We start from the raw sequence: 56,929 nt of genomic DNA on the forward strand, positions 1-56,929 counted from the left end.
CACGAGCCCAGGACAGGGCCCGCGTCTCCTGACCGGGCCCCTTCACTCCGTTCCTGAGCCTGTCGAAGGGCCTCGCGGCTAGCCGAAGAGCAGCGCGGCCTCGTCGTAGCGGTGCTGCGGCACCGTCTTGAGCTTGCCCAGCGCCTCGGCGAAGCCGACCGTAACGATCTCGGTGCCCTTGAGGGCGACCATCTGGCCCCAGGCCCCGTCGCCGATGATGTCGCTCGCCGCCATGCCGAGTCGCGTGGCCAGCACTCGGTCGTACGCGCTCGGCACGCCTCCGCGCTGGATATGCCCCAGGGTCGTCGCGCGGGTCTCGATTCCGGTGATCGACTCGATCAGAGGCGCGATGCGCTCACCGATTCCTCCGAGACGCGGCCGGCCGAACGCATCCAGACCCCGCTCGGAGTGCGGGTCGTCCATGCTGTCGGGCATAAAGCCCTCGGCCACGACGACCAGGGGAGCGCGACCGCGATCGTAGGCGCTCTGCACCCACTCGCACATCTGCTCGACAGACGTCTTCTGCTCGGGGATGAGGATGGCGTGGGCCCCGGAGGCCATACCGGAGTGCAGGGCGATCCAGCCGACGTGGCGGCCCATGACCTCGGCCACCATGCAGCGGCTGTGCGACTCACCGGTCGTGCGCAGGCGGTCCATCGCGTCGGTGGCGATCTGCACGGCCGTGTCGAAGCCGAAGGTGTAGTCCGTGGCGTCGAGGTCGTTGTCGACCGTCTTCGGAACACCGACGATCTTCAGGCCGGCGTCGGTGAGGCGTTTGGCCGCCGCGAGGGTGCCTTCTCCGCCGATGGCCATGATCGCGTCGATTCCGAGGCGTTCCATGTTGGCGGCGATGTTCTCGGGGCCGCCGTTCTCGCCTTCGAACGGATTGGTGCGTGACGTGCCGAGGATGGTGCCACCCTGCTTGGCGATGCCGCGGATGTTGTGGCGAGTGAGCTCCATGATGTCGGCGTTGACGACACCGCGCCATCCGTCGCGGAACCCGACGAACTCCTGGCCGTTGATCTCGGTGCCTTTGAGAACCGCCCCGCGGATGACCGCGTTGAGTCCGGGACAGTCGCCGCCCGAGGTGAGAATGCCGATGCGCATGGCGCCGCTCCTGTTCGAAAGAAATCCGTTTCCACTGCCAGGCAGGGACCAGTGTCACTACCCCGACCTAAACTTATTGCATGGAACCCACCCGCTCCGTCCACCCCTTCGAAGTCGTCAGTGAATACACCCCGAGCGGCGACCAGCCCACCGCGATCGCCGAGCTGACGGCCAGAATCAACGCGGGCGAAACCGACGTGGTGCTTCTCGGAGCAACAGGAACAGGCAAGTCGGCGACCACCGCCTGGCTCATCGAGGCCGTTCAGCGTCCCACCCTCGTGCTGGCGCACAACAAGACCCTCGCCGCCCAGCTCGCGAACGAGTTCCGAGAGCTCATGCCCAACAACGCGGTCGAGTACTTCGTGTCGTACTACGACTACTACCAGCCCGAGGCCTACGTGCCCCAGACAGACACCTTCATCGAGAAAGACAGCTCGATCAACTCCGAGGTCGAGCGGCTTCGTCACTCGACCACGAACTCGCTTCTCAGCCGACGCGACGTCGTCGTCGTCTCGACGGTCTCCTGCATCTACGGCCTCGGCACCCCCGAGCAGTACATGAACGCGATGATCGCCCTGCAGGTCGGCCAGCGCATCGACAGGGACTGGCTCATCCGCAAATTCGTCTCGATGCAGTACAACCGCAACGACATCGACTTCTCCCGGGGCAACTTCCGCGTGCGCGGAGACACGATCGAGATCATCCCGCAGTACGAAGAGCTCGCCATCCGCATCGAGATGTTCGGAGACGAGATCGAGGCCCTCTACAGCCTGCACCCGCTCACCGGCGACATCGTGCGCAAGCTCGATGCGGTGTCGGTCTTCCCGGGTTCCCACTACGTCACCGACACCGACGTCATGCAGCGCGCCATCGGCACGATCCAAGACGAGCTCGAACTGCGGGTCGGCCAGCTCGAGAAAGAGGGCAAGCTGCTCGAAGCGCAGCGCCTGCGCATGCGCACGACGTTCGACCTCGAGATGATGCAGCAGATCGGATTCTGCTCGGGCATCGAGAACTACTCCTGGCACATGGACGTGCGGCCTCCCGGCGCGGCACCGCACTGCCTCATCGACTACTTCCCCGACGACTTCCTGGTCGTCATCGACGAATCCCACGTCACGGTGCCCCAGATCGGCGCCATGTACGAGGGAGACTCATCGCGCAAGCGCACGCTGGTCGACCACGGCTTCCGGCTGCCGAGCGCCCTCGACAACCGCCCGCTCAAGTGGCCCGAGTTCAAGGAGAGGGTCGGCCAGACGGTGTATCTCTCGGCGACCCCGGGCAAGTACGAGCTGGGCATCGCCGACGGCGTGGTCGAACAGATCATCCGGCCTACGGGCCTGATCGACCCGGAGATCGTGATCAAGACCTCCACGGGCCAGATCGACGACCTGCTCGAAGAGATCCGTCTCCGCGCCGGTCGAGACGAGCGCGTGCTCGTCACGACGCTGACCAAGAAGATGGCCGAGGAGCTCACCGACTTCCTCGGCGAGCACGGGGTCAGGGTGCGCTACCTGCACGCCGACGTCGACACGCTCCGCCGGGTCGAACTGCTCACCGAGCTCCGGGCGGGCCTCTACGACGTCCTCGTCGGCATCAACCTGCTGCGCGAGGGCCTCGACCTGCCCGAGGTGTCGCTCGTCGCCATCCTCGACGCCGACAAGGAGGGGTTCCTGCGCTCGTCGACCTCCCTCATCCAGACCATCGGTCGAGCCGCGCGCAACGTGTCGGGCCAGGTCATCATGTACGCCGACAAGGTCACCGATTCGATGGCCTTCGCCATCAGCGAGACCACTCGTCGGCGCGAACTCCAGGTGGCCTACAACACCGAGCACGGCATCGACCCGACCCCGTTGCGCAAGCGCATCGCCGACATCACCGAGGTGCTTGCACGCGAGGGCGCCGACACGGCGCAGCTGCTGGCCGGTCGCGACAACTCGAAGAAGAAGTCGCCCACCCCCAACCTTCGTCGTGAGGGCATCGCCGCTGAGGGTGCGAACCAGCTCGAGGCCATCATCGCCGACCTCAACGAGCAGATGCTCCAGGCCGCGGGCGAGTTGAAGTTCGAGCTCGCCGCTCGCCTTCGCGACGAGCTCGGCGACCTCAAGAAAGAGCTCCGTCAGATGTCCGCCGCCGGACACCTCTCGTGAGCGCCGACACGGCTCCGCTGCGCCGGCGCGTCGTCGAGTGGGAGGATCCGCTCGTCGGAGCCGCCGAGGCGAAGACGCTCGGCGGCCTCGAATATCTGAACGCCATGATCGCGGGCCGCATCCCGCCCCCGCCGATCGCCGTGCTGATGAATCTCGAGCTCGTGTCTGCGAGCCGCGGCACCGCCGTCTTCACCTGCGCACCCGACGAGTCGGTCTACAACCCCATCGGCGCCGTTCACGGCGGCTTCATGTGCACCGCGCTCGATTCGGCTCTCGGCTGCGCAGTCCACTCCACGCTGCGAGCGGGGCAGGGCTACACCTCGCTCGAGATCAAGGTTAACTACCTTCGCGCGCTCAACACCGTTTCTGGAGTGCTCACCGTTACGGGCACGGTCACCAAGCCGGGCAGCCGAGTCGCCTTCGCCGAGGGCGTGGTGACCGATTCCGAGGGTCGCACCGTGGCCACCGCGTCGAGCACGCTGCTGGTGTTCGAGGTCTAGCACAGTCGTTCGACTCTGCACGCCGTCAGCGGAACGGGGACGCAGTGTCGGTGGCCGCACATAGACTTTCGGGGTGTCAGTTTCGAAGGTAGATTCCTCCAACGTCCTCAGCGTCCACGGCGCCCGTGTCCACAATCTTCAAGACGTGAACCTCGAGATCCCGAGGGATTCGCTCGTGGTCTTCACAGGCCTCTCGGGGTCGGGCAAGTCGTCTCTCGCCTTCGACACGATCTTCGCAGAGGGTCAGCGCCGCTACGTCGAATCGCTGTCAGCCTACGCACGCCAGTTCCTCGGTCAGGTCGACCGACCCGACGTCGACTTCATCGAGGGTCTCAGCCCCGCGGTGTCGATCGACCAGAAGTCGACCAACCGCAACCCGCGGTCGACGGTGGGCACGATCACCGAGATCTACGACTACATGCGCCTGCTCTGGGCCCGCATCGGCATTCCGCACTGCCCGATCTGCGGAGAAGAGATCAAGTCGCAGACCGTGCAGCAGATCGCCGACCAGCTCATGGAGCTGGAGGACGGCATCCGCTACCAGGTCGCCAGCCCCGTCGTCTCGCAGAAGAAGGGCGAGTTCGTCGACCTGTTCAAAGAGCTGGCCGCGGGCGGCTACTCGCGCGCCCTCGTCGACGGCGAGGTCGTGCAGCTCAACGATCCGCCCAAACTCAAGAAGCAGATCAAGCACGACATCTCGGTCGTCGTCGACCGCCTCGTCGCGGGCCCTGACATCCTGAGCCGTCTCACCGACTCCCTCGAGACCGCATTGCGCCTCACCGACGGGCTCGTGCAGATCAACTACGTCGACTCCGAGGGTCCGGATGCCTGGCAGACGTTCTCCGAGAAGCTCTCGTGCCCGAACAACCATCCCATCGCCCTCACCGAGATCGAGCCGCGCACCTTCTCGTTCAACGCCCCGTTCGGAGCGTGCCCGGAGTGCTCCGGCCTCGGCACGCGTATGTCGGTCGACTCCGACCTGCTGCTGGGAGATCCCGACCTCAGCATCGCCGAGGGTGTCATCGTGCCGTGGACGACCCAGGGGAAGGGCCTCTTCAGCTACTACGAGAAGCTGCTGCACGGCCTGTCCCGCGACCTCGACTTCTCGCTCAAGACCCCGTGGGGCAAGCTGAGCGACGAGGTGCAGAACGCCGTGCTCCGCGGCAACAACTTCGAGGTCAAGGTCCGCTGGAAGAACCGCTACGGCCGCGAGGTGAGCTACTCGTCCGGCTTCGAGGGCGTCGTGCCCTACATCGAACGGCAGTTCCTCCAGGCCGAGACCGACACGCAGCGCGCGCGCTGGTCGGAGTTCCTCCGAGAGATCCCGTGCCCCGTCTGCAACGGCAAGCGCCTGAAGCCCGAGGTGCTCGCGGTCACGGTCAACGGCCGCAGCATCGCCGACGTCACCGACATCTCGCTCACCGACGCCCAGACGTTCATGCACGACGTCGTGCTCACCGACAGGGAGGCGGCGATCGCCGCCCAGGTGCTGCGCGAGATCCGCCTGCGTCTCGACTTCCTCATCCAGGTGGGCCTCAACTATCTCAACCTGGCCCGGGCCGCCGCGTCGCTCTCCGGCGGCGAGGCCCAGCGCATCCGGCTCGCCACCCAGATCGGCTCGGGTCTCACCGGCGTGCTCTACGTGCTCGACGAGCCGTCGATCGGACTGCACCAGCGAGACAACCGCCGCCTCATCGAGACGCTCGTCAAGCTGCGCGACCTCGGAAACACGCTGATCGTCGTGGAGCACGACGAAGACACGATCCGCACGGCCGACTGGATCGTCGACATCGGACCGGGAGCGGGTGTCAACGGCGGAAAGGTCGTGCACTCCGGCTCCTACGCCGAGCTGCTCGCGAACACCGAGTCACTCACCGGCGACTACCTGTCCGGCAGAAAAGAGATCGAGGTTCCCGCCACCCGCCGCCCGATCGATCCCGAGCGCATGATCACGGTGGTCGACGCCGAGGCCAACAACCTGCGCAAGGTCACGGTCGACTTCCCGCTCGGCACCTTCGTCGCGGTCACCGGCGTCTCCGGATCCGGAAAATCGTCGCTCGTCAACGACATCCTCTACCGGGTGCTCGCGAACAAGCTCAACGGGGCACGCAAGATCCCCGGCAAGCACAAGCGGGTCACCGGGCTCGAGAACCTCGACAAGGTCGTGCACGTCGACCAGAACCCCATCGGTCGCACGCCCCGGTCGAACCCGGCGACCTACACGGGTGTCTTCGATCGCATCCGCAATCTCTTCGCCGACACGGCAGAGGCGAAGGCCAGGGGATACCTCGCCGGTCGCTTCAGCTTCAACGTCAAGGGGGGCCGCTGCGAGGCGTGCTCCGGCGACGGAACCATCAAGATCGAGATGAACTTCCTGCCCGACGTCTACGTCAAGTGCGAGGTGTGCGGGGGAGCGCGGTACAACCGCGACACCCTGAGCGTGCACTACAAGGGCAAGAGCATCTCCGAGGTGCTCGACATGCCCATCGCCGAGGCCGCCGAGTTCTTCGAGCCGATCGGCGCCATCCACCGCTTCCTGAAGACGCTCGTCGACGTCGGTCTCGGCTACGTGCGACTCGGCCAGAGCGCCACCACGCTCTCGGGCGGCGAGGCGCAGCGGGTCAAGCTCGCCACCGAGCTGCAGAAGCGCTCGAACGGCCGCACGGTCTACGTGCTCGACGAGCCGACCACGGGCCTGCACTTCGAAGACGTGCGCAAGCTCCTCCTCGTGCTGGGCAGCCTGGTCGACAAGGGCAACACCGTCATCGTCATCGAGCACAACCTCGACGTCATCAAGAGCGCGGACTGGCTGATCGATATCGGCCCCGAGGGCGGCGCCGGTGGTGGCCGCATCCTGGCCACCGGAACCCCCGAGCAGCTGGCGAAGGTGAAGAAGAGCCACACCGGCTTCTTCCTCAAGGAGATTCTCGAGGCGAAGTAGTCATGGCACGAACCTCTCCAGACACGGTCCCGTACCGCCCGAAGGCGGGGGAGATCCCGACGCAGCCCGGGGTCTACCGGTTCCGTGATGCAAACTCACGTGTGCTATACGTGGGCAAGGCGCAGAACCTGCGCGCCCGGCTGAGCAACTACTTCGCGCCCCTGCGCAGCCTGCACGAGCGCACGCGGCGCATGGTGACGACGGCGGCCTCGGTCGAGTGGACCGTCGTGGGCAGCGATGTCGAGGCACTGCAGCTCGAGTACACGTGGATCAAGGAGTTCGATCCACCCTTCAACGTCAAGTTCCGCGACGACAAGACCTACCCGTTCATGGCGATCACTCTCGCCGACGAGGCGCCCCGAGTCATCGTCACCCGTAACACCCGCATTCCCGGCGCCCGCTACTTCGGTCCGTACCCCAAGATCTGGGCGGTGCGCGAGACCATCGAGCTCATGGTCAAGGCCTTCCCCATCCGCACCTGCTCCGATTCGAGCTACAAGAAGGCGATGCAGACAGGGCGTCCGTGCTTTCCCGGGCAGATCGGCCGCTGCGGCGGTCCGTGCTCGCACAAGGTCACCGTCGAAGAGCACCGGGCGATCGTCGACGACTTCGTCGCCTTCATGGCCGGGGGAGACAATCGCTTCGTCACCGAGGTCACCCGCAAGATGAAAGAGGCGGCAGCCGAGCAGCAGTACGAGGCGGCGGCGACCTACCGCGACCAGCTGCAGGCGCTCGACGCCGTGCTCGAGAAGAGCGCGGTCGTGCTGAGCGACAACGTCGACACCGACCTGTTCGGCGTGGAGCACGACGAGCTCGCCGCGGCGGTGCAGCAGTTCATCGTCAGGGGAGGGCGCATCCGCGGTGTGCGGGCCTGGGTCGTCGACAAGGAGCTCGATCTGACCACGGCCGAGCTCGTCGACTCGATCCTGCAGGCCGCCTACGACGGCAGCACGGTTCCCCCTCGCGAGATCATCGTGCCCGAGCTGCCCGAAGACAGGGCCGAGCTCGAAACCTGGCTCGGCAGCCGCAGGGAGAAGGGCAAGGTCAGCCTGCGCACCGCCCAGCGCGGCGAGAAGGCCGCGCTGATGCAGACAGCCCGGGTCAACGCCATGAACGCTCTGCAGCTCTACAAGACGAGGCGCAGCGCCGACTTCGTCGCCCGCAGCCAGGCCATGACCGACATCCAGGACGCGCTCGGCATGCCCGACGCGCCCCTGCGCATGGAGTGCTTCGACGTCTCGCACCTCGGCGGCACCAACATCGTCGCATCCATGGTCGTCTTCGAAGACGGGCTTCCCCGCAAAGACCAGTACCGCCGATTCACCATCGCCGAGTCCACCGACGACACCGACTCGATCCACCAGGTCGTCACGCGGCGCCTCGCGTATCTGCGCGAGGGCACGGAGCGCAGCGAGTCCGACTCGGCGTCGAAGAAGTTCTCCTACCCGCCGAACCTGCTTGTCGTCGACGGCGGGCAGCCCCAGGTGCAGGCCGCGGCCAGAGCACTCCGCGAATCCGGTGTCGAGGGCATCTTCCTCTGCGGACTCGCGAAGCGACTCGAAGAGATCTGGCTGCCCGACAGCGACTTCCCGGTGATCCTTCCCCGGGGCAGCGAGGCGCTCTTTATGCTGCAGCGCCTGCGCGACGAGGCCCACCGCTTCGCGATCATCCACCAACGCTCCCGGCGCAAGCGCGATATCGCCTCCGTCCTGGGCGAGATCCCCGGCCTCGGCCCGACACGCGTCAAGGGCCTGCTCACGCATTTCGGGTCGGTGTCGCAGCTGCGACAGGCGAAACCGGATGCGATCGCGGCCGTTCGCGGGGTCGGTCCAGCCTTGGCAGAGACCGTCTTCGCGCACCTTCATCCAGATGGACCGGCACCAGCATCCGAACCTCGCCGGTAGGCTGGACGTTCACCCCGACGGCACTCCTTACGAAGGCGAACCCATGACCGACGCTCCACTTCCCCAAGAGGTGCTGATTGTCACCGGGATGTCGGGGGCCGGCCGGTCGACGGTCGCCAACGCACTTGAAGACCTGGGCTGGTACGTCGTCGACAACCTGCCGCCTCAGATGCTGCGACCCCTCGTCGATCTCGCCGAGAAGGCGGGATCGACTCTTCCCCGCATCGCCGCCGTCGTCGATGTGCGAGGTCGCGACTTCTTCGGCGACCTCCAGGAGATCATCCACTCGCTTCGCGCCGGCAGCCAGCTCCGCGTGCTGTTCCTCGAAGCCACCGATTCGGCGCTCGTGCGACGATTCGAGCAGGTGAGACGCCCGCATCCGCTTCAGGGCGACGGCACGCTCCTCGACGGCATCGAGCGCGAACGCGTGCGACTGCACCCCATCCGCGAGTCCAGCGACATGGTCATCGACACGTCGGATCTGAACATCCACCAGCTCGCCACCCGCATCGCGGAGGGCTTCTCCACCACCGATACTCCCGGTGTCCAGGTCACCCTGATGAGTTTCGGCTTCAAGTACGGCACGCCCACCGACGTCGATTCGATCGCCGACGCGCGCTTCCTCCCGAACCCCTTCTGGATCCCCGAGCTGCGGGCCCACACCGGGCTCGATCCCGAGGTCAGCGACTACGTCCTCACGCAAGACGGAGCCAGCGAATTCCTCGAGGCCTACGCGGCCTCCCTCAAACCCGTCCTCGCCGGCTACCAGCGCGAGAACAAGAGACACGCGACCATGGCCATCGGGTGCACAGGCGGCAAACACCGTTCCGTCGCGCTCACACGGGCACTCGCATCCCGACTCGCCACCTACCCGGGCGTCGTCGTCAACGTCAAGCACCGCGACCTCGGTCGCGAATAACACCGGCAGCCTCCGCCCCGGGTGCCACAAGCACCGTCGCGGGAGACAGCCGCACGAACGAATGGATAGAGATTGGCCCTCACCGCCGATGTCAAAGAAGAACTGACCCGTGTCGTCGCCAAGAAGACGACTCTCCGGGCTGCCGAATTGGCCACCATCCTCCGCTTCTCCGGAGGACTGCACCTCATCTCGAACCGCATCGCCATCGAGTCTGAGCTCGACACCCCCGAGCTCGTGAAGCGGGTTCGGCGCGACCTGGCCGAGCTGTACGGCATTCGCGGAGAGGTCTCCCACGTCTCGGCCTCGGGCGCCAAGCGCACGGGCACCTACCTCGTGAGGGTCATCGACGGCGGAGAGACGCTCGCTCGCCAGACGGGCCTGCTCGACGCCCGGCGCCGGCCGATCCGCGGACTCCCGAACCGTCTGACCACCGGCTCCCAGGAAGAACTCTCCGCTGTCTGGCGGGGGGCGTTCCTGGCGAATGGAACCCTGACCGATCCCGGGCGTTCCGCCGCCCTCGAGATCACCTGCCCCGGCAACGAATCGGCCATGGCCCTGGTGGGTGCCGCGGCTCGACTCCACGTGCAGGCGAAGGCCCGCGAGGTCAGGGGAGTTCACCGCGTCGTCATCCGCGATGGCGAGGCCATTGCGCGCATGCTCTCCCTCATGGGCGCAGCCGACGCGGTCTCCCGGTGGGAGGACCTGAGGCAGCGTCGCGAGGTGCGGGCCACGGCCAACAGACTGGTCAACTTCGACGATGCGAACCTCCGCCGGTCGGCGCAGGCCGCAGTCGCCGCATGCTCGCGCGTCGAGCGGGCGCTCGAGATCCTCGGGCCGGATGTTCCGCCGCACCTGAAGTATGCCGGCGACCTGCGGCTGAACTTCCGCGACTCCAGCCTCGACGAACTCGGGCACCACGCCGATCCTCCGATGACCAAGGACGCGATCGCCGGCCGTATCCGCCGCCTGCTCGCCATGGCCGACAAGCAGGCCAGCGACCTCGGCATCCCCGGCACCGACGCGAACCTGCCACCAGACCTCGACGACTGACATCCGGGCCCGAGCAATCGGCTGCCGTCAGGAAGTTTTCAGGGCGCTGTCCGTTGACCTCAGTAGACTGATCAGGTCACTCACAGCCGCCCCGGTACTCGGCGCGGCGCCTTATTCGAGGAGATATCAATGGCTGACTACACCCTTCCTGAACTCGCGTACGACTACTCGGCGCTCGAGCCCAGCATCAGCGCCACCATCATGGAGCTCCACCACTCCAAGCACCACCAGGCCTACGTGACCGGCGCGAACACCGCGCTCGCCCAGCTCGCAGAAGCCCGCGACTCCGAGAACCTCGGCGCCGTCAACAAGCTCGAGAAAGACCTCGCCTTCAACCTGGGCGGCCACGTCAACCACTCCATCTTCTGGACGAACATGTCCCCGAACGGCGGAGACAAGCCGGTCGGCGAACTCGCGTCCGCCATCGACGAGTTCTTCGGCTCGTTCGAGAAGTTCCAGGCCCACTTCACCGCTACGGCGCTCGGAGTGCAGGGTTCAGGATGGTCCGTCCTCGCGTGGGACAGCATCGGCCAGCGCCTCATCATCCAGCAGTTCTTCGACCAGCAGTCGAACTTCGCCGCCGGAACGGTGCCCCTGCTCATGCTCGACGTGTGGGAGCACGCCTACTACATCGACTACAAGAACGTCCGGGCCGACTACGTCAAGGCATTCTGGAACATCGTCGACTGGCAGAACGTCACGACGCGCTTCGAGACTGCCCGCGAAAAGACCTCGGGCCTCCTGCTACTGTCGTAGCGACGACGGCGTGTCGGGCCCCCGGCCCGGCACGCCCTCAGTTTCAGCCACCCAGCCCCGCGGGGCCACACGATTCATGGAGAACTTCACGTGTCTGTAAAGATCGGTATCAACGGCTTCGGTCGTATCGGGCGTAACTACTTCCGCGCAGCTCTGGCCAAGGGCAGCGAGCTCGAGATCGTCGCGGTCAATGACCTCACCGACAACAAGGCCCTCGCGCACCTCCTCAAGTACGACACGATCACGGGTCGTCTCGATGCCACGGTCGAGCTCGACGGCGACAACATCATCGTCAACGGCAAGCCGATCCTCGTGCTCGCCGAGCGCGACCCCTCCGACCTGCCCTGGGGCGAGCTGGGCGTCGACATCGTCATCGAGTCGACCGGTCGTTTCACGAAGTCCGAAGACGCCCGCAAGCACATCGCTGCCGGCGCCAAGAAGGTCATCGTCTCCGCTCCGGCAACGGGCTCAGACGTCGCGACGCTGGTTCTCGGCGTCAACGAGGGCACCTACGACCCCGCCATCCACGACATCATCTCCAACGCCTCGTGCACCACGAACTGCCTCGCGCCCCTGGCGAAGGTCTTCATGGACAACTTCGGCATCGAGCGTGGCCTCATGACCACGGTCCACGCCTACACGGCCGACCAGAACCTGCAGGACGGCCCGCACAGCGACCTGCGCCGCGCCCGCGCTGCCGCAGCCAACATCATCCCCACGTCGACCGGTGCCGCCAAGGCCCTGGGCCTCGTCATCCCCGAGCTCGTCGGAAAGCTCGACGGCTACGCCCTCCGCGTGCCCGTCATCACCGGTTCGATCACCGACCTCACGGTCGAGACCAGCTCCACGGTCACGGTCGAGCAGGTCAACGAGGCGTACAAGAATGCCGCGAACGGTGCACTCAAGGGAATCCTGTCGTACACGGAGGACCCGATCGTCTCCAGCGACATCCAGGGCGACCCGCACTCGTCGATCTTCGACGCCGGCCTCACCAAGGTCATCGGCAACCAGGTGAAGATCGCCTCGTGGTACGACAACGAGTGGGGCTACTCCAACCGCCTCGTCGACATCACCGAGTACGTCGCCGACCGCCTGTAATACGAGGAATCCACTGTGACTCTGCGCACTCTGGATTCGCTCGGCTCCCTCACGGGAAAACGCGTCCTCGTTCGGTGTGACCTCAATGTTCCGTTGAAAGACGGGGTCATCACCGACGACGGGCGCGTTCGAGCGTCTCTGGCAACCATCAACGCCCTGGTCGACCAGGGCGCACGAGTGATCCTCATCAGCCACCTCGGTCGGCCCGACGGTTCACCCGATCCCCAGTACAGCCTCCGGCCCGTCGCCGAGCGCCTGTCCGAGCTCCTCGACAAGCCCGTGGCCTTCGCCGAAGACACCGTGGGCGCGAGCGCCCAGCAGGCTGTCGACGCGCTGACCGACGGCGACGTCGCTCTTCTCGAGAACCTGCGGTTCAACGCCGAGGAGACGAGCAAGAGCGCCGACGAGCGATCGGCTTTCGCCGCCCGGCTCGCCTCGTTCGGAGACGCGTTCGTCTCCGACGGGTTCGGGGTCGTGCACCGCAAGCAGGCGAGCGTCTACGAACTCGCCTCGGCGCTCCCGAGCGCTGCAGGGCTCCTCATCGCCGCCGAACTCGACGTGCTCGAGAGACTCACCGAGAAGCCCGAACGGCCCTACACGGTCGTCCTCGGCGGCTCGAAGGTCTCAGACAAGCTCGGCGTGATCGGGCACCTCCTTCCGAAGGTCGACACCCTGCTCATCGGTGGAGGCATGCTCTTCACCTTCCTCGCGGCGCAGGGCTTCCGCGTGGGCGGAAGCCTCCTCGAGGCCGACCAGATCGACACGGTCAAGGGATACCTGGCCGAGGCGAGCGAGCGCGGCGTGCAGATCGTTCTGCCGACCGACGTGGTGGTCGCATCGAAGTTCGGTGCCGACGCCGAGCACACCGTCACGAGCGCCGAGACCATCGAAGAGACGCCGTTCGGCCAGAGCGGACTCGGGCTCGATATCGGCCCCGAGACGGGCACCGAGTTCGCGCGCATCATCGAGGCGTCGAAGACCGTGTTCTGGAACGGACCGATGGGCGTCTTCGAGCTCGCGCCGTTCGCCGAGGGCACTCGTGCCGTCGCCGACGCGCTGACCCGTGTCGACGGCCTCGGTGTGGTCGGCGGGGGAGACTCGGCGGCTGCCGTACGAGCCCTCGGCTTCACCGACGAGCAGTTCGGTCACATTTCAACTGGCGGTGGAGCGAGCCTCGAATTCCTCGAAGGCAAGCGCCTGCCCGGACTGGAGGTCCTCGGATGGTAGTCAACAGAACGCCGCTCATCGCGGGCAATTGGAAGATGAACCTCGACCACCTGCAGGCGATCGCGTTCGTGCAGAAGCTCGCGTGGAGCCTGAAGGACGCGGGGCACAACTTCGCCGACGTCGAAGCGGCCATCTTCCCGCCGTTCACCGACCTGCGCAGCGTGCAGACTCTCATCTCGGCAGACAAGCTCGAGCTCGCCTATGGCGCGCAAGACGTCTCCCAGCATGCGAGTGGTGCCTACACAGGTGAGATCTCGGGTGCGTTCCTCAAGCAGCTCGACTGCCGTTACGTCATCATCGGACACTCGGAGCGTCGCACTCTTCACGCCGAGACCGACGAGGTCGTGGCCGCCAAGACGGCTGCGGCGATTTCGAACGGCCTTGTTCCGATCATCTGCGTGGGAGAGACGGCCGAAGACCTCGAAAAGCACGGCCCCAGCGCCGTGCCTGTCGCCCAGTTGACAGCCGCCCTCTCATCCGTGCAGTCCGCATCGGACATCGTCGTCGCGTACGAGCCCGTCTGGGCCATCGGCTCGGGACAGGCGGCGACACCCGAGCAGGCCGAAGCGGTCTGCGCGGCACTGCGCGCCGTGCTCGAATCCACCCTGGGCTCCGATGTCGCGGCGAAGACGCGCATCCTCTACGGCGGGTCGGTCAAGTCGACGAACATCGGCGGCTTCATGAAGCAGCCCAACGTCGACGGCGCACTGGTCGGCGGCGCAAGCCTCGACCTGGCGGAGTTCGCCAGCATCATCCGGTACCAGAAGCACGCGTTCTAAAGGCAGTGCGAGAGGCCGACCCGTCTCGGGTCGGCCTTTCGTGTGCCGCTGCAGTCATGGTGCGTCTCATCGGACGCATACAGGTATAATTGATGTTGGTCTGGCTTCACACCGGTCGGCCATCATTCTTGAGAGGCAATTCGTGCAGATCCTTCAGGTCGTTCTACAGGTGCTGCTCGGTATCACGAGCCTCCTTCTGACCCTCCTCATTCTTCTCCACCGCGGTCGCGGCGGAGGCCTGTCCGACATGTTCGGCGGCGGCGTGACATCCAACCTCGGTGCATCCGGGGTAGCGGAGCGCAACCTCAACCGCATCACGGTGATCCTCGGACTCGTGTGGGTCGTGTGCATCGTCGTGCTCGGTCTCATCACCAAATTCGACACCGGAATCTAGGAGTATCGGCAATGGCTTCAGGCGGCAGTGCAATTCGCGGGTCACGGGTGGGCGCGGGCCCGATGGGTGAACAGGATCGGGGCTTCCACGCCGATCGCATCAAGGTCTCCTATTGGGACGCCCTGGGAAACGAGACGGTCAAGTACTTCGCGGCGACGCTGCCCGAAGAAGAGATTCCTGAGACGATCGACTGCCCGTCGTCGGGTCTTCCCGCTGGTCGCGACAAAGAGAATCCTCCGTCGGTCGTCAAGCTCGAGCCCTACAAGACGCACCTCGCGTACGTCAAGGAGCGCCGCACCGAAGAAGAGGCTGCGCAGCTTCTCGAAGACGCACTGACCCAGCTCCGCGCACGGCGAGGCACGGCGACCGCCTAGCCCGTTCGCACGCAGTCAACGAAAAAGCCCCTCGGCCGAGCCGAGGGGCTTTTTCGTGCGATCGTTCCGATCAGTAGTAGGTCGGCGTGATGAGGTACTCCGGTACCTCCGACGCGGCGTCCTTGTCGACGAAGAACACGGTCCGCCGACGACCCTCCGCACCCGCGACAGGCACCTCGTCGGTGCTGGCCCCCGCCAGCGCGAGGCCGAGCGCCGACGCCTTGTCGGATCCCGCGAGAACGAGCCAGATCCGATCCGACGAACGGATGACGGGGAGCGTGAGGCTGAGTCGCTGGGGCGGGGGTTTGGGCGACTCCCGCACGGCGACGACGGTCGCGTCGGTCACGCGCACGCCATCCTGGCCCGGGAACAGGGACGCGATGTGACCGTCCGGTCCGACGCCGAGGAAGGTGATGTCGAACTTCGGATAGTCGTTGCCGTCGCCGGCCTCGAGCAGTTCGAGCGCATAGACGGCCGCGGCCTCATCGATATCGGCGACCTCGTCGGTCGACGGGAACGGATGCACCTGTGCGGCGGGAACGTCGATGTGGTCGAGCAACGCCTCGCGCGCCTGCAGCTCGTTGCGATCGGGATCGTCGCGAGCGACGAATCGCTCGTCACCCCACCAGAAGCTCACCCTGCTCCAGTCGACGCTGTCTCTGGCCGGCGACGCATTGATGGCCGCCAGCACCACCGTGCCGACGGAGCCTCCGGTGAGGACGACGTTCACGGCATCGCGGTCTTCGAGGATGTCGATCGTCTTCGTGATGAAGCGCGCCGCCACTGAGCCCGCCAGCGAGGCCTTGTCGGGGTGAATCAGCACACGGCGTTCGTTCGTCATGGTCTACCGCACCTCTGTGGTCGTCTGCGGCGCCGACGCGGACTCGGGATCGGGCTCGGGCTCGCCCAATTCGAGCACGCCCTGCGTGAGCACCTCACCGTAGAGGTCGTCGGGGTCGAGCCTGCGCAGTTCTTCAGCCAGGCAGTCGCGGAGTGAGCGACGGGGGAGAGCCAGGTCGTGCAGCGGCTGATCCGGCTGAACCAGGGTCGCCACGTTGGGCACCGAGCGCTCGAGCTCGATGACACCCGACGAGCGGGAGAGCTTGACGCCGTGGATTCCACTGGATCCGTTGGCACGCGACGAGATTCCGTAGTCGACCGTCACCTTGAGCTGGTGACGGAGCCAGGCTGCGAGCAGCAGGGTCGACGGAGAATCGGACGCGCCGGACACCTCGATGGCCTCGACGGGCTCGAAGGGCGGCTGGTCGAGCACTGCGGCCAGCTGCGCGCGCCACAGTGTGAGCCGGGTCCACGCGAAGTCGGTGTCGCCGGGGGAGTAGTTGCTCGACAGCCTGCGCAGCGTCTCGTTGGGGTTGCTGCTGTTCGACGAGTCGGTGATGCGACGCTGAGCGATACGGCCGAGGTCGGATGTCGATGGCGATTCGGGCGCGTCGCCCGGCCACCAGACGACCACGGGGGCGTCGGGAAGGAGCAGACCCGTGACGAGTCCCTCCTCGTCGCTTGCCGCCGCGCCGTAGGCCTTGAGCAGGATGACCTCGCTCGCGCCGGCGTCACCACCCACGCGGATTTGCGCATCCAGTCTGGCGCCGCGGCCCGACTTGACGCCGTCGTCGGCATCGGTCGAAACGACGATCACGCGCATCGGGTGCTCGCGCGATGCGTCGTTGGCCGCCTCGATGGCGTCTTCCTCCTGGCCGAGGGCCGTTCGGATGACCAGTGTCAGCACACGACCGAGGGCGACGGCGCCGCCCTCCTCGCGGATCTTGACGAGGGCCTTCGAGACCTTGCTTGTGTTGGTATCGGGCAGATCGACGATCATGGCCGCCTCCAGGTTCTTCCGTCGCGGGCGAGCATCTCGTCTGCGGAGTCGGGGCCCCAGGTTCCGGGGCGGTACTGATCGGGCTGACCCTGGGTGGTCCAGAACTCTTCGATCGGGTCGAGGATCTTCCAGGAGAGTTCGACCTCCTCCTGGCGGGGGAACAGCGGCGGGTCTCCGAGGAGCACGTCGAGGATGAGGCGCTCGTATGCCTCGGGGCTCGCCTCGGTGAAGGCGTGGCCGTAGCCGAAGTCCATGGTCACGTCGCGCACCTGCATGCCGGCGCCGGGAACCTTGGATCCGAAGCGGATGGTGACACCCTCGTCGGGCTGCACCCGGATCACGAGCGCATTCTGGCCGAGCGCCGATGTCTGGCTGTCGGCGAAGAGATACTGCGGAGCGCGCTTGAACACGACGGCGATCTCGGTGACCCGGCGGCCGAGGCGTTTGCCCGCCCGCAGGTAGAACGGAACACCGGACCAGCGCCGGGTGCCGATGTCGAGGCGCATGGCCGCGTACGTCTCGGTGAGGGATTCGGGGTTCATTCCGTCTTCCTCGAGGAAGCCGGTGACCTTCTCGCCGCCCTGCCACCCGCCGGCGTACTGGCCGCGGGCGGTGTGCTTCGCCAGGTCCTTGGGAAGCCGGATGGCGGCGAGCACCTTCTCTTTCTCGGCGCGCAGGTCTGACGCATTGAAGGAGATGGGCTCCTCCATGGCCGTGAGCGCGAGCAGCTGGAGCAAGTGGTTCTGGATGACGTCGCGTGCGGCGCCGATTCCGTCGTAGTAGCCGGCACGTCCGCCCACGCCGATGTCCTCGGCCATGGTGATCTGCACGTGGTCGACGTAGTTCGAGTTCCAGATGGGCTCGTAGAGCTGGTTGGCGAAGCGCAGGGCCAGGATGTTCTGGACCGTCTCCTTGCCGAGGTAGTGGTCGATGCGGAAGACCGAGTCGGGAGCGAAGACCGACTCGACGACGTCGTTCAGTTCGCGCGCCGTCTTCAGGTCGCTGCCGAAGGGCTTCTCGATGACGACGCGGCGCCACTGTCCTTCTTCGGGATGCGCCAGGCCGGAGCGGCGCAGCTGCTCCGTCACCAGGGGGAACGCCTTCGGCGGCACCGAGAGGTAGAACGCGTAGTTGCCCTTCGTGCCCCGCTCGGCGTCGAGGGACTCGATCGTCTCCTTGAGGTGGTCGAATGCCTCGTCGTCGCTGAACTCGCCCGACACGAAGCGGATGCCCTCGGAGAGCTGGCGCCATACGTCCTCGTCGAAGGGTGTGCGCGCGTACTCCTTGACGGCGTCGTGCACGACGCGCTCGAAGTCCTGGTCCTCCCAGTCACGGCGGGCGAAGCCGATCAGCGAGAAGCCGGGCGGAAGCAGACCGCGGTTGGCGAGGTCGTAGACGGCCGGCATCAGCTTCTTGCGCGACAGGTCGCCTGTGACGCCGAAGATGACGAGTCCGCTCGGGCCGGCGATGCGGTTGAGCCGTCGGTCGGACGGGATTCTGAGCGGGTTGTATTCCGGAGTGATTTCTACCGGTGGCATGAGACTCCTTGAGACCTTCTGGGTCGACGGGTTAGTGCGGCGCTGGAACAGCGCGGGAAACGGGGCGGATGCGATGCGGACCGTCGGACGAAGAGCTCATGGGGATGTCGCCGGGGCGACGATCGGCGGGAGGGACGGCCGGCAGAAGTGGGGTGGCTCCGGTTGTCTCGAACGAGACGACACCGGAGTCGAGGGCCGGACCCACCCTTCCGGCGCGGCCATGGCCGCTGCCGGGAAGGTGGATCCGGACGCTCACTTGGACGACTCGAGTGCGGTCGTGACCGTGTCGAGCAGTTCGTTCCAGGAGACGATGAACTTGTCGACTCCCTCGGTCTCGAGCAGCTCGGTGACCTCGGCGTAGGAGATGCCCTGGGCCGCGATCTCGTCGAGCACCTTGTTGGCGGCGGCGTAGGAGCCCGTGATGGTGTCTCCGGTGATCACGCCGTGGTCGAACGTGGCGTCGAGAGTCTTCTCGGGCATCGTGTTGACGACCTCCGGGGCGACGAGCTCGGTGACGTAGGTCGTGTCGGGCACGGCCGGGTCCTTGACGCCGGTGGATGCCCAGAGCGGCCGCTGCTTGTTGGCTCCGGCTGCGAGCAGCCCGGCCGCACGCTCGGTGGAGAACGCCTGCTCGTAGACCTCGTAGGCGAGCTGGGCGTTCGCGACGCCGGCCTTGCTCTTGAGCGCCAGAGCCTCATCGGTTCCGATCGCCACGAGGCGCTTGTCGATCTCGGTGTCGACGCGCGACACGAAGAAGGAGGCGACACTGTGGATCTTCGACAGGTCGAGCCCGGCGGCCTTCGCGCGCTCCAGGCCGGCCAGGTAGGCGTTGATGACGTCGCGGTAGCGGGCGAGGCTGAAGATCAACGTGACGTTGACGCTGATGCCGGCCGCGATGGTCTCGGTGATGGCCTCGAGGCCCGCGATGGTCGCGGGGATCTTGATCAGCACGTTCTCTTTAGCGACCTTGTCGAAGAGCTCCTTGGCCTGCTTCGTCGTGCCGGCGGCGTCGTTCGCGAGGCCCGGCTCGACCTCGATCGAGACGCGACCGTCGAATCCGTTCGTGGCGTCGTAGATCGGACGGAAGATGTCGCAGCCGTTCGCGACATCCTGGGTCGTGATCTCGAAGACGGCCTCGGTGACGTTCTTGCCGGCCTTGGCGAGCTCAGCGACCTGCGCTGCGTACGACTCTCCGTTGGTGAGGGCCGCGGCGAAGATCGACGGGTTCGTGGTGACACCGACGACGTTCTTCTCGGCGATCAGCTTCTCGAGTCCGCCGGAGGTGATGCGCTCGCGCGACAGGTCGTCGAGCCAGATGCTGACGCCGGCTGCGGAGAGCTGGGCGGTGGGTGTTGTATCGGTCATGTAAGTACTCCTAGGAGGTTCGTGTGGTCTAGAGCGACGAGATCGAGAGCTTGGCGGCCTCGATGGCGTGCTCGGTGGTGATGCCGAACTCGCGGAACAGCGTCTGGTAGTCGGCGGATGCGCCGAAGTGCTCGATCGAGACGCTCTTGCCGTGGTCTCCGACGTAGGAGCGCCAGGTCAGGTCGAGGCCGGCCTCGATCGACACGCGGGCCTTGATCGCAGCGGGAAGAACCGACTCGCGGTACTCCGCACTCTGCTCTTCGAACCACTCGAGGCTGGGAGCCGAGACGACGCGGGCGTTGATGCCCTCGTTCTTGAGGAGCTCGCGCGCCTCGACGGCGATCTGAACCTCGGAGCCGGTCGCGATGAAGATCACGTCGGGCGTGCCGTTCGGAGCCTCGGCCAGCACGTACGCGCCCTTGGCGACGTTCTTCGCCGACGCGAAGGTCTCACCGGATGCGTCACCCTCGCCACGCTCGAACACGGGGATGTTCTGGCGGGTGAGGGCGATTCCCGCAGGACCGTTGCGGCGCTCGAGAATCGTCTTCCAGGCGTAGGCGACCTCGTTCGCGTCACCGGGGCGCACGATGTCGAGACCCGGGATGGCGCGGAGCGTGGCGAGCTGCTCGATCGGCTGGTGGGTCGGTCCGTCTTCTCCGAGTGCCACCGAGTCGTGGGTCCACACGTAGATCGCGGGGGACTTCATGAGGGCCGCGAGACGAACGGCGGGACGCATGTAGTCGCTGAAGATGAGGAAGGTTCCACCGAACGGGCGGGTGTTTCCGTGCAGCACGATGCCGTTGAGAATGGCGCCCATCGCGTGCTCGCGGATTCCGAAGTGCAGAACGCGGCCGTAGGGGTTTCCCGTCCACTCGTGAGTGGAGTGCTCGGCCGGGATGAAGGACGCGCCTGACTCGATCGTCGTGTTGTTCGACTCGGCGAGGTCGGCCGATCCGCCCCAGAACTCGGGCATGATCGGCGCGATGGCGTTGATGACCTTGCCCGAGGCGGCGCGGGTGGAGACGGCCTTGCCCGCTTCGAAGACCGGGAGTGCCTCTTCGAGGCCCTCGGGAACGTCGCCGGAGAGGACGCGATCGAGAAGGACCTTCTTCTCGGGGTTGGCGGAGGCCCACGCGTCGAAAGCGTTCTTCCACTCGGCGTGCTCGGCCTGGCCGCGCTCGATGGCGCCGCGGGTGTGCGCGATGACCTCGTCGGCGACCTCGAAGCTCTGCTCGGGGTCGAAGCCGAGCACCTCCTTGAGGCCCTTCAGCTCCTCGGCGCCCAGGGCGGAGCCGTGGATCTTTCCGGTGTTCTGCTTCTTGGGCGAGGGCCAGCCGATGATGGTCTTGAGGATGATCAGCGACGGCTTGTCGGTGACGGCCTTGGCCGCCTCGATGGCATCGAAGAGCGCCTCGACGTCTTCGACGTACTGGCCCGTCTTCTTCCAGTCGACGACCTGCACGTGCCAGTGATAGGCCTCGTAGCGGGCGCGCACGTCTTCGGTGAACGCGATGTTCGTGTCGTCCTCGATCGAGATCTGGTTGCTGTCGTAGATCGCGATGAGGTTGCCGAGCTGCTGGTGGCCGGCGAGCGACGATGCCTCGCTCGTGACGCCCTCCTGCAGGTCGCCGTCGCCGGCGATGGTGTAGATGAAGTGGTCGAAGGGGCTCGTGCCGGCCTCGGCCTCGGGGTCGAAGAGACCGCGCTCGAAGCGAGAGGCGTAGGCGAAGCCGACGGCCGACGACAGACCCTGGCCGAGCGGCCCGGTCGTGATCTCGACGCCGTCGGTGTGGCCGTACTCGGGGTGTCCGGGAGTGAGCGAGCCCCAGGTGCGCAGCGCCTTGAGGTCGTCGAGCTCGAGACCGTAGCCGCCGAGGTAGAGCTGGATGTACTGGGTGAGCGAACTGTGGCCGACCGAGAGGATGAAGCGGTCGCGACCGATCCACTCGTTGTCACTCGGATCGCGCCGCATGACCTTCTGGAACAGGAGGTAGGCGGCGGGGGCAAGGCTGATGGCCGTTCCCGGATGCCCGTTTCCTACCTTCTCGACGGCGTCTGCCGCGAGAATCTTCGCCGTGGATACGGCCTGGTCGTCAATGGGAGTCCATTGGAATGATGCCACGAGGAATAAGCCCCTTCTCAGTTGCAGGCGGACAGATTTGCCCGTCAGGCGCCGCGATGTGAATCGGTAGCAGGGAGAACCGCGTGAGAGACCGGCGAATGTGAGCCCCCGCACGGTACGTGTTCAGCACAGTGCGACATGGCTTCTCCGCAAGAAAGACACGCAGGAAACACCGACTGCTGTGTCGCCGCTACAAGTATAGGGAATCAGGGGGGAGCCTCGGCTACCCCTCGACAAACTCGCGGAGGGCGGACACGACGAGGTCGTGATCCTCGATCTGCGGCAGCCCGGAGACCGTCGCGACGGCCACGATGCCGGTGCCTCTGACCGACACGGGAAATCCGCCGCCGTGGGCCGCGTACTCCATCTGATCGAACCAGCCCTCGGACTCGATCCGCTTTCCGGCGATCTTGGGGCGGGTGCCGAGCAGCAGCGAGGGAATCCCATAGCGCTCGACGGCGCGCGCCTTGCGCGCGATCCAGACGTCGTTGTCGGCCTGCGCGCCCTCGAGAGCGACATGGAAGAGGATCTGCGCTCCGCGCCGGATGTCGATGGCGATGGGCAAGGCGCGCTCCGTGCCCAGACGCACGAGGATGAGACCCAGCCTCAAGGCGTCGGACGGCCCGAAGGAGTCGACCTGGAGCTCGGCCACCTCGTCCTCGATGCGGGCGGCAAGGCGGGCGAACTCGTCCGGAGTGGTGGGGTCGGTGTGCGTCATGCCTGTCACGGTATCGGCTCCGACCGAGGTTCGAGAACCGATCGCTTAGACTGATTCGGGATCGCGCGCGCCCTGCGCGGGGCCCGGAACAGTCTGAGGAGCAATGGACGTCGCTGTAGAGGGCCGCACGGAGAAGCAGCGGATCAGCCTGACGGCGAAGGCCAAGGCCTACGTCGCGCTGACCAAGCCGCGGGTGATCGAGCTGCTGCTCGTGACGACGGCGCCGGTGATGATCCTCGCCCAGAACGGCATCCCCGACCTCTGGCTGGTCGTCGCCACGCTCATCGGCGGCGCGCTCAGCGCCGGCAGCGCCGGCGCATTCAACTGCTACATCGATCGCGACATCGACCGCGTCATGAAGCGCACCCAGGGTCGTCCGCTGGTCACCGGCGAACTGAGCGACCGCGAGGCCCTCGTGTTCGCGTGGGTGATCGGCGTCGCATCCATCGTCTGGCTCGCCGTCTTCGCCAATCTGCTGGCGGCGGCACTCTCGCTCATCGCGATCCTGCTCTACGTGTTCCTCTACACCGTCTGGCTGAAGCGCCGTACCTCGCAGAACATCGTGTGGGGAGGCATCGCCGGCTGCATGCCCGTGCTCATCGGATGGGCCGCCGTCACGAACTCGCTCAGCTGGACCCCGTTCATCCTGTTCGGCGTCATCTTCCTCTGGACGCCGCCGCACTACTGGCCGCTGTCGATGAAGTACCGAGACGAGTACAAGGCGGCGAACGTTCCGATGCTCGCGGTCGTCCGCGGTCGCGCCGTCGTCGGCCTCCAGACGATCCTCTACGCGTGGGCCACGGTCGCCTGCTCGCTGCTGCTGATCCCGGTCGCACCGATGGGCATCGTCTACAGCGTCGTCGCGCTAGGCTCCGGCGCCTGGTTCATCTACGAGACGCATCGGCTCTACAACCGGGCCATCCACGGCCACGAGGTCAAGCCGATGCGCGTCTTCCACGCATCGATCAGCTACCTGACGCTCGTCTTCCTCGCCGTCGCCATAGACCCGCTTCTCCCGTTCTAGCCCGGCCCTTCCCCGACCCGTTCGCCGAGCCTGTCGAAGCGCGGACCACACCTGGCGTTAAATCTGGCAACCTACAGACGCACGTCTGGAGTAACACGCCACGAACGAAGGTCGGCTGGCGGCGTGCCGACCAATTCGTGCTCCGTTACGTCGCCTCAAGAGACTCCACCCCGACAAACGGAAGTCAATGTCTCTAGGGCCTTGCCGGTCAGCCCCGGGGCTGGCCGACGGAGCTGAGCTCCCGGGGGTCGTCCACCGATTCGAGGGCGTTCGACGACGAGCGCAGCGACAGCACCAGGGCGGTCATGGCCGCGACCAGGAGTGCGGCGAGCACCATGTGGATGCCGACGAGCAGCGGGGGCAGTCCGAGTCGCGCCTGTGTCAGACCCACGACGACCTGCACGGCCTCGATGGCCAGCAGTGCGAGCGCCCAGCGGGTGACACCGAGCCGGCCGACGAGCGCGGCGACGACGAGCACCACGGTGAGCGCCAGGAGCACGTAGGCGGGCCAGCTGTGGAAGTGCTGCAGCAGCTCGGCGTCGAGGCCGTTGCGCGGAGTCTTCTCGTCGCCGGCGTGCGGCCCTGAACCCGTGGTGAGAATACCCACGACCACGGTGATCGCGACGAAGAGCGACGCCAGGTGCGCCACGATCAGGAACCACAGCGGCACGGTGCGGCGATCTCCGCGCGGCCCGCGGTACACGCGGTAGACCAGGATCGTCGCGTTGACGACGAGGAGGATCGAGATCACGAAGTGCAGCCCGACGATGAACGGGTTGAGCCCGGTCAGCACCGTGATTCCGCCGATGACGGCCTGGAGCGGGATGGACAGGCCCTGGAGGAGCGTGAGCACGAACAGGTCCCTGCGCTCCCTCCAGTAGCGCACCACGGCGAGGAACACCGCGATCACGATGAGGGCGAGCACGAAGGTGAGCATGCGGTTCGCGAACTCGATCACGCCGTGGATGCCCATCTCCGGCGTCGACACGAACGACGCGTCGGTGCATCGCGGCCACGTGGGGCAGCCCAGGCCCGACCCCGTGAGCCTCACCGCACCGCCGGTTCCGATGAGCACCACCTGGAACACGAGCGACAGCCAGGCCAGCACGCGAACGGGTCGACTGATGGATGCGGGGAGGAATGCGATGAGTCGCTTCACGGCTTCGGGTGTTCCTTGTCAAGACTTGTCGATGAAAAGGCCTGCGACCTACTATCCGGCAGGCATTGCCTGTAGAATTTGAAAGTTGTAGAAATCCGCGTTCGAACGCGTTTTGCGCATATCGCCCAGCGTTGGGCGGGGCTCACGCCCCCAGACCTCAGTACATTCTAAGTACGTGCGTTCTCCCCACGAGAACGTGATCAGGCAATCATTTCGGTGATCCGTGCCGAATCACATTTACACCCGGTCTGGAATGCCTGCCGCTGTCCGCGGGTTGAGATCAACGAGGAAGGGAGAAAGTCATGTCTGACGTACTAATCGACCGTCCGGAACTCGAAAACCTGGGGGTTTACGAATTCGGTTGGTCCGACTCCGATGCGGCGGGTGCCGTCGCGAAACGCGGTGTCGACGCCGACGTCGTCAAGGGCATCTCCGCCCTCAAGAGCGAACCGGAGTGGATGCTCAAGAACCGGCTGAAGGGTCTGCAGCTGTTCGAGCGCAAGCCCATGCCGACCTGGGGCGCAGACCTCTCCGGCATCGACTTCGACAACATCAAGTACTTCGTGCGGTCGACCGAGAAGCAGGCCACCACCTGGGACGACCTGCCCGACGACATCAAGAACACCTACGAGCGGCTCGGCATCCCCGAGGCCGAGCGTCAGCGTCTGGTGTCGGGCGTCGCCGCGCAGTACGAGTCCGAGGTCGTTTACCACACCATCCGCGAAGACCTCGAGGCGCAGGGCGTCATCTTCATGGACACCGACACGGCGCTGCGCGAGCACCCCGAGTTCTTCACCGAGTACTTCGGCACGGTCATCCCCGCCGGCGACAACAAGTTCGCCGCGCTGAACACGGCCGTCTGGTCGGGCGGCTCGTTCGTCTACGTTCCCAAGAACGTGCACGTCGAGATCCCCCTGCAGGCCTACTTCCGCATCAACACCGAGAACATGGGCCAGTTCGAGCGCACGCTGATCATCGCCGATGAGGGCAGCTACGTGCACTACATCGAGGGCTGCACCGCGCCGATCTACAAGTCCGACTCGCTGCACTCCGCCGTCGTCGAGATCATCGTCAAGAAGAACGCCCGCGTTCGCTACACGACGATCCAGAACTGGTCGAACAACGTCTACAACCTCGTCACCAAGCGTGCGATCGCGCACGAGGGCGCGACCATGGAGTGGATCGACGGCAACATCGGATCCAAGGTCACCATGAAGTACCCGTCGATCTACCTCGTCGGAGAGCACGCCAAGGGCGAGACCCTGTCCGTGGCGTTCGCCGGCCCCGGCCAGCACCAGGACGCCGGCGCGAAGATGATCCACATGGCGCCGTACACGCAGTCGTCCATCGTCTCCAAGTCCATCGCCAGGGGCGGTGGCCGTGCCGGTTACCGCGGCGAGGTGCGCATGGCGGAGAACGCCCATCACTCGGCCAACACCGTGCGCTGCGACGCCCTGCTGGTCGACACCAAGTCGCGCTCCGACACCTACCCGGCCATCGACATCCGGGTCGACGACGTGCAGCTCGGCCACGAGGCCACGGTCTCGCGTGTCAGCGAGGAGCAGCTCTTCTACCTGATGAGCCGCGGTCTCCCCGAAGACGAGGCCATGGCCATGATCGTGCGCGGCTTCATCGAGCCGATCGCCCGCGAGCTCCCCATGGAGTACGCACTCGAACTCAACAAGCTCATCGAGATGGGCATGGAAGGCAGTGTCGGCTAGATGTCCGCAGCAGTTTCAGCGAACACGGGTCTCATCGAGACCGAACAGCACGGCCTCAAGGCTCACTCAGACGGGGGTGACGCGTACGTGCCCGTGCAGTCACGGGCCGAGCGCTTCACCTCCACCTCTGTCGACGACTTCGAGAAGGTCACCGGTTTCGAGCTCGAGTGGAAGCTCACGCCGATCACCCGTATCACCGCCCTCATCGAGGGCGAGCTCGACGGCTCGGCCCCGACGCTGACATTCAGCGAGACGCCGGGCGTCACGGCGGCGTGGGTCGACCGCACGGATGCGCGCATCGGCTCGGCCGGTGCGCCCGAAGAGCGGGCCAGCGCCAACGCCTGGTCGTCGTTCGACAAGGCCCTCGCCATCGATGTCACCGGCGAGGAGCTGCAGGAGTTCGTCGTGACCCGCGAGGCGACCGATTCCACCCCGCGCGCCGGGCACACGGTCATCACCGCCGCCCCGTTCAGCCGTGGTCTCGTCATCCTCCGCAATTCGGGCGACGCCCAGCTGACCGAGAACGTCGAGATCGTCGTGGGCGACCAGGCGGCGCTCACCGTGGTCACGGTGCAGGAGTGGAACGACGAGAGCAACCATCTGGCGAGCCACTTCGCCCGCGTCGGCCGGGATGCGCGCCTGCGTCACATCGTCGTCAGCCTCGGCGGGGGAGTCGTGCGGGTCAACCCGTCGATCCACCTCGTCGAGTCGGGTGCCGACGCCAGCGCCTTCGGTCTGTACTTCGCCGACTCGGGGCAGCACCTCGAACAGCGCGTCTACATCGACCACGTCGCGGCCCAGACCAAGAGCCGCGTGAAGTACAAGGGAGCGCTCCAGGGCGCCACTGCCCGATCGGTCTGGGTCGGCGACGTTCTGATCGGCCCGCACGCGACGGGAACCGACAGCTATGAGGAGAACCGCAACCTGGTCCTCTCCGAGGGGCCCCGGGCCGACTCCATCCCCAACCTCGAGATCGAGACGGGCGACATCATGGGCGCCGGCCACGCGTCGTCGACCGGGCGCTTCGACGACGAGCAGCTGTTCTACCTGCAGTCCCGCGGCATCCCCGAAGACGAGGCCCGGCGTCTCGTCGTGCGCGGCTTCCTCGCGGAGATCGTCGCCCAGATCGGGTCCGACGACCTCGAGACCCACCTGTCCGCGGCCATCGAGGCCGAACTCAGCGAAGCGCAGGGACACTGACCATGGCCGCAGAGCTCATCTGCTCCGTCGACGACCTCACCCCGAACGAGGCGGTGCGCGTCGTGATCGACGGTGTCGCCATCGCGCTGGTGAAGGACTCGGCGGGGGAGTGCCACGCCATCGGCGACACGTGCACCCACGGCGACATCTCGCTCGCCGAAGGCTTCGTCGAAGACGAGACCCTCGAGTGCTGGGCCCACGGGTCCAAGTTCTCGCTCGTCAGCGGCAAGCCCCTCACCCTTCCGGCCTTCGAGCCTGTTCCGGTGTACGAACTCACCATCGTCGATGGCGAGGTCTACATCGACCCGACCAAAACGAAAGAGATTGTGTAGCCATGTCGAATCTTGAGATCCGCGATCTCCACGTGAGCGTGGAGACCGAGCTGGGAACCAAGCAGATCCTGAAGGGCGTCGACCTGTCGATCGGCGAGGGCGAGACCCACGCGATCATGGGCCCGAACGGCTCGGGCAAGTCCACCCTCGCCTACGCCATCGCGGGGCACCCCAAGTACACGGTCGAGAGCGGCTCCGTCAAGCTCGACGGCGAAGAGGTCCTCACCATGACGGTCGACGAGCGGGCCCGCGCCGGCCTGTTCCTCGCCATGCAGTACCCGGTCGAGATCCCCGGCGTGAGCGTGTCGAACTTCCTCCGCACCGCCAAGACCGCCATCGATGGAGCGGCACCGCCCATCCGCGGCTGGATCAAGGACCTGGACTCGTCGATGTCGCAGCTGCGCATGGACAAGTCGTTCCGTGAGCGCAACGTCAACGAGGGCTTCTCGGGTGGCGAAAAGAAGCGCAACGAGATCCTGCAGCTCGAACTGCTCAAGCCGAAGTTCGCCGTTCTCGACGAGACCGACTCGGGACTCGACGTCGACGCACTGAAGATCGTGTCGGAGGGCGTGAACCGCGCCAAGGCGAACACCGGTCTGGGCATCCTGCTCATCACGCACTACAACCGCATCCTCAAGTACATCCAGCCCGACTTCGTGCACGTGTTCGTCGCGGGCAAGGTCGTCGAGCAGGGTGGACCCGAGCTGGCCGTGCGCCTCGAGAACGAGGGCTACGACCGGTTCCTCTCGAACGCCGTCGTCGGGTCATAGGTCATGGCCTCGACACTCACACCCCAGCGCTTCGACGAGATCGAGGACAAGCTGAAAGACGTCATGGACCCGGAGCTCGGGGTCAACATCGTCGACCTCGGCCTGATCTACGACCTCGCGTGGGACGACGAGAACGACGCCCTGCTGATCAGCATGACCCTGACCAGCGCCGGATGCCCGCTCACCGACGTGATCGAAGAGGAGACGGCCCAGGCCCTCGACGGCACGGTCGAGCAGTTCCGCATCAACTGGGTCTGGATGCCGCCGTGGGGTCCGGAGAAGATCACCGACGACGGTCGCGAGATGATGAGGGCCCTCGGCTTCTCGATGTAGCTCCGCCAGAGTCCGTTAGAACACAAAAGAAGGGCCCCGCCACGAGGCGGGGCCCTTTCTTCGTGCGTGGGCGAGTGCCCCGGCGCCTACCGGTCGCGCTTCGAGCTCAGCTTCCAGGCGAGGGGCAGGATGCCGGCGGCCAGCAGCGCCTTGATGACCCCGCCGATCAGGAACGGGTACAGCCCGGCCTCGAGCGTCTGCTCGAGCGTGAGCCCGAGGGATGCGGCGAGCCACGGCAGGCCGACGGCGAACGTCACGAGCGTTCCGGCCGACATCGACACGAAGGCGCCGAGTACGCGACGGTCCCAGGTGCGCTGGGCGAGCCAGCCGGTGAGGGCGGCCGCTGCGATGAAGCCCACGATGTAACCGCCCGTGGGTCCGGCGACGACGCCCCATCCGGAGCTCGCGTCGCTGAACCACGGCAGGCCGATCGTGCCGAGTGCGAGGTAGAGCACCATCGAGAGGGCGCCGCGAAGCGCGCCGAGCGTCGAGCCGACGAGGATCACGGCGAGGGTCTGACCGGTGATCGGAACCGGGTACAAGGGGATGGTCACCTGGGCGAGCACGCCCGTGAGCGCGGCGCCGGCACCGATGAGCAGGATGTCGGTGGTCAGCGATCGGGAGAAGAGCCGGTCGGCGAGGGTCGGCCGCGACGCGGCGAGGGTGAGTGACGACACTGGAGAACTCCTAGGGAATGGGCAGAACACTGAATGTGTTGAGAGGGTGCGGAAGGCCTTGCGAAACCGGCGACCGCTTTCGGATTTATACTATTGCTACCTCCCCCCAAACCCCCGTTGTGGAAACACGACAGTAGAAATGGATTCTGCCTGTGCTCAATGTTCAAGACCTCGAACTCAGGGTCGGTGCACGGGTGCTGATGCAGGACGTCTCCTTCCGAGTCGCCGACGGTGACAAGATCGGCCTCGTCGGTCGCAACGGAGCGGGCAAGACCACCCTCACGAAGGTGCTCGCGGGGGAGCAGCTGTCGAACGGCGGCAAGGTCGAGCGCAACGGCGAGATCGGCTATCTCCCACAGGACCCGCGCTCGGGAAACCCGGAAGACCTGGCGCGCACGCGCATCCTCGACGCCCGTGGGCTCGGACAGCTCGTTCTCGGAATGCAGCAGGCCACGACGGACATGGGCAGCTCCGACCCGAAGGTCAGTGCCGCGGGCATGACCAAGTACGGCAACCTCACAGACCGCTTCCTGGCCCTCGGCGGATACGCGGCCGAGGCCGAGGCCGCCTCGATCGCCTCCAACCTCAACCTGCCCGACCGCATCCTCGACCAGCCGTTGTCGACCCTCTCCGGTGGCCAGCGTCGACGCATCGAGCTCGCGCGCATCCTCTTCTCCGACGCGCGCACGCTGATCCTCGACGAGCCCACGAACCACCTCGACGCCGACAGCGTCGTCTGGCTCCGCGAGTTCCTCAAGAACTACTCCGGCGGATTCATCGTGATCAGCCACGACATCGAACTCGTAGGCGAGACGGTGAACCGGGTGTTCTACCTCGATGCCAACCGCCAGGTCATCGACGTCTACAACATGAACTGGAAGAACTACCTGCGCCAGCGCGCCGCCGACGAGGAGCGCCGCAAGAAGGAGCGCGTCAACGTCGAGAAGAAGGCGTCGGTCCTGCAGCTGCAGGCGGCGAAGTTCGGCGCCAAGGCGTCGAAGGCAGCGGCCGCTCACCAGATGGTCGCCCGCGCCGAGAAGATGCTCTCCGGCCTCGAGGAGGTGCGCGCCGTCGACCGCGTCGCAAAGCTGCGATTCCCGACACCGGCGCCGTGCGGCCGAACGCCGCTCATGGCATCCAATCTCTCGAAGAGCTATGGCTCGCTCGAGATCTTCGCCGCGGTCGACCTCGCCATCGATCGGGGCTCGAAGGTCGTCATCCTCGGCCTGAACGGTGCCGGAAAGACGACTCTGCTGCGCATCCTCGGCGGGGCGGACAAGCCCGATACCGGCCAGATCGAACCGGGCCATGGCCTGCGCATCGGCTATTACGCGCAGGAGCACGAGACCATCGACGTGAAACGCAGTGTTCTCGAGAACATGGTGTCGTCGTCGCCCAACATCACCGAGATGGAGGCACGGCGCGTTCTGGGGTCATTCCTCTTCACAGGCGACGACTCTCACAAGCCGGCCGGAGTACTGTCGGGCGGCGAGAAGACCCGTCTTGCCCTGGCGATGATCGTGGTCTCGGGCGCCAACGTACTGCTGCTCGACGAGCCCACGAACAACCTCGACCCCGCCAGCCGCGAGGAGATCCTCGACGCCCTGGCGCACTACGAGGGCGCCGTCGTTCTGGTCAGCCACGACGAGGGAGCGGTCGAGGCCCTGAACCCCGAGCGTGTCCTCATTTTGCCCGACGGCGTCGAGGACCACTGGAACAAGGACTACGCCGACCTGATCTCGCTGGCGTAGGCCCGTCGGGCGTCAGCCTCAGCGCCGCTCGGCGCGCGAGGCCTGCTCGACGAGTTCGTCCTCGATGTCGTTGTCGGACTTCGCCTTGGCACGGCGACGCCGTTCGCGCTCGGCGGCACGCTCCTGCTCGTCGGGATCGTCGGCGTTCTCCAGGCGGTATTCCTGCCGCGCCGCGTAGCCGAGCCCCACGAAGGCCAGCAGCGCGAAGACGAACCACTGGAACGCGTACGACAGGTGCGGCCCCTCGTCCTCCGGAGGGCGCGTGCCGAGCGTTCCCGTGTCGGCCGAGGGCGATTCGCTCGCGAGTTCGCCGTACGCGGCCGTGTAGACAGGCGCATCCAGCTTCTCGGCGATCGTGGGCAGGTCGATCGAGGGGATCTCGCCCGCCGGCGCCGTGCGGTCCTTCAGGGTGGGCTCGCCGGCCTTCAGACGTGCGACGACCGTCACCTCGCCCTGAGGAGCGTCAGGCACGACGTCGGGCTTGTCCTGCTTCTCTCCGGTGGGCAGCCAGCCGCGGTCGATGACCACGATATCGCCGTCGTCGAGCTGGAACGGCACGAGGAGTTCGAATCCCGGCTGCCCGCCCATCGGTCGATTGCGCACCAGAAGCTGGTCTTCGCTGAGGTAGCTGCCGGTCAGCGACACCGTCGTCCACTTGTCTCCGGCGTCGAACGAGTCGAGGTTGCTCAGCACGTCGCCGATCGGGCGAGGTGCGGCGTCGTAGTTCGCGGCCACCCTGTCGTTCTCGGCCACAGCGGCGTCGCGTCGTGCGAGCTGCCAGGTGCCCAGCCATACGCACACGAGGGCGAAGACGATGGTCACCGCCAGGTACCCCGCCCAGCGCGAGCTCCGCAGGAACCGCCAGCCGACATTCATGCCCGGCCCATCGCATCCGCGGTTCCCGAACCGGGAGCCGTCGTGCCGCCGTCGGCCATCACCTCGAGGGGAAAGTCACGGGCGGCGAGGAATTCGCGCAGGAAATCGACGTGCTCGTCGCAGGCGAGCCAGACCTTGCGCCGCGTCTCGGCGTGGATCTTGGGGTTGCGCCACTCGATCCGCCACGTGGATGCATCACGGCAGCCCGCGCGGGAGCATTGCGAGCCCTCCGGCTCGAGCCCGAGGCCGATCATTCCGGACGACCACCGAAGTCACGAGGCGGACGCGCCCCGGGAATGGCGACGACCCCGCCCGGCCTGTTCACGACGGACTTGGTGGGGGAGCCGACGTTCGCCAGGACCACGGCGAAGTACGGAAGCACGATCGCCCCGATGGCGGGGAGGATGAGCCACCAGCCGTGAAGGAACAGCATCAGGATGATGCAGACGATCCGGATGCCCATGGCGATGCCGTACTTGACCATGCGCGTGTGGCGCTCATCACCCGGGGAAGGCGGGAGGTCGGTGATCGACTGCTGTTTCATGGGCTCGTCTGCTCGGGTTCTGGGGCCGGTGGGCTGCCCTAAGCCTACGCCGCGTATGCACCTCTTATGCTGGTACGGGCCAGTGATCCACGCCCCGCATCGAAGGACTTATCATGACGACAACTCGCACCGTACTCATCACCGGCGGAAACCGCGGAATCGGTTTCTCCCTCGCGGAGGAGTTCGTCGCCCAGGGGCACCGGGTGGCCGTCACCGCCCGCTCGGGCCAGGGTCCGGAAGGCAGCCTCACCGTGCTCGCCGATGTCACGGATGCGGAGTCCATCGACCGCGCCTTCACCGAGGTCGAGGCCGCCCTCGGGCCTGTCGAGGTTCTCGTGGCCAACGCGGGCGTCACCAAGGACACCCTCCTCCTGCGGATGTCGGAGGACGACTTCACCTCGGTCATCGACACGAATCTCTCTGGATCGTTCCGCGTGATCAAGCGCGCCTCCAAGGGCATGCTCAAGGCGCGCTTCGGCCGCATCATCCTGATCTCGAGCGTCGTCGGGCTCTTCGGATCGGCGGGGCAGGTCAACTACGCGGCGTCGAAGGCCGGTCTCGTGGGCATCGCCCGCTCCATCACGCGCGAACTCGGTTCCCGAGGCATCACGGCGAACGTCGTGGCCCCGGGCTTCATCGAGACCGACATGACCGCAGCCCTGCCCGAGGCGACGCAGGCCGAGTACCTGAAGTCGATTCCCGCAGGCCGCTTCGCCACGCCCACCGAGGTGGCGCGGGTCGTCGCATGGCTGGCATCGGATGACGCGGGTTACATCTCCGGTGCGGTCATCCCGGTCGACGGCGGCCTCGGAATGGGCCACTGACCTTTCGCCCGCGGCGGGTCAGCCGCGCAGGCCGAGGGCCGGAAGAACCTGGCTCAGGTCGCGCTCGCTGATCGCCACATTTGCCGTCTGGCGCACGAGCGGTCGCGCGTCGAACGCGATCGAGAGGCCGGCGGCCTGCATCATCTGCAGGTCGTTTGCGCCGTCTCCGACGGCCACCGTGCGCGCGGTCGGAACCCCGTAAAGGGTCGCCCATTCGGTGAGCGCCGAGGCCTTGGCCTCGGCGTCGATGACGGGGCCGCGCACCGCGCCCGTGAGTCGGCCGTCGCGCACCTCGAGGCGGTTCGCCCTCCAGAAATCGAGCCCCACCTCTCCGGCGAGGTCGTCGAGCAGTTCGTGGAATCCACCCGACACAACACCGACCACGCTGTCGTGGGCGTGCAGGGTGTCGATCATCTGCTGCGCGCCGGGGGTGAGCCTGATCTGCGCGGCGATGTCCGGCAGCTGCTCCACGGCGAGGCCCTCGAGGGTGGCCACGCGGGAGCGCAGGCTCTGTTCGAAGTCGAGCTCGCCGCACATGGCGCGCTCGGTGATCTCGGCGACCTCGGCGAAACTGCCGGCGGCCTGCGCCAGCATCTCGATGACCTCGTTCTCGATCAGCGTCGAATCGACGTCGAGCACGACGAGAAAACGGGCGGGATCCTGCGACGCGATCCGTGAATCTATCGGTTGGCGGCCCGGGCTGTACAGAACTGCCTCCGAAGTCAGACTCATGGCTCTACGCGGATTCCCTTTCCGACGACCGTGATGCCCGAGTCGGTCACGGTGAATCCGCGCTCTCGATCCCGCGCCGCATCCGTGCCCACCTGGGCCCCGGCCGCGACGACCACGTTCTTGTCCAGAATAGCCCGCTTGACGATGGCGCCCGGTTCGATGTGAACCCGGTCGAACAGCACCGAGTCCTGCACGAGCGCCTCGGATTCGATGGTCGACCACGGTCCGATGACGCTGCCCTCGACGCGCGCGCCCGAGATGAGGCAGCCGAGCGAGACGAGCGAACCCAGCGTGGTGCCCGTATTACCCTTCGCATCCCGCACGAACTTGGCGGGCGGCGAGTTGAGCTGCTGGGTGAAGATGGGCCACTCACGGTTGTAGAGGTTGAAGATCGGCAGCGCCGAGATCAGGTCCTGGTGCGCGTCGTAGAAGGAGTCGATGGTACCCACGTCGCGCCAGTAGTACCGGTCGCGGTCGGTGGCTCCCGGCACCTCGTTGCGCTGAAGGTCGTAGACGCCGGCGAGTCCGCGCTCGACGAAGTCGGGGATGATGTCGCCGCCCATGTCGTGGCTGGAGTCGGGCTTCTCGCCGTCGCGGATCACGGCTTCGATGAGCATATCGGCGTCGAAGACGTAATTTCCCATGGAGGCGAGCACCTCGCCGGGGGAGTCGAGGAGGCCCTTGGCATCCTTCGGCTTCTCCAGGAACTCGGAGATCTTGGTGGGGTCGTCGTCGGAGGTCTGGATGACGCCGAACTGGTCGGACAGCTCGATGGGCTGGCGGATCGCGGCGACGGTCGCGCCGAGTCCGGACTCGATGTGGGCGGCGACCATCTGCTCGAAGTCCATCCGGTAGACGTGGTCGGCACCGACGACGACGACGATGTCGGGCCGCTCGTCGCCGATCAGGTTCAGGCTCTGCAGGATCGCGTCGGCCGAGCCGGCAAACCAGCGCTTGCCCAGTCGCTGCTGCGCAGGGACCGAGGCGACGTAGGAGTCGAGCATCATGGGCAGGCGCCACGTCTGCGACACGTGCCTGTCGAGGCTGTGCGACTTGTACTGGGTCAGAACGACGATCTGCCGCAGGCCGGAGTTCACCAGGTTCGACAGCGCGAAGTCGATGAGCCGGTAGCTGCCGCCGAACGGCACTCCGGGCTTCGCGCGATCCGCCGTGAGCGGCATGAGCCGCTTGCCCTCTCCACCAGCCAGGACGATGCCAAATATCTTCTTCGATGCTGCCATGTCATAACAGTAGAGCCTCGGCGGGGGCGTGTACTACGTTCATAGCTGTGCGAGTAGACGTGATATCCCGAGAGTATCCACCCGAGGTCTATGGCGGAGCGGGGGTGCATGTCGCCGAACTCGTCAAGGCTCTGCGCGGCAGCATCGACGTGGTCGTCAGGGCGTTCGGCGAACCGCGTGACGAGCCGGGAGTCTTCTCGTACCAGACACCGGCCGGGCTCGTCGACGCGAATCCCGCCCTCAGGACGCTCGGCACCGACCTCGAGATCGCGAACGACGTCGCGGGTGCCGACGTGGTGCATTCGCACACGTGGTACGCCAATGCGGCGGGCCAGATCGCCTCCCGGCTGCACGGCATCCCCCACGTCGTCACTGCTCACTCGCTGGAGCCGCTCCGGCCGTGGAAGGCCGAGCAGCTCGGCGGCGGCTACCGTCTCTCGAGCTGGATCGAGAAGACGTCGTTCGAGAGCGCCGACGCGGTCATCGCGGTCAGCCACGGAATGCGCCGGGACATCCTGCGCAGCTACCCGTCGCTCGATCCGGATCGCGTCAGCGTCGTCTACAACGGGATCGACCTCGAGAAGTGGCACCCGGTGAGCGACGACGCCGTGCTCGCCGAACTCGGAATCGACTCCGACCGACCCACCGTGGTCTTCGTCGGCCGGATCACACGCCAGAAGGGTCTGCCGTACCTGATCCGGGCCATCGATCGCCTGTCTCCCGAGGTTCAGGTCGTGCTCTGCGCGGGAGCGCCGGACACGCCCGAGATCCTCGAGGAGGTCGCGTCCGGCGTGCGGGAGTTGCAGAAGACCCGCTCCGGAATCGTCTGGATCGACCGCCTTCTCGACACGCGCACACTGTCGGTCGTGCTCTCGAGCGCCACTGTCTTCGTGTGCCCCTCCGTGTACGAGCCGCTCGGCATCGTGAACCTCGAAGCGATGGCCTGCGGCCTCCCCGTCGTCGGAACCGCGACGGGCGGAATCCCCGAGGTCGTCGACGACGGCGTCACGGGCGTGCTTGTTCCGATCGACCAGGTCGAGGACGGCACGGGCACACCCGTCGATCCCGATCGCTTCGTCGCCGATCTCGCGGCGGCACTCACCCGGGTCCTCGACGACCCCGAGCGGGCGAAGGCCATGGGGCGCGCCGGCAGGCTCCGGGCAGAGAGCACCTTCAGTTGGGCCCAGATCGCGGTCGAGACGGAGCGTATCTACCGCTCGCTCCTGTGATCACCGGTTAAGCTAGTGCCATGCCCGTGGTACTCCAGCTGTCCGATGTGTCCGTAGTCCGAGACGCAAATCCGATTCTCTCGAACCTCGACTGGACGGTGGAGGGCGACGAACGCTGGGTCATCCTCGGCCCGAACGGTGCGGGCAAGACGACGCTGCTCCAGATCGCGGCGGCCATGAGCCACCCCTCGACGGGCACCGCAACCGTCCTCGACGGAAAGCTGGGCCAGGTCGACGTGTTCGAACTGCGGCCCCGTGTCGGTTTCGCGTCGAGCGCCATGGCTCGCCGCTTTCCCGCCGACGAGACGGTTCTCAACGTCGTTCTCACCGCCGCCTACTCGGTCACCGGCCGCTGGAACGAGGACTACGAAGACGTCGACCTCCGACGCGCTCACCGGGTTCTGGCCGAGTGGAAGCTCGACCACCTCGAGAACCGCCTATTCGGATCGCTGAGCGACGGCGAGCAGAAGCGCGTGCAGATCGCCCGATCGGTCATGACCGATCCTGAGCTGCTCCTTCTCGATGAGCCCGCCGCGAGCCTCGACCTGGGCGCCCGCGAGGAGCTCCTGCAGCTGCTCGGCGGCTACGCCAGCTCATCGGACTCCCCGGCCATCGTCATGGTCACTCACCACGTCGAGGAGATCCCGCGGGGCTTCACGAACGTGCTGCTCGTCTCGGGCGGTCGCATCGTGGCAGCGGGCCCCCTCGCAGAGGTCCTCACCTCCGAGAATCTCGAAGCCACCTTCGGCCTTCCGATCACGCTGACCGAGACAGACGGCCGGTACTCGGCGCGAGCCGCCTGACACTCGCTCCGACTCGGCACTTTTCTGATAGAGTTGACCGCTGGCCCGGTCGCCGCTGCAGTGTGCCGCGTTCGTACAGGGCCGAACAGACTTTCTCGCATCACTCGTACCCATAAGGAAACCCCATGAAGACAGACATCCACCCGAACTACGCTCCGGTTGTCTTCCGCGATCTCGCCTCCGGCGCGACCTTCCTGACCCGTTCGACGGTCGGCAGCTCGAAGACCATCGAGTGGGAAGACGGAAACACCTACCCGGTCATCGACGTCGAGATCTCGTCCGAGTCGCACCCGTTCTACACGGGCAAGCAGCGCATCATGGACTCGGCCGGTCGCGTCGAGAAGTTCAACAGCCGCTACAAGGGCTTCGGCGCCTAACACGCCGCACCGCACGAGAGAAGGGCCGGAAGCGATTCGCTTCCGGCCCTTCTTCTGTGTGTCTGGCCCCGTTCGTCGAGCCCCGCCCCCGTTCGTCGAGCCTGTCGAGACGGAGCCCGCCGAGACGGGGCGATACCCGCTCAGCCGACGGGCCACGCGGTGCGCGCCGTGAACTCGGGGTTGTGCGTGCGCCGCATGTACTCCTGGAAGCTCTCGGCCTGCTCGCGGAACCAGTCGACCTGCTTCTCGTGCAGTTCGTGCACGGCCAGGGCCGAGACGGCGTCGTGCTTCTGGGCGAGCGCCTGGGCGACGCGGCCCGCGGCTATGGCGTCTGCGCCGGCGTCGTGGGCGTCGAGCAGCTCGACTCCGTAGACGACCGCGGCGGCCTCGAGCGTGCGCTTGCCCTTGCGGTAGCGATCGACGGCCTTGTCGATGACGAGGGGATCGATGATGGCGGCGGGAAGCTCGAGGGGGTCGATGCCGTAGCGCACAGCCTCGTGGTGGAGGAGCGTGAGGTCGTAGGGCGCGTTGTAGATGACGAGCGGCACACCCTCGGCGAGCAGCGCTGTGAGCGCCTCGACGATCTCGTAGACGACGAGGGCGGCGGGACGCCCCTCGGCGACGGCGCGCTCGGTGGTCACCCCGTGCACGGCTGTCGCCTGCTCGGGGATCTCGACCCCGGGGTTCGCGAGCCAGTCGAGGCGTGACACCGGATGCCCGTCGGCGCCGATGACGCTGACGTTGGCCGTGACGATGCGGCTCGTCTGCACGTCGATTCCGGTGGTCTCCAGGTCGAAGACGGCAAGACGGTGCCACCACTCGGGTGCAGCCTGGGCCCCGGCAGGAGCCGGCGCCTGGCCCTCCGCCGGGCCCGCGGGCCGAACCACGGCCGGATCGGCGATGAGCACCGCATCGTCGGAGAGGCTGAACAATTCGGGTTGCACTGAATCTGTCACGATCCGAACTCTACCGGCCCCTCCCGACAGCGACGGGAGGACCCGACCGACTAGAACCGCTGGTCGACCGACTGGCCGATCTGGAGCCAGTAGAAGCTCTGCGTTCCCAGGGTCAGCGTGAGGCTGCCGTCGTCGGCGATCGTGGGGAACTCCCCACCGCCGAACAGGTCGACGAGTCGGCCGCCCGCCTGGTCGGGCAGTTGGATGTGCACCGCGACGGGATTGTGCGCGAAGCTGAACACGCACAGCACCTGCTCGGGAGAGTCGCCGAGGTGGGTACCCGATCCCTCGTAGGTGCGCACGAAGGCCAGCACGGATTCGTGGTCGGTCTGCAGCACCTGCATGCTGCCGAGGCCGAAAGCCGGATGCGCCTTGCGCACGTGGATGACATTGCGCACCCAGTGCAGCAGCGAGCGCGACTGCGCGAGCTGCGATTCGACGTTGACCAAGGCGTAGTTGTAGACGAGGGACTGCACGACGGGCAGGTAGAGCTTGCCTGGATCGGCGGTGGAGAATCCGGCGTTGCGGTCGGGCGTCCACTGCATCGGCGTGCGCGACGCGTCGCGGTCGTTCAGCCAGATGTTGTCGCCCATGCCGATCTCGTCGCCGTAGTACAGAAACGGGCTGCCCTTGAGTGCGAACAGCAGAGCGTGGGCGAGCTCGAGCTCGGCACGGGAGTTGTCGAGCAGGGGAGCGAGGCGGCGCCTGATGCCGATGTTCGACCTCATGCGCGGGTCGTAGGCGTACCAGCCGTACATCGCCTGCCGGTACTCCTCGGAGACCATCTCGAGGGTCAGCTCGTCGTGGTTGCGCAGGAAGACGCCCCACGCGGCCGAGTCGGGCACATCCGTCGTCTCAGAGAGGATGCGCACGAGCTCGTCGGCATTCTGCGATCTGAGCGAGTAGAAGATGCGGGGCATCACAGGGAAGTCGAACGCCATGTGGCACTCCGGCTCCTCGTCGGTTCCGAAGAACGCTGCCACCTCACGCGGCCACTGGTTCGCTTCGGCGATGAGCACGCGGCCCGGGTAGTCCTCGTCGACCATGGCTCGCAGCTTCACGATGAAGTCGTGCGTCTTCGGCTCGCCCTCGCCGTTGCCCTCGTCGGACTCGTAGAGGTAGGGGATCGCGTCGAGTCGAAGCCCGTCGACGCCGAGCTCGAGCCAGAATCGCACGATGTCGAAGATCGCGTCGTGCACGGCCGGGTTCTCGAAGTTCAGGTCGGGCTGGTGCGAGAAGAAGCGGTGCCAGAAGAACTGGCGACGCACAGGGTCGAAGGTCCAGTTCGACTCCTCGGTGTCGACGAAGATGATGCGGATGCTCTCGTACTTCTCGTCGGTGTCGCTCCACACGTAGAAGTCGCCGTACGGGCCCTCGGGATCGGACCGGGACTGCTGGAACCACTCGTGCGCATCCGAGGTGTGGTTGAGCGGGAAGTCCATGACGAGCCGCATGTTACGCTCGTGGGCCTTCGTGACGAGGTCGCGGAACTCGTCGAGGGTTCCGAACTCGGGGAGGATCGACGTGAAGTCGGAGACGTCGTATCCACCGTCACGCAGCGGCGAGTTGTAGAACGGCGGCAGCCACAGGGCGTCGATGCCGAGCCACTGCAGGTAGTCGAGCTTCGACACCAGGCCGGCGATGTCGCCCGCCCCGTCTCCGTTGCTGTCGACGAACGACCGCACCATCACCTCGTAGAAGACGCTTCGTCGATACCACTGGGGATCGAGCGTGAGTCCCGGCAATTGGATGGGGGCGGTGAAGTTCACGTACAAGTCCTTCCGAGGGCGCGTATCGGGCGTATCGCCGCGCTGCATCAGCCCAGTCTAGGCGTGCACATACACTGGATCACGATGATTGTTCCTTCGCCATACGCATCCAGACTCGAGGCCATCCCGCTCGACCGTCGCACCGAAGAAATCGCGGGCAGCACGACCGAACTCTGGGTCTACGGACCCCGCGACGCAGACACGACGATCGTTCTGGTTCATGGCTTCCGCGGAGACCATCACGGCCTTGAGCCGGTCGTCGCCCACCTGCCGCAGTACCGCACGGTTCTCGCTGATCTTCCGGGCTTCGGCGTGTCGACCCCTCTCGACGCCGACCACGATATCGATGGCTATTCCGCGTGGCTTCTGCAACTCGTCGACCGCGTGCGCGGTCCCGGACGAACTGTCGTCCTGGGTCATTCATTCGGCTCGATCATCGTGTCAGCAGCGCTGGCGCAGGGGCTCGATGTCGACGACATCGTTCTTGTCAATCCCATCGCCGCACCGGCGCTGTCCGGCCCCCGCGGCATCCTCACCAGGCTGGCGGTGTTCTACTACTGGGCTCCCGCAAAGATGCCGGAGCGTCTCGGATTCGCAGTTCTCAAGGCACCCGTCGTCACCCGCATCATGAGCGTGACCATGGCGAAGACCCGGTCGCGCTCGCTCCGCCGCTGGATCCACAATCAGCACGACCTCTATTTCGGCGCCTTCTCGAATCGTCAGGTCGTCCTCGACGCCTTTAAAGCCTCGATCTCGCACGATGTCTCCGAGTACGCGTCGGCGAACACCACGCGCACGCTCCTCATCGCGGCTGATCGCGACGACATCACCCCGGTCGAGGCGCAGCACCGACTGACCGAGAAGATCTCCGATTCGCGACTCGTGGTTCTCAGCGGCGTCGGCCACCTCGTGCACTACGAGATGCCCGAACAGGCGGCCCACGCTATCGACGAGTTCGTGCGCGCAGAAGTGAGCGGCGAATGAGGGTCGTCGTCGACTGCCGCTACACGCGCATCGGCCGGCACGACGGCATCAGCCGGTACACGGCGGGGATCGTCTCCGCGTTGACCGAGCAGCAGCACGAGGTCGTGATGCTCGTCAGTGATGTCCGCCAGCTCGAGATGCTTCCCGACCTGCCGTGGCACTTGGCGAGCTCGCCGACGAGTGTCCGGGAGCCGCTCGTGGCCCTGCAGGTCAACGCGCTGAAGCCCGACGTGGTGTTCACGCCGATGCAGACCATGGGATCGTTCGGCCGGCGCTACCGGCTGGTCCTCACGGTGCATGACCTCATCTACTACTCCAACCCCACTCCTCCCCGCGACCTGGCCTGGCCGATCCGGCTCCTGTGGCGCGCCTACCACCTCTCCTGGTGGCCGCAGCGCTACCTGCTGTCGCGGGCGGATGCGGTGGTCACCGTCTCGCAGACCACCCGCGACCTCATCGCACGCAACAAGCTCACCCGCCGGCCCGTCACCGTCGTGCGCAACGCGGCCGACGGAGCCGAGTCGGCCCCGCTGCCGGCGCAGAAGAGGCGCAAGAACCTCGTCTACATGGGCTCGTTCATGCCCTACAAGAACGTCGAGACGCTGGTCGAGGCCGCAGGCCTGCTCGACGACTACGAGCTCCACCTCATGAGCCGGGTATCGGATGCCGACAGGCGGCGCCTCGAGGCCATCTCACCGAGGGCGCGGCTCGTGTTCCACGACGGGGCGAGCGACGACGACTACATCGATGTGACCAGGCATGCCACGGCGCTGGTGACGGCGTCGCTGGAGGAGGGCTTCGGCATTCCCCTCGTCGAGGCCATGGCCCAGGGAACGCCCATCGTCGTGAGCGACATCCCCGTGTTCTCCGAGATCGGGGGCGACGCGGGACTGTACTTCGCGGCCCGCGACGCGGCCGCCCTGGCGACGCAGGTGCGATCGCTCGAAGACCCCGAGGAGTTCACGCGCCGCTCACTGGCCGGCGTAGACCGGGCCGCGACGTTCAGCTGGTCGAGGTCAGCGCAGACCCTATGGCAGCTTCTCGCCGAATTGGCGGCTCGACCGGCAGGCCGTTGAACTCCTCGAGCACGAGCAGGCCGTCTGCATAGCGGAATCGATGCGCGGATCCGTTCGGGATGCGCGTATGGCCGCCCGGAAGCGCCTTGTCGGTCACCCAGCGCACCACGGATCCGATGACGCCGCCGTGGGCCACGATCAGCACGCGCCGACCCGGATTCTCGAGGGCGATGCTCTCGAGTGCGGGGAGCACCCGGCGAGTCACGTCGCTGCGTCGTTCGATGCCCGGCACACCCTCCATGCCCGGGAACCTCTCGTCGAGCGCGGCCGTATCCAGGCCCTCCGCCTCGCCGTAGGCGCGCTCCACGAGCCGGTCGTCTACCTGCGGTTCGCCGAGATCGAGGCGACGGGCGATGATGCGCGCGGTCTCGCGAGCCCTGCTGAGCGGGCTCGTAACGATCGTGTGCCAGGTCTCGCCGGCAAGGCTCTCCGCAGCGGCCGCGGCCTGCGCTCGCCCGGTGTCGTTCAGGGGGATGTCGGTAGAGCCCTGGATGCGCCGGGCGAGGTTCCAGTCGGTCTCTCCGTGGCGCACGATGACCAGGTCGGCCATCGGCATCAGGCCGGGTCTCCGGGGAGCAGGTGCCGACTCAATTCGGCGAGCGTCTCTGTTGCCCCGGCATCCAGTTTCACCGTCGCGCGCGAGTCGCCTTTCGTGACGCCCCGGTTGATGATGACGATGGGCAGCCGTCGACGACGCGCCTGCTCGAGGAGCCGGATGCCCGAATTGACCACGAGCGACGACCCCGCGATGAGCATCGCCTCGGCGCCGGCGACGAGGGCCGAGGCCTCCAAGAACCGCTCGGTGGGGATGAACTCGCCGAAGAAGACCACATCGGGTTTCAGCATGCCCTGGCAGACCGAGCACGCCGGCACGACGAACGACGAGTAGTCGGTGACGTCGGCGTCTCCGTCGGGTGCGAGGGTGATCGCGTCGGGCTGGTCGACCCAGGGGTTGTCGGCCGAGATGCGCTCGGCGATGCTCGCGCGGGCGAATGTCTGGCCGCAGTTCAGGCAGAGCACGCGGTCCATGGAGCCGTGCAGATCGACGAGGTGGGTGGAACCCGCGCGGGCGTGCAGTCCGTCGACGTTCTGTGTGACGACGCCCGACACCACCCCCGCGTTCTCGAGTTCTGCGAGGGTGCGGTGACCCTCGTTGGGGCGAGCGGCGTCGAACATCTTCCAGCCGAGGTGGCTGCCGGCCCAGTACCGCCGCCTGTAGTCGAGGCTCTCCCGGAACTGGTCGAACGTCATCGGATTGCGCTTGGGGGCTCCGGCGCCCCGGTAGTCGGGGATGCCGGAATCGGTGCTCAGGCCGGCGCCGGTCAAGACCACGATCCGGCGGCCCTTGAGGGCCGCCACAGCCTCGTCGATGTCGGCGGGTGAGGCTTCTCGAGGGCTCGATTCGACGAGCGGGACCATCTGCACCTCCTGCCGTCGGGTCATGGACTCCGACGCTTCGCGTTACTCTTCGAAGTCTAAACAGTCCCCGTTGCCGTTTTGTTTCCGATCGGCAGGCCGCGGCGCGCCGCGGGGGAGGGAACGCGATCGAATCAGGAGTGCCTCGACGGTGAAGACAGTGTGGATCGACAGCCTCGACGTGCCCGGACTCGACGACTACGCGCGCCTGACGGATGTCGTGCTCAGACGCCTCAGCGAGCCGGCAGGCGGCCTCTACATCGCGGAATCGCCCAAGGTGATCGCCCGCGCCCTCGCGGCGGGTCACCGGCCGCGATCCGTTCTTGTGCAGGAGCAGTGGTTGGCCGACATGGAGCCCCTGCTGGCCGGATGGGACGACGTGACCGTGTTCGTCGGAGACGCGCCGACGCTCGAGTCGCTCACGGGCTACAACCTGCACAGGGGTGCCCTCGCCGCCATGCATCGCCCCGAACTCCGGCCCGTCGCCGAGGTCATCGAGGGTGCGCGGCGGGTGGTGGTTCTCGAAGACATCACCGACCACACGAATGTCGGGGCGATCTTCCGCGCCGTCGCCGGCATCGGGGCAGACGCCGTGCTGATCTCTCCCCGGTGTGCGGACCCGCTGTACCGGCGGAGCGTGCGGGTGAGCATGGGCACCGTGCTCCAGGTTCCGTGGACCCGACTGCCCGAATGGTCGGAGGCGGCTCCGCTCCTGCATGCCGCCGGCTTCCACATCGCCGCCCTCGCCCTCTCCGACGACGCGGTCACGCTCGACGAGTTCGCGGCCGAGGTCCCGTCCAAGCTCGCGCTCGTCCTGGGCTCGGAGGGAGACGGGCTCTCGCGACAGGCGCTGTCGGCCGCGGACACCGTGGTGACCATTCCCATGAGCCACGGAGTCGACTCCCTCAACGTGGCCTCCGCGAGCGCCGTGGCGCTGTACACACTCCGCTGAGTTTCGGCGGTAGTATCCGGCTACCACGCAACGAGGAGGATGCAATGTCGCAGCAGTCCACGAGGTCCGCCTCGAGCGAAGGAACGTCGGATGGAAAGGGACTGGCCGCCGGTTCCCTGGGTCTTGTCGGTTCCGTGGTGATCGGCCTCGCGTCCACTGCTCCCGTCTACTCCCTTGCGGCCACCGTGGGATTCGTCGTGCTGGCCGTCGGTGCGCAGGCCCCGATCGCCATCGTCCTCGCGTTCATTCCGATGTTCCTCACGGCCTACGCCTATCGGGAGCTCAACGAGGCCGTTCCCGACTGCGGCACCTCGTTCACGTGGAGCACGAAGGCATTCGGCCCCTGGGTCGGATGGATGAGCGGATGGGGCGTCATCGTCGCCGGAACCATCGTGCTGGCGAACCTCGCGCAGATCGGCAGCAAGTACTTCTGGCTGCTCATCGGCAATCCCGACCTCTACAACAGCACGCCCCTCGTCACGGCCACCGGCGTGCTCTTCATCGCCGCGATGACATTCGTCAGCGTGCGCGGCCTCGAGATCGGCGAGATCCTGCAGAACATCCTGCTCGGCATCCAGTACCTGGCGCTCATCCTCTTCGTGGTCTTCGCGCTGGGCAGTGTGTTCGCCGGCACGGCGCCCGAGGGATCGATGGTGCCGCAGGCCGACTGGTTCAACCCGTTCGCGTTCGACTCGCTGCCCGGCTTCACCGAGGCGATCCTCCTGTGCCTGTTCATCTACTGGGGCTGGGACACCTGCCTCGCCCTCAACGAGGAGACGAAGGATCCGGAGCACATCCCCGGACGCGCGGCCCTGCTGTCGACCGTCATCCTCGTCATCACCTATGTGGCGGTCGCCGTGGCCGCGATGGCCTACGCCGGCCTCGGCGAAGCGGGACTCGGCCTCGCCAACGACAAGAACGCCGAGGACGTGTTCTTCGCCCTGAAGGACGCACTCTTCGGCCCCTGGGCGTGGCTGCTCGTGATCGCCGTGATGGTCTCGGCCATCTCGTCGACCCAGACCACGATCCTGCCGACGGCCCGGGGAACGCTCTCGATGGCCACCTACCGCGCGCTGCCCGAGCGATTCGGCCGGGTGCACCCGCGATTCCGTACACCGGCATTCTCGACGATCGTCATGAGCATCGTGGCGAGCGTGTTCTACGTGGGCATGACGATCATCAGCGACGCGTTCCTCTCCGACACCATCCTGTCGCTCGGACTGGCGATCGCCTTCTACTACGCGATCACGAGCTTCGCCTGCGTCTGGTACTTCCGGCGGGAGCTCTTCACCTCGGCCCGCAACTTCACGACCAAGGGTCTCTTTCCGTTGCTCGGCGGACTGATGCTCACCGCAGCCTTCGTGCAGTCCGCCATCGACATGCTCGATCCCGACTACGGCTACACCGTGCTCTTCGGTATCGGGGGAGTGTTCGTGATCGGAATCGGCTCGCTGCTCGTCGGTGCCGTCGTCATGGTCGTGTGGTACTTCTTCCCCGCGGCGAAGCCGTTCTTTCGCGGGGAGAGCCTCAATCGCGAGACGCCGGTCCTGGTTCCGGAGGGCGAGACCCGCATCCCGAGGTCGGTGGACGGCGGACGGATGTAACGCTTGGGGGCATTCTCCAAGCGACAGGTCTCCTAGGATTGGCGGGTGTCTCCGACGTCAGCACCCGCCCGCCGCCGCGGCCGCCGCATCGTCGCGTTCTCGGCCACGGGCATCCTGGTCGTCATAGCGGTCGCCCTCGGCCTGTACGTGCCCGCCGCCCTGGCGGCGCCGCTGCCCGCGGCACAGCTCGAGCTCGACGTTCCGACGCCGGCCCCCGCCGAGCCGGCGACGCTCTCGTTGCCGGGCGTGGGCACCGGGGCGATCGCCCTGGAGGGGTCGGACGAACTCCTCGGTGAGAGCGGTCAGACAGGACCCGTGCCGATAGCGAGCGTCACGAAGGTCATCACCGCCCTCGTGGTCCTCGAGTCCCATCCGCTCGTCGAGGGCGACGATGGCCCCGGCATCACCATGACCGCGGCCGACGTGCAGATCCTCGAGCAGACCCGTGCGGTCGACGGATCGTATGAGCTCGTCAACGAGGGACAGGTGCTCTCGGAGCGCCAGGTGCTCGAGATCATGCTGCTGAAGTCCGCGAACAACTACGCCGAGACGGTCACCAACTGGGCGTTCGGCTCGCTGGCCGCGTATCTCGACGCGGCCCGGGCGTTCACGGCCGAGCACGGTCTCTCCGACACCACGATCGTCGACGCGTCGGGCCTCGATCCCGGCAGCCGCAGTTCGACGAAGGACCTGATGCGCATAGCCTCCCTCGCCCTCGCCGATCCGGTGCTGGCGACGATCGTGTCGACCGCCCTCGATGAGGTTCCGGTCATCGGCGAGATCGACAACAGCAACAAGCTGCTCGGCATCGACGGCATCGACGGCATCAAGACCGGAACGACGGACGAGGCCGGCTCGTGCCTGCTGTTCTCCGCCGAATTCACGGTGGGCGGCGAGACGAAGTCCGTCGTGGGTGTCATCCTCGGCGCGCAGAGCTCCCAGGCGGCGCGGGATGCGGTGCAGGCGCTCCTCGCCAGCACGAAGGCGGCTTTCACCACGATCCCGCTCATCACGGCCGACACCGAGGTGGGCGAGTACACGACGGCATGGGGGAAGACGGCATCCATCGTCGCCTCCGCCGACGAGGAGGCGCTCGTCTGGTCGAACGATCCGGTCGCCGTCGATGCCAGCGCCGACGACGTCGTGACCGCCCGGTCGGGCGCTGACGTGGGCACAATCCGCTACACCGTCGACGGACGCACGGAGGATGTGACCCTCGAACTCGACGGGACCCTGGAGGACCCCGGATTCTGGTGGCGCGTCGGCCACCCGGAGCTCGTCTTCGGCTAGTCCTCGAGACCCGCAGGATCCGATGGCGCCGTGCCCGGCACGTGCATCGGCACGGCGTCGGGCCGCTTCGGCGAGATTCCGTCGCCGCTCGATCGGTGGGTGACGCGTCGGATCACCCAGGGCACGAAGTGCGTGCGCGCCCAGACCAGGTCCTCCGAGCGCGCCTGCCGCCACGTCGCCGTGGGCAGCGGTTCTGGGGCGCCCGGCTGCAGCTCGTTCTCGACGTTCAGCGCCTGCAGCACGAGCCGTGCGACCTCGTGGTGACCGAGGGGGTTGAGATGGAGGCGGTCGGGGCTCCACATGCGTGAGTCCTGGATGGAGGACAGACCCCACTGGTCGGCCACGATGCAGTCGTGCCGGGCCGCGATGGTGCGGAGGTTCTCGTTGTAGATGGCGACCTTGCCCCGGATGCCCCGGAACACGGGGGAGAAGGCCACGTCGGTTCCCGTGAAGATCACGACGGTGGCGTTGTCGCGCCTGAGGCGCTCGATGCCCGCATCCATTCGTCGGGCGATGTCGTCGGGGTCGGTGCCGGGGCGGATGATGTCGTTGCCACCGGCCGAGATCGTGATGAGATCGGGCTGCAGGGCGAGGGCCGGTTCGACCTGTTCGTCGAGGATTCCCTGCATCAGGCGACCTCGAATGGCCAGGTTCGCGTAGGCGAAGTCATCTCCGGCCTCGGCGCCCAGCACCTCCGCCACCCGGTCGGCCCACCCGCGGTAGCCGCCGGGGCTCGCGGGTTCAGGGTCTCCGATGCCCTCGGTGAACGAGTCGCCGATGGCGACGTACCGCCTCCATGGATGCCGCTCTGTCATATATGCACTCCTTCGAAGAAATCCACTCGTCAACATACTCCTTCGCCACGCCGCGGAGGCACGGCGTTTTGTCGTCGCGTCGGTGGCGGCCGGTAGTGTGGATGCACGTGAACAGCCTGCCCGATCCCCTCGCCCTGCCCGAAGACCGGGTCGATCCCTCGGGCACCGCAATCACGCCGGCTGTCGGCGGCGGAGCGGCCGAGCATCTGTCACCGTCGTTCCCCGAACGCGCGGCGTGGGGCACGGCATCGAAGCTTCGTGCCTGGCAGTCCGAGGCCCTCGAGGCGTACTTCACACACCAGCCGAGAGACTTTCTGGCCGCCGCCACACCCGGCGCCGGCAAGACCACCTTCGCCCTGCGGCTGGCCAGCGAACTGCTGCACAGAGGCATCATCGACAGGGTCACGGTCGTCGCCCCCACCGAGCACCTCAAGAAGCAGTGGGCCGATGCGGCAGATCGCGTTCACATCCGGCTCACGCCCGGCTTCAAGAACAGCGACCGGCGCTACGGCAGCCATTTCCACGGCGTCGCCGTCACCTACGCCCAGGTCGCGGCGCGTCCCGCCCTGCACCGCGAGCTCACCGAGTCGGCCCGCAGTCTCATCATCCTCGACGAGGTGCACCACGGCGGCGACGCCCTGAGCTGGGGCGAGGCCATCAGAGAGGCCTTCGCACCTGCAACCCGCCGGTTGTCACTGACGGGAACGCCGTTCCGCTCCGACACCTCGCCGATCCCGTTCGTGAGCTACCTGCAAGACGAGCACGGCATCCGGCTCTCGCAGACCGACTACAACTACGGGTACGGGCGCGCCCTGCAAGACGGAGTCGTGCGCCCGGTTCTCTTCATGGTCTACGCCGGCCACATGCGCTGGCGCAGCAAGGTCGGCGACGAGATGGAGGCGCGCCTCGGCGAGGGAAACACCAAGGACATCACCTCCCAGGCCTGGCGCACCGCCCTCGACCCCGCCGGCGACTGGATTCCCTCGGTTCTCGCGGCCGCCAACCGTCGGCTCGCCGAGGTGCGGCAGGGCATCCCGGATGCCGGGGGCCTGGTGATCGCGACCGACCAGTTCACGGCGCGCGCCTATGCGGCGATCCTCGAGAACATCTCCGGTGAGCCCGTCACCGTGGTGCTCTCCGACGAAAAAGAGGCCTCCGGACGCATCGAGGAGTATTCCAAGTCGTCGCGTCGCTGGATGGTCGCGGTGCGCATGGTGTCGGAGGGCGTCGATATTCCCCGCCTCGCTGTCGGCGTCTACGCGACGAGCGCGTCGACCCCGCTCTTCTTCGCCCAGGCCATCGGCCGGTTCGTGCGCGCCCGGCGCCGCGGTGAGACGGCCTCCATCTTCCTGCCCAACGTTCCGGGCCTGATGGCGCTGGCCGGCACCATGGAGCTCGAGCGCGACCACGCGCTCGACCGGCGCGACTCGGGAGACCCCGAGGGCGACATGTGGAACCCCGAAGACGCCATGGTCGCCGAGGCGAACGTCCAAGACAAGGCGTCCGATGCCCTGCAGAACGACTTCGCGTTCCAGGCACTCGGCTCGCACGCCACGTTCGACCGCGTTCTCTTCGAGGGCAGCGAGTTCGGTGCGGAGGCCCCCGTCGACAGCGACGAGGAGCTCGACTTCATCGGCATTCCAGGGCTGCTCGAGCCCGATCAGGTGCGCGAGCTCCTGCAGCACCGGCAGGCCAGGCAGCAGCGGCACGCGGCCGATCGCCGCAAGAACGCTCCGCCGACCCCGTCGGAAGACGAACCCGCGGCCCCCCTGTACCGCACGCTCGCCGAGCAGAGAAAACTGCTGAACAGCCTCGTGGGCATCTGGTCCAAGACGTCGGATCAGCCGCACGGGCTCGTGCACGCCGAGCTTCGCCGCGTATGCGGCGGCCCCGCCGTGCCCCAGGCCAGCGTCACGCAGCTTCAGTCGCGCATCGCGACAGTGCGCAAGTGGATGGGCGCGCACCACTCCTGACGCGCGCTGGCCTACAGGAAGCGAACGAAGTAGTAGCTTCCCCACAGCGAACTGGCGTGCGTCACGTAGCGACCCCAGTCGGGGGAGTGGATGACGCCGCCGTGACCGTCGTAGATGCCGATGTGACCGCTCCAGACCACCGCGTCGCCAGCGCGGGCATCGGCTGACGAGATGCGGATGCCCTGGGCGGCCTGGGTGGGAACGTAGCGCGGCAGGTTGATGCCGAACTGCTTGTAGACGTACTGGGTCAGCCCGTCGCATCCGAAGCTGTCGCTGGGGTCTGCACCCCAGCCGTAGGGCACGACTCCGACGAACTGCTCGGCGTAGGCGACGACCGCGTCGCCGTTGTAGCTCTGGGGAGGATTGACCACGGGGGCCGAAGGGGCAGGAGCGCTGGGAGCAGGAGCGCTGGGAGCACTGCCGCCGGGGGACTCGTCGCCGGAGGACCCGCCGCCGGAAGAGGGAGCGTCGGGAGCAGGAGCCGCGGCCTCCGCGTCTGCCGCAGCCTTCGCCGCCGCCTCATCGGCGGCCTGCTTGGCCTGCGCGGCAGCCTGCACGCCCGCCTGGTACTGCTCCTCGGTGAGCGCGACATCCGATGTGAGCGCCTGCAGCTGCACCGTCAGTTCGGCCTCGTGATCCTGCTGCTCGAGGAGCGCGGCACCGACGGCCTGCTGGGCGGCGACGGCGTCGTCGAGAGCACTCTGCGCCGAAGCGGCGAGGGCACCGAGGGCATCGCGGGCGACGTCGGCCTGGTCGCTGAGCGAGGTCGCCGCGTTCTGGTCGATCTCGGCCTGCTGGTAGATGCCTGTCGTTGACTCGCTGAGCTTCGACATGGCTCCGAGCTGGTAGAGAAGACTGTCGGCCTTGTCTGAATCGACGAACAGGCGAGACGACAGATCGTTGCCGCCCGACCGCGCGAACTGGGCGGCGAGGATCGCGGCCTGGGTACGAGAATTGTCGGCCTTCGTCTGGGCCGCCGTCGCCTGCGCAGCCAATTGTTCGGCCTTCAGGGATGCCGCGTTGTAGGCGGTCTGAGCCGTCTGGTTCTCCTGCCAACGCGAACTCGCAGCCGCCTGGGCCTCGGCGACCTGGGTCTGCAGACCGTCGATGAGGCCGGTGATGCGTGCGATTTCGGCTTCCTTGCCGGCCTCTGACGCGCGGGCTGCGACGACGTCGTCCCAGGAGGGGTAGTTGTCGGCTGCCACGGGTGCCGACGAGACCGCGCCGACCGCGAGCAGGCCGATCACCGCCGTCGTCGCAAGGGCGCTTCGCCACGATGAGCGCCGCCGCGACGGCCCTTCGTTCGAGGCGATGGTGGTGTCGAGCATGAATTCCCCGTCTTCCCCAAAAGATCGCGACGAAGGGTGAGTCACATTCGTCACAGAAACAACATCGTTCACACTAGCAACGATTGAGGTGCGGTTCTATACACGATCCATATTCGAATCGGGGCAGCCGAGGCGGCGTGTCGCTTATTCTGTGCGGCAACGACAAAGGCCCCTCACCCGAATGGGTGAAGGGCCTTCGTTTTTAAGCTTCGCGTCAATGGGAATCAGACGCCGCTCTCGCGGACCTGAGACCGACCGAGGAAAGACTTAGAGGGGGCGGATGTTCTCAGCCTGGGGACCCTTGGGGCCCTGTGCGACGTCGAATTCGACCTTCTGGTTCTCGTCGAGCGAGCGGTATCCGCTGGACGCGATAGCCGAGTAGTGCGCGAACACGTCGGGGCTGCCGTCTTCGGGGGCGATGAAGCCGAATCCCTTTTCAGCGTTGAACCATTTCACTGTGCCTGTAGCCATTGCAAACTCCTCCTGGAGTGATAATTCGGTCCCGATTGTCGGGGCCACTCGTCGGGGTGTTCGTCGTCTCCCAGGATTGGGCCCGAACAGTGTCGGGCAGGGCACCGCAGGCGCCCCGGACGTGCGAGGCACATCAACTTCTACCAACAGCCTACTATGCTCTCGGCCTCGACGGGCGACCAATATGATCACGCCTTGGTCACACTCCGTCATATGAGCGCACCGTCGCCGATCGACGGCAACGAAAAACCCCCGACATCTCGTATGAAACGAGAGGTCGGGGGTAGTTTTCAGTCTGTGTCCGAAGGGGGACTTGAACCCCCACGCCCTATACGGGCACTAGCACCTCAAGCTAGCGCGTCTGCCATTTCCGCCATCCGGACTGGATGAGCTGCTTTCCGTTCCCGGTGCAACCAAGGTAAGACGATAGCACGGTTTGAAACCCTCTCGACGCCACGGGTGCGGGCAGGCCCTGCGGTACCGTGATGCCATGACTTCGACGCCCGCGAACCCCGGCCCCGAGCCCGATCTCGATCTCGATCTCGATGCCACCGCCGTGATCGCCCGCGACCTGATCCGGTTCGACACGTCCAACTTCGGTGAAGGCAGGTCCAACGGCGAAACCGATGCGGCCGAGTACGTCGCCGCGCACCTCGAGCGCCTTGGCCTCGTGCCGGAACTCATCGACTCCGAACCCGGACGCACGAGCGTCGTCGCCCGCGTGGCGGGGGAGGATCCGAGCCGCGGCGCCCTCGTCGTACACGGACACACCGATGTGGTGCCGGCGATCGCCGACGACTGGTCGGTCGACCCGTTCGGCGGGGTGATCAAGGACGGCATGCTCTGGGGCCGCGGCGCGGTCGACATGAAGAACATGGATGCGATGATCCTGACCTCGCTCGACGACATCCTGTCGTCGGGGCGCAAGCCGGCCCGCGACCTCGTGATCGCGTTCTTCGCCGACGAGGAGGCCGGGGGAGTCCTCGGGTCGCACTACCTCGTGAAGAACCGGCCGGATCTCTTCGCCGGCGCGACGGAGGCGATCAGCGAGGTCGGTGGATACTCGATCGATCTCGACGGCACCAGGGCCTACCTCGTGCAGACGGGCGAGAAGGCCCTGATCTGGGCCAGGCTGGTCGCGCGTGGAACAGCCGGGCACGGATCGCAGATCAACTCCGACAACGCCATCACCCGGCTCGCCGGTGCGGTCGCCCGGGTCGGGAGCCAGGAATGGCCGGTGCACCTCACCAAGACCACCACCGAGCTCCTCGGTCGCGTAGCCGCGATCCTCGGCAAGGACCCGCAGCGAACGACCCCGGACGAACTCGCCATCGCGACCGGCACGGCATCCAGATTCATCTCCGCCTCGCTGCGCAACACGGCGAACCCCACGGGGCTCACCGCCGGATACAAGCACAACGTCATCCCCGATCGCGCAGAGGCCCTTCTCGATATCCGCGTGCTTCCGGGCCAGGAGGACGAGGTGATCGCACGCATCCGGGAGCTCGCCGGGCCGGGCGTCGACGTCGAGATCTCGCATCAGGACATCGGCCTCGAGACCGACTTCTCGGGGCCTCTCGTCGACCAGATGATCGCGAGTCTCCACGAGTTCGACCCCGAGGCGCAGGTGCTTCCGTACCTGCTCTCGGCGGGAACCGACAACAAGGCCCTCAGCACGATCGGCATCAAAGGCTACGGCTTCGCGCCCCTCCAGCTGCCGCCGACCCTCGACTTCCCCGCCCTGTTCCACGGCGTCGACGAGAGGGTGCCCCTCGACGCGTTAGTGTTTGGCAGAAAGGTTCTGACCGACCTCCTGCTCCGCTACTGACCGGCCGCACCACCGCACGCCCGACCGACTACGTCGCATCATTTCCTTTGGAGAGTTCGTGGACTTCCTCAACGCCGTCATCCTCGGCCTCGTTCAGGGACTCACCGAGTTCCTGCCGATCTCGTCGAGTGCGCATCTACTCATCGTCGGCCGCCTCCTGGGCACGGGCGACGACCCGGGTGCCGCCTTCACGGCGATCACGCAGCTCGGAACAGAGACGGCCGTCGTCATCTACTTCTGGCGCGACATCTCGCGCATCGTCTCCACGTGGTTCCGCTCGATCATCGGCCGGGTGCCCCGCTCCGATCCCGACGCGAAGCTCGGCTGGTTCATCATTCTCGGCAGCGTGCCGATCGTGGTGCTCGGCCTGATCTTCCAGGACGCGATCGAGAGCACCCTGCGCTCCCTCTGGATCGTGGCGGGCACGCTCATCGTCTTTGGAATCCTGCTGGGAGTCGCCGACTACGTGGGAGCGAAGAAGAGGCGCCTCGACCAGCTGACCGTGCCGCACGCCACCGTCTTCGGATTCGCCCAGGCCCTCGCACTGATCCCCGGAGTCTCCCGCTCCGGCGGCACCATCACGGCGGGGCTGTTCATGGGCTACGAGCGAGCCGCCGCCGCCCGCTACTCCTTCCTGCTCGCCATCCCGGCCGTCTTCGGCAGCGGTCTCTATCAGGTCTACAAGTCGGTCAAGGAGACCTGCACCGTCGCCACCGCCACGTGCACGCCCGAGGTCTTCGGCCCGCTCGAGACCCTGGTGGCCACCATCATCGCCTTCGTCGTGGGCCTCGTCGTCATCGCCTTCTTCATGAGCTACATCTCGAGGCGCAGCTTCCTTCCCTTCGTCGTCTATCGCATCGCGCTCGGCGTGATCCTCATCGTGCTGCTCGGCACCGGAGCGATGCAGGCCTGACCCTCGCGCGACGGTAGTCTTTTCCAGTGCATTCCTGGAGCAGGCCCGTCGTCCCCCCACTTCCCGGACGGGGTCCCGTTCCCCGGGTCTTCGACGACTCGACGGGATCGCTCGTCGAGGCGGCGGTCGTCGACGGCCGCGTCGGTCTCTACGTGTGCGGCATCACCCCCTACGACGCCACGCACCTTGGCCACGCGTCGACCTACCTGGCGTTCGACGGCCTCCAGCGACTCTGGATCGACGCGGGGCTCGACGTCGACTACGTGCAGAACATCACCGACGTCGACGACCCGCTGCTCGAGCGGGCGACCGCGACCGGCGTGGACTGGCGTGAGCTCGCTCAGTCCCAGGTCGACCTCTTCCGCACGGATATGGCCGCGCTCCGTGTCCTGCCGCCCCGCGACTACGTCGCCGTCACCGAGGCCGTCGCCCCGGTAGCGGATGCCGTGCGCCGGCTCGTCGACGCCGGCTTCGGCTACGAGGTCGACACGCCCGATGCCAGGGATGCCGGCAGCCGGGACATCTACTTCGACATCGATGCGGCTGCGGAGCGCACGGAGTGGCACCTCGGGCTGGAGAGCCGTCTCGACGCGGCCGCGATGGCCGAGTTCTTCGCGGAACGCGGGGGAGATCCCGACAGGGCCGGAAAGCGCAATCGTCTCGACCCCCTGCTGTGGCGCGCGGCGCGCGTCGGCGAGCCCTCCTGGCCGAGCCCGGTCGGCGAGGGGCGCCCAGGGTGGCACATCGAGTGCTCGGTGATCGCGCTCGACTCCCTCGGCCCGCACTTCAGCGTGCAGGGCGGCGGCAGCGACCTCGTCTTCCCGCACCATGAGTTCTCGGCGGCCCACGCCACGGCACTGACCGGTCAACGCTTCGCCGACGTGCACGCCCACGCCGGAATGGTGGCCTACCAAGGCGAGAAGATGAGCAAGTCGCTCGGCAACCTCGTGCTCGTCTCGGCGCTGCGCGCAGCCGGTGTCGACCCCTCCGCGGTGCGCCTCGCCGTGCTCGCCCACCACTACCGCGACGACTGGGAGTGGACGGATCAGGGCCTCGCCGAGGCCATCACCCGGCTCGAGCGCTGGCGCGACGCGGTGGCGCGACCGACGGCATCCGCACCCCACGACGACGAGGTCGCCCTGCTCGACGAGCTGCGCACCGTTCTCTCGTCAGACCTCG

Annotated in this window: 54 protein-coding genes and 1 tRNA gene (2 of these 55 running past the window's edge); 33 read left to right on the top strand and 22 right to left on the bottom strand. The window is 66.7% G+C overall.

Annotated features, from left to right (window positions below):
* Positions 1-32, top strand: the end of a protein-coding gene (gene coaE, locus ASF06_RS16425) for a dephospho-CoA kinase (protein ID WP_055949447.1). It extends 592 nt beyond the left edge of the window; the window shows 32 of its 624 coding nt (coding positions 593-624); the start codon falls outside the window, past its left edge; its stop codon occupies positions 30-32.
* Between the two features lie 46 nt (positions 33-78).
* On the opposite strand, the gene ASF06_RS16430 is transcribed toward coaE, so the two are convergent.
* Positions 79-1,107, bottom strand: a complete 1,029-nt coding sequence (locus ASF06_RS16430; protein ID WP_055928715.1) for a 6-phosphofructokinase — start codon at positions 1,105-1,107, stop codon at positions 79-81.
* A gap of 80 nt (positions 1,108-1,187) precedes the next feature.
* Between ASF06_RS16430 and uvrB the strand changes: the two genes are divergently transcribed.
* The 12 genes from uvrB to ASF06_RS16490 all read left to right on the top strand — a co-directional run bounded on the left by uvrB (position 1,188) and on the right by ASF06_RS16490 (position 15,199).
* Positions 1,188-3,257 carry an excinuclease ABC subunit UvrB gene (gene uvrB, locus ASF06_RS16435; RefSeq protein ID WP_055928712.1) on the top strand — a complete coding sequence of 690 codons (2,070 nt, stop codon included), beginning with the start codon at positions 1,188-1,190 and terminating at the stop codon, positions 3,255-3,257.
* On the top strand, positions 3,254-3,757 hold the full coding sequence (locus ASF06_RS16440) for a PaaI family thioesterase (protein ID WP_055949450.1): 504 nt from the start codon (positions 3,254-3,256) through the stop codon (positions 3,755-3,757). Before uvrB ends, ASF06_RS16440 begins: the two co-directional genes overlap by 4 nt.
* 73 nt (positions 3,758-3,830) lie before the next feature.
* A complete protein-coding gene (gene uvrA, locus ASF06_RS16445) occupies positions 3,831-6,698 on the top strand; it encodes an excinuclease ABC subunit UvrA (protein ID WP_055949453.1) in 2,868 nt (955 codons plus the stop codon).
* A gap of 2 nt (positions 6,699-6,700) precedes the next feature.
* A complete protein-coding gene (uvrC, locus tag ASF06_RS16450; RefSeq protein ID WP_055949456.1) occupies positions 6,701-8,602 on the top strand; it encodes an excinuclease ABC subunit UvrC in 1,902 nt (633 codons plus the stop codon).
* 43 nt (positions 8,603-8,645) lie between these two features.
* Positions 8,646-9,521: an RNase adapter RapZ gene (gene rapZ / locus ASF06_RS16455; protein WP_055928699.1), complete on the top strand. Its 876-nt coding sequence runs from the start codon at positions 8,646-8,648 to the stop codon at positions 9,519-9,521.
* Positions 9,522-9,593: 72 nt separating this feature from the next.
* A complete protein-coding gene (whiA, locus tag ASF06_RS16460) occupies positions 9,594-10,571 on the top strand; it encodes a DNA-binding protein WhiA (protein WP_055949459.1) in 978 nt (325 codons plus the stop codon).
* A 129-nt stretch (positions 10,572-10,700) separates the two neighbouring features.
* Positions 10,701-11,327: a superoxide dismutase gene (locus ASF06_RS16465; protein WP_055949463.1), complete on the top strand. Its 627-nt coding sequence runs from the start codon at positions 10,701-10,703 to the stop codon at positions 11,325-11,327.
* Between the two features lie 90 nt (positions 11,328-11,417).
* The gene (gene gap / locus ASF06_RS16470) at positions 11,418-12,425 is read left to right on the top strand and encodes a type I glyceraldehyde-3-phosphate dehydrogenase (RefSeq protein WP_055928691.1); all 1,008 of its coding nucleotides are present in this window, start codon (positions 11,418-11,420) and stop codon (positions 12,423-12,425) included.
* 15 nt (positions 12,426-12,440) lie between these two features.
* On the top strand, positions 12,441-13,652 hold the full coding sequence (locus tag ASF06_RS16475) for a phosphoglycerate kinase (RefSeq protein WP_055949466.1): 1,212 nt from the start codon (positions 12,441-12,443) through the stop codon (positions 13,650-13,652).
* Positions 13,646-14,431 (top strand): triose-phosphate isomerase, encoded by a 786-nt coding sequence (gene tpiA / locus ASF06_RS16480; protein ID WP_055949469.1) that lies wholly within the window; start codon positions 13,646-13,648, stop codon positions 14,429-14,431. Before ASF06_RS16475 ends, tpiA begins: the two co-directional genes overlap by 7 nt.
* A gap of 142 nt (positions 14,432-14,573) precedes the next feature.
* The gene (gene secG / locus ASF06_RS16485; RefSeq protein WP_055928680.1) at positions 14,574-14,825 is read left to right on the top strand and encodes a preprotein translocase subunit SecG; all 252 of its coding nucleotides are present in this window, start codon (positions 14,574-14,576) and stop codon (positions 14,823-14,825) included.
* A gap of 11 nt (positions 14,826-14,836) precedes the next feature.
* Positions 14,837-15,199: an RNA polymerase-binding protein RbpA gene (locus tag ASF06_RS16490; protein WP_055928678.1), complete on the top strand. Its 363-nt coding sequence runs from the start codon at positions 14,837-14,839 to the stop codon at positions 15,197-15,199.
* A 70-nt stretch (positions 15,200-15,269) separates the two neighbouring features.
* Here ASF06_RS16490 and pgl read toward each other — a convergent pair whose 3' ends face one another.
* The 6 genes from pgl to ASF06_RS16520 form a co-directional block, all read right to left on the bottom strand.
* Positions 15,270-16,040 (bottom strand): 6-phosphogluconolactonase, encoded by a 771-nt coding sequence (pgl, locus tag ASF06_RS16495; protein ID WP_055949473.1) that lies wholly within the window; start codon positions 16,038-16,040, stop codon positions 15,270-15,272.
* A 3-nt stretch (positions 16,041-16,043) separates the two neighbouring features.
* The gene (locus ASF06_RS16500; protein WP_055949475.1) at positions 16,044-17,039 is read right to left on the bottom strand and encodes a glucose-6-phosphate dehydrogenase assembly protein OpcA; all 996 of its coding nucleotides are present in this window, start codon (positions 17,037-17,039) and stop codon (positions 16,044-16,046) included.
* Entirely contained in the window at positions 17,036-18,577 is a 1,542-nt protein-coding gene (gene zwf / locus ASF06_RS16505; protein WP_055928671.1) for a glucose-6-phosphate dehydrogenase, read from the bottom strand. Before zwf ends, ASF06_RS16500 begins: the two co-directional genes overlap by 4 nt.
* Before the next feature lie 252 nt (positions 18,578-18,829).
* Entirely contained in the window at positions 18,830-19,942 is a 1,113-nt protein-coding gene (gene tal / locus ASF06_RS16510; protein WP_055928666.1) for a transaldolase, read from the bottom strand.
* Positions 19,943-19,970: 28 nt separating this feature from the next.
* The gene (tkt, locus tag ASF06_RS16515; RefSeq protein WP_055949479.1) at positions 19,971-22,064 is read right to left on the bottom strand and encodes a transketolase; all 2,094 of its coding nucleotides are present in this window, start codon (positions 22,062-22,064) and stop codon (positions 19,971-19,973) included.
* Between the two features lie 223 nt (positions 22,065-22,287).
* Positions 22,288-22,782 (bottom strand): heme-degrading domain-containing protein, encoded by a 495-nt coding sequence (locus ASF06_RS16520; protein WP_055949482.1) that lies wholly within the window; start codon positions 22,780-22,782, stop codon positions 22,288-22,290.
* 103 nt (positions 22,783-22,885) lie between these two features.
* On the opposite strand from ASF06_RS16520, the gene ASF06_RS16525 reads away from it, so the two are divergent.
* Positions 22,886-23,806, top strand: a complete 921-nt coding sequence (locus tag ASF06_RS16525) for a heme o synthase (RefSeq protein ID WP_055928660.1) — start codon at positions 22,886-22,888, stop codon at positions 23,804-23,806.
* A 208-nt stretch (positions 23,807-24,014) separates the two neighbouring features.
* Here the strand turns inward: ASF06_RS16525 and ASF06_RS16530 are convergent, their stop codons facing one another.
* Positions 24,015-24,965 carry a COX15/CtaA family protein gene (locus tag ASF06_RS16530; protein ID WP_055949485.1) on the bottom strand — a complete coding sequence of 317 codons (951 nt, stop codon included), beginning with the start codon at positions 24,963-24,965 and terminating at the stop codon, positions 24,015-24,017.
* Between the two features lie 302 nt (positions 24,966-25,267).
* Here ASF06_RS16530 and sufB point away from each other — a divergent pair, with 302 nt between their 5' ends.
* From sufB to ASF06_RS16555, 5 genes are read left to right on the top strand one after another with little or no spacing between them, the layout of a single operon-like run.
* Positions 25,268-26,686, top strand: coding sequence for a Fe-S cluster assembly protein SufB (gene sufB, locus ASF06_RS16535; RefSeq protein WP_055928655.1), 1,419 nt, complete (start codon positions 25,268-25,270; stop codon positions 26,684-26,686).
* Positions 26,687-27,886, top strand: a complete 1,200-nt coding sequence (gene sufD / locus ASF06_RS16540; RefSeq protein ID WP_082479722.1) for a Fe-S cluster assembly protein SufD — start codon at positions 26,687-26,689, stop codon at positions 27,884-27,886.
* A 2-nt stretch (positions 27,887-27,888) separates the two neighbouring features.
* Positions 27,889-28,218 carry a non-heme iron oxygenase ferredoxin subunit gene (locus ASF06_RS16545; protein WP_055928652.1) on the top strand — a complete coding sequence of 110 codons (330 nt, stop codon included), beginning with the start codon at positions 27,889-27,891 and terminating at the stop codon, positions 28,216-28,218.
* A gap of 2 nt (positions 28,219-28,220) precedes the next feature.
* Entirely contained in the window at positions 28,221-28,988 is a 768-nt protein-coding gene (gene sufC / locus ASF06_RS16550; protein ID WP_055928649.1) for a Fe-S cluster assembly ATPase SufC, read from the top strand.
* Positions 28,989-28,991: 3 nt separating this feature from the next.
* A complete protein-coding gene (locus tag ASF06_RS16555) occupies positions 28,992-29,321 on the top strand; it encodes a metal-sulfur cluster assembly factor (protein WP_055781451.1) in 330 nt (109 codons plus the stop codon).
* An 86-nt stretch (positions 29,322-29,407) separates the two neighbouring features.
* On the opposite strand, the gene ASF06_RS16560 is transcribed toward ASF06_RS16555, so the two are convergent.
* The gene (locus ASF06_RS16560; RefSeq protein ID WP_055949488.1) at positions 29,408-29,998 is read right to left on the bottom strand and encodes a biotin transporter BioY; all 591 of its coding nucleotides are present in this window, start codon (positions 29,996-29,998) and stop codon (positions 29,408-29,410) included.
* Between the two features lie 152 nt (positions 29,999-30,150).
* Here ASF06_RS16560 and ASF06_RS16565 point away from each other — a divergent pair, with 152 nt between their 5' ends.
* On the top strand, positions 30,151-31,749 hold the full coding sequence (locus ASF06_RS16565; protein ID WP_055928642.1) for an ABC-F family ATP-binding cassette domain-containing protein: 1,599 nt from the start codon (positions 30,151-30,153) through the stop codon (positions 31,747-31,749).
* Between the two features lie 18 nt (positions 31,750-31,767).
* Here ASF06_RS16565 and ASF06_RS16570 read toward each other — a convergent pair whose 3' ends face one another.
* From ASF06_RS16570 to ASF06_RS16580, 3 genes are read right to left on the bottom strand one after another with little or no spacing between them, the layout of a single operon-like run.
* Entirely contained in the window at positions 31,768-32,625 is an 858-nt protein-coding gene (locus tag ASF06_RS16570; RefSeq protein WP_055949491.1) for an SURF1 family cytochrome oxidase biogenesis protein, read from the bottom strand.
* Positions 32,622-32,879, bottom strand: coding sequence for a hypothetical protein (locus ASF06_RS16575; protein ID WP_055949494.1), 258 nt, complete (start codon positions 32,877-32,879; stop codon positions 32,622-32,624). The genes ASF06_RS16570 and ASF06_RS16575 overlap by 4 nt, the downstream gene beginning before the upstream one ends.
* Positions 32,876-33,169 carry a DUF3099 domain-containing protein gene (locus tag ASF06_RS16580; protein ID WP_055949497.1) on the bottom strand — a complete coding sequence of 98 codons (294 nt, stop codon included), beginning with the start codon at positions 33,167-33,169 and terminating at the stop codon, positions 32,876-32,878. Before ASF06_RS16580 ends, ASF06_RS16575 begins: the two co-directional genes overlap by 4 nt.
* Before the next feature lie 113 nt (positions 33,170-33,282).
* Here ASF06_RS16580 and ASF06_RS16585 point away from each other — a divergent pair, with 113 nt between their 5' ends.
* The gene (locus ASF06_RS16585; RefSeq protein ID WP_055949500.1) at positions 33,283-33,993 is read left to right on the top strand and encodes a beta-ketoacyl-ACP reductase; all 711 of its coding nucleotides are present in this window, start codon (positions 33,283-33,285) and stop codon (positions 33,991-33,993) included.
* Between the two features lie 18 nt (positions 33,994-34,011).
* Here the strand turns inward: ASF06_RS16585 and serB are convergent, their stop codons facing one another.
* Together serB and ASF06_RS16595 are read right to left on the bottom strand one after the other, a co-directional pair.
* On the bottom strand, positions 34,012-34,725 hold the full coding sequence (gene serB / locus ASF06_RS16590; protein WP_082501018.1) for a phosphoserine phosphatase SerB: 714 nt from the start codon (positions 34,723-34,725) through the stop codon (positions 34,012-34,014).
* Positions 34,722-35,966 carry a glucose-1-phosphate adenylyltransferase gene (locus tag ASF06_RS16595; RefSeq protein ID WP_055949502.1) on the bottom strand — a complete coding sequence of 415 codons (1,245 nt, stop codon included), beginning with the start codon at positions 35,964-35,966 and terminating at the stop codon, positions 34,722-34,724. The genes serB and ASF06_RS16595 overlap by 4 nt, the downstream gene beginning before the upstream one ends.
* A gap of 47 nt (positions 35,967-36,013) precedes the next feature.
* Between ASF06_RS16595 and glgA the strand changes: the two genes are divergently transcribed.
* From glgA to ASF06_RS16610, 3 genes are all read left to right on the top strand, one after another.
* Positions 36,014-37,195, top strand: coding sequence for a glycogen synthase (gene glgA / locus ASF06_RS16600; RefSeq protein WP_055949506.1), 1,182 nt, complete (start codon positions 36,014-36,016; stop codon positions 37,193-37,195).
* A 20-nt stretch (positions 37,196-37,215) separates the two neighbouring features.
* Positions 37,216-37,998: an ABC transporter ATP-binding protein gene (locus tag ASF06_RS16605; RefSeq protein ID WP_055949509.1), complete on the top strand. Its 783-nt coding sequence runs from the start codon at positions 37,216-37,218 to the stop codon at positions 37,996-37,998.
* A 125-nt stretch (positions 37,999-38,123) separates the two neighbouring features.
* The gene (locus tag ASF06_RS16610) at positions 38,124-38,375 is read left to right on the top strand and encodes a type B 50S ribosomal protein L31 (protein WP_044443333.1); all 252 of its coding nucleotides are present in this window, start codon (positions 38,124-38,126) and stop codon (positions 38,373-38,375) included.
* A gap of 140 nt (positions 38,376-38,515) precedes the next feature.
* On the opposite strand, the gene ASF06_RS16615 is transcribed toward ASF06_RS16610, so the two are convergent.
* Both ASF06_RS16615 and treS read right to left on the bottom strand, forming a co-directional pair.
* On the bottom strand, positions 38,516-39,331 hold the full coding sequence (locus ASF06_RS16615) for an exonuclease domain-containing protein (protein ID WP_268750648.1): 816 nt from the start codon (positions 39,329-39,331) through the stop codon (positions 38,516-38,518).
* Positions 39,332-39,381: 50 nt separating this feature from the next.
* Positions 39,382-41,100 carry a maltose alpha-D-glucosyltransferase gene (gene treS, locus ASF06_RS16620; protein WP_055949512.1) on the bottom strand — a complete coding sequence of 573 codons (1,719 nt, stop codon included), beginning with the start codon at positions 41,098-41,100 and terminating at the stop codon, positions 39,382-39,384.
* A gap of 84 nt (positions 41,101-41,184) precedes the next feature.
* On the opposite strand from treS, the gene ASF06_RS16625 reads away from it, so the two are divergent.
* Entirely contained in the window at positions 41,185-42,084 is a 900-nt protein-coding gene (locus ASF06_RS16625) for an alpha/beta fold hydrolase (RefSeq protein ID WP_055949515.1), read from the top strand.
* The gene (locus ASF06_RS16630; protein WP_055949518.1) at positions 42,081-43,160 is read left to right on the top strand and encodes a glycosyltransferase family 4 protein; all 1,080 of its coding nucleotides are present in this window, start codon (positions 42,081-42,083) and stop codon (positions 43,158-43,160) included. The genes ASF06_RS16625 and ASF06_RS16630 overlap by 4 nt, the downstream gene beginning before the upstream one ends.
* Here ASF06_RS16630 and ASF06_RS16635 read toward each other — a convergent pair.
* Both ASF06_RS16635 and ASF06_RS16640 read right to left on the bottom strand, forming a co-directional pair.
* Positions 43,087-43,716 (bottom strand): histidine phosphatase family protein, encoded by a 630-nt coding sequence (locus ASF06_RS16635; RefSeq protein WP_235501044.1) that lies wholly within the window; start codon positions 43,714-43,716, stop codon positions 43,087-43,089. The genes ASF06_RS16630 and ASF06_RS16635 overlap by 74 nt on opposite strands.
* Positions 43,716-44,579: a Sir2 family NAD-dependent protein deacetylase gene (locus ASF06_RS16640; RefSeq protein ID WP_055949790.1), complete on the bottom strand. Its 864-nt coding sequence runs from the start codon at positions 44,577-44,579 to the stop codon at positions 43,716-43,718. Before ASF06_RS16640 ends, ASF06_RS16635 begins: the two co-directional genes overlap by 1 nt.
* A gap of 148 nt (positions 44,580-44,727) precedes the next feature.
* Here ASF06_RS16640 and ASF06_RS16645 point away from each other — a divergent pair, with 148 nt between their 5' ends.
* From ASF06_RS16645 to ASF06_RS16655, 3 genes are read left to right on the top strand one after another with little or no spacing between them, the layout of a single operon-like run.
* Entirely contained in the window at positions 44,728-45,528 is an 801-nt protein-coding gene (locus ASF06_RS16645; RefSeq protein ID WP_055949521.1) for a TrmH family RNA methyltransferase, read from the top strand.
* 44 nt (positions 45,529-45,572) lie between these two features.
* The gene (locus tag ASF06_RS16650; protein ID WP_055949524.1) at positions 45,573-47,132 is read left to right on the top strand and encodes an APC family permease; all 1,560 of its coding nucleotides are present in this window, start codon (positions 45,573-45,575) and stop codon (positions 47,130-47,132) included.
* Positions 47,133-47,177: 45 nt separating this feature from the next.
* A complete protein-coding gene (locus ASF06_RS16655; protein WP_055949527.1) occupies positions 47,178-48,422 on the top strand; it encodes a D-alanyl-D-alanine carboxypeptidase family protein in 1,245 nt (414 codons plus the stop codon).
* On the opposite strand, the gene ASF06_RS16660 is transcribed toward ASF06_RS16655, so the two are convergent.
* The gene (locus ASF06_RS16660) at positions 48,419-49,237 is read right to left on the bottom strand and encodes an SGNH/GDSL hydrolase family protein (RefSeq protein WP_055949529.1); all 819 of its coding nucleotides are present in this window, start codon (positions 49,235-49,237) and stop codon (positions 48,419-48,421) included. The two genes, ASF06_RS16655 and ASF06_RS16660, sit on opposite strands and share 4 nt — an antisense overlap.
* 101 nt (positions 49,238-49,338) lie before the next feature.
* On the opposite strand from ASF06_RS16660, the gene ASF06_RS16665 reads away from it, so the two are divergent.
* Positions 49,339-51,210, top strand: a complete 1,872-nt coding sequence (locus tag ASF06_RS16665) for a DEAD/DEAH box helicase (RefSeq protein WP_082501033.1) — start codon at positions 49,339-49,341, stop codon at positions 51,208-51,210.
* Between the two features lie 11 nt (positions 51,211-51,221).
* On the opposite strand, the gene ASF06_RS16670 is transcribed toward ASF06_RS16665, so the two are convergent.
* The 3 genes from ASF06_RS16670 to ASF06_RS16680 form a co-directional block, all read right to left on the bottom strand.
* Positions 51,222-52,538 carry a C40 family peptidase gene (locus ASF06_RS16670; protein ID WP_055949531.1) on the bottom strand — a complete coding sequence of 439 codons (1,317 nt, stop codon included), beginning with the start codon at positions 52,536-52,538 and terminating at the stop codon, positions 51,222-51,224.
* 267 nt (positions 52,539-52,805) lie between these two features.
* Entirely contained in the window at positions 52,806-53,009 is a 204-nt protein-coding gene (locus tag ASF06_RS16675) for a cold-shock protein (protein ID WP_044443312.1), read from the bottom strand.
* A gap of 298 nt (positions 53,010-53,307) precedes the next feature.
* A tRNA-Leu gene (locus ASF06_RS16680) sits at positions 53,308-53,392 on the bottom strand.
* Between the two features lie 107 nt (positions 53,393-53,499).
* Between ASF06_RS16680 and ASF06_RS16685 the strand changes: the two genes are divergently transcribed.
* The 3 genes in view from ASF06_RS16685 to mshC are tightly spaced (at most 58 nt apart) and all read left to right on the top strand, a layout consistent with a single transcriptional unit that may run on beyond the window.
* Positions 53,500-54,837 (top strand): M20/M25/M40 family metallo-hydrolase, encoded by a 1,338-nt coding sequence (locus tag ASF06_RS16685; RefSeq protein ID WP_055949534.1) that lies wholly within the window; start codon positions 53,500-53,502, stop codon positions 54,835-54,837.
* A 58-nt stretch (positions 54,838-54,895) separates the two neighbouring features.
* On the top strand, positions 54,896-55,750 hold the full coding sequence (locus ASF06_RS16690) for an undecaprenyl-diphosphate phosphatase (RefSeq protein ID WP_055928592.1): 855 nt from the start codon (positions 54,896-54,898) through the stop codon (positions 55,748-55,750).
* A gap of 26 nt (positions 55,751-55,776) precedes the next feature.
* Positions 55,777-56,929 carry the 5' portion of a cysteine--1-D-myo-inosityl 2-amino-2-deoxy-alpha-D-glucopyranoside ligase gene (gene mshC / locus ASF06_RS16695; protein WP_055949537.1) on the top strand. The gene runs 122 nt beyond the window's last position, so 1,153 of the gene's 1,275 nt are visible here — the first part of the coding sequence; it begins with the start codon at positions 55,777-55,779; its stop codon lies off the right edge, out of view.

Source organism: Agreia sp. Leaf244, from assembly GCF_001422695.1.
Classification (GTDB): domain Bacteria; phylum Actinomycetota; class Actinomycetes; order Actinomycetales; family Microbacteriaceae; genus Agreia.

Bases quoted from the DNA above. Each gene is read 5' to 3' on its own strand.
- ASF06_RS16430 (WP_055928715.1), bottom strand. From the start codon at position 1,107: ATGCGCATCGGCATTCTCACCTCGGGCGGCGACTGTCCCGGACTCAAC.
- uvrB (WP_055928712.1), top strand. From the start codon at position 1,188: ATGGAACCCACCCGCTCCGTCCACCCCTTCGAAGTCGTCAGTGAATAC.
- uvrC (WP_055949456.1), top strand. From the start codon at position 6,701: ATGGCACGAACCTCTCCAGACACGGTCCCGTACCGCCCGAAGGCGGGG.
- rapZ (WP_055928699.1), top strand. From the start codon at position 8,646: ATGACCGACGCTCCACTTCCCCAAGAGGTGCTGATTGTCACCGGGATG.
- ASF06_RS16465 (WP_055949463.1), top strand. From the start codon at position 10,701: ATGGCTGACTACACCCTTCCTGAACTCGCGTACGACTACTCGGCGCTC.
- tpiA (WP_055949469.1), top strand. From the start codon at position 13,646: ATGGTAGTCAACAGAACGCCGCTCATCGCGGGCAATTGGAAGATGAAC.
- ASF06_RS16490 (WP_055928678.1), top strand. From the start codon at position 14,837: ATGGCTTCAGGCGGCAGTGCAATTCGCGGGTCACGGGTGGGCGCGGGC.
- pgl (WP_055949473.1), bottom strand. From the start codon at position 16,040: ATGACGAACGAACGCCGTGTGCTGATTCACCCCGACAAGGCCTCGCTG.
- ASF06_RS16500 (WP_055949475.1), bottom strand. From the start codon at position 17,039: ATGATCGTCGATCTGCCCGATACCAACACAAGCAAGGTCTCGAAGGCC.
- zwf (WP_055928671.1), bottom strand. From the start codon at position 18,577: ATGCCACCGGTAGAAATCACTCCGGAATACAACCCGCTCAGAATCCCG.
- tal (WP_055928666.1), bottom strand. From the start codon at position 19,942: ATGACCGATACAACACCCACCGCCCAGCTCTCCGCAGCCGGCGTCAGC.
- ASF06_RS16520 (WP_055949482.1), bottom strand. From the start codon at position 22,782: ATGACGCACACCGACCCCACCACTCCGGACGAGTTCGCCCGCCTTGCC.
- ASF06_RS16525 (WP_055928660.1), top strand. From the start codon at position 22,886: ATGGACGTCGCTGTAGAGGGCCGCACGGAGAAGCAGCGGATCAGCCTG.
- sufB (WP_055928655.1), top strand. From the start codon at position 25,268: ATGTCTGACGTACTAATCGACCGTCCGGAACTCGAAAACCTGGGGGTT.
- sufD (WP_082479722.1), top strand. From the start codon at position 26,687: ATGTCCGCAGCAGTTTCAGCGAACACGGGTCTCATCGAGACCGAACAG.
- ASF06_RS16545 (WP_055928652.1), top strand. From the start codon at position 27,889: ATGGCCGCAGAGCTCATCTGCTCCGTCGACGACCTCACCCCGAACGAG.
- sufC (WP_055928649.1), top strand. From the start codon at position 28,221: ATGTCGAATCTTGAGATCCGCGATCTCCACGTGAGCGTGGAGACCGAG.
- ASF06_RS16555 (WP_055781451.1), top strand. From the start codon at position 28,992: ATGGCCTCGACACTCACACCCCAGCGCTTCGACGAGATCGAGGACAAG.
- ASF06_RS16570 (WP_055949491.1), bottom strand. From the start codon at position 32,625: ATGAATGTCGGCTGGCGGTTCCTGCGGAGCTCGCGCTGGGCGGGGTAC.
- ASF06_RS16575 (WP_055949494.1), bottom strand. From the start codon at position 32,879: ATGATCGGCCTCGGGCTCGAGCCGGAGGGCTCGCAATGCTCCCGCGCG.
- ASF06_RS16580 (WP_055949497.1), bottom strand. From the start codon at position 33,169: ATGAAACAGCAGTCGATCACCGACCTCCCGCCTTCCCCGGGTGATGAG.
- ASF06_RS16585 (WP_055949500.1), top strand. From the start codon at position 33,283: ATGACGACAACTCGCACCGTACTCATCACCGGCGGAAACCGCGGAATC.
- serB (WP_082501018.1), bottom strand. From the start codon at position 34,725: ATGAGTCTGACTTCGGAGGCAGTTCTGTACAGCCCGGGCCGCCAACCG.
- ASF06_RS16595 (WP_055949502.1), bottom strand. From the start codon at position 35,966: ATGGCAGCATCGAAGAAGATATTTGGCATCGTCCTGGCTGGTGGAGAG.
- ASF06_RS16605 (WP_055949509.1), top strand. From the start codon at position 37,216: ATGCCCGTGGTACTCCAGCTGTCCGATGTGTCCGTAGTCCGAGACGCA.
- ASF06_RS16610 (WP_044443333.1), top strand. From the start codon at position 38,124: ATGAAGACAGACATCCACCCGAACTACGCTCCGGTTGTCTTCCGCGAT.
- ASF06_RS16625 (WP_055949515.1), top strand. From the start codon at position 41,185: ATGATTGTTCCTTCGCCATACGCATCCAGACTCGAGGCCATCCCGCTC.
- ASF06_RS16630 (WP_055949518.1), top strand. From the start codon at position 42,081: ATGAGGGTCGTCGTCGACTGCCGCTACACGCGCATCGGCCGGCACGAC.
- ASF06_RS16635 (WP_235501044.1), bottom strand. From the start codon at position 43,716: ATGCCGATGGCCGACCTGGTCATCGTGCGCCACGGAGAGACCGACTGG.
- ASF06_RS16640 (WP_055949790.1), bottom strand. From the start codon at position 44,579: ATGGTCCCGCTCGTCGAATCGAGCCCTCGAGAAGCCTCACCCGCCGAC.
- ASF06_RS16650 (WP_055949524.1), top strand. From the start codon at position 45,573: ATGTCGCAGCAGTCCACGAGGTCCGCCTCGAGCGAAGGAACGTCGGAT.
- ASF06_RS16660 (WP_055949529.1), bottom strand. From the start codon at position 49,237: ATGACAGAGCGGCATCCATGGAGGCGGTACGTCGCCATCGGCGACTCG.
- ASF06_RS16665 (WP_082501033.1), top strand. From the start codon at position 49,339: ATGCACGTGAACAGCCTGCCCGATCCCCTCGCCCTGCCCGAAGACCGG.
- ASF06_RS16670 (WP_055949531.1), bottom strand. From the start codon at position 52,538: ATGCTCGACACCACCATCGCCTCGAACGAAGGGCCGTCGCGGCGGCGC.
- ASF06_RS16675 (WP_044443312.1), bottom strand. From the start codon at position 53,009: ATGGCTACAGGCACAGTGAAATGGTTCAACGCTGAAAAGGGATTCGGC.
- ASF06_RS16685 (WP_055949534.1), top strand. From the start codon at position 53,500: ATGACTTCGACGCCCGCGAACCCCGGCCCCGAGCCCGATCTCGATCTC.